The organism is Corynebacterium sp. NML120713, assembly GCF_001875735.1.
GTDB lineage: Bacteria > Actinomycetota > Actinomycetes > Mycobacteriales > Mycobacteriaceae > Corynebacterium > Corynebacterium pseudogenitalium.
This window is the reverse complement of record NZ_MLCR01000017.1, coordinates 1-57,092: the sequence shown is the minus strand read 5'-3', so window position 1 is coordinate 57,092 and position 57,092 is coordinate 1. Positions and strand designations below refer to the sequence as shown.

Sequence of the window (57,092 nt, the reverse complement as noted above, 5' to 3'; positions counted from 1 at the left end):
TCGACGTTGCCTTCGTAAGCACCGTCAGAGGCTGCAGCTGCCGCTGCTGCTTCCGGATCCATCACCTTGGTGAAGTCTCGCTGGTCAACCTCCGGAACGCCCCCTCGTTCGGCCTTGAGCTGTTCCCAAGATTTGTCTTCCATCAGGTCGCGGTAGAAGCCGTACATGTTCAGCGCGGCGTTGTCCGAGTAGACATGTGCCGTGGATGCGCCTGGGTAGCCGTCATCGTCGTAGCTGACGGGGACGCGGCGCATGTTGTAGGTAAAGCCGGTCTCGCGGGACTTCGCGCCGCGGAGGATGTGCTGCATCTCCTCCCAGTTCTCGGCGTCGTCCTGCTCGAACATGCCGCCAGGGGAGAAGGTGCGCATGACGTCGACACGGATGGCTTCCTTGACCTCTTCCGGCGCGTCCTTTGGCACGAACGCCCAGGACCAGATCTCCATCTCGTTCGGGCCACGCGGGTGGGTGACGCGGAAGGTGTAGTTGCCCAGCAGCATGAAGTTGGGGAAGACGTTCATGTGGCCGCGGACCTCGCGGAACTCACCGAGGCGCTCCACGATGGAGTCACGGATGGTGTTCTCCCACTCGATCAGCGCAGGGCCAGTGTTGGGGATCTCCGCGTCACGCTTGCCGAAGAACGCACCGCCGTGACCGTACGGGCTGAGGAACTGGCGGCCCTCCGGGACCTTCTTGCGGCCGGTCTTGCGGTCGAAGGTGTCCGAACCGGAGCTGAGCGCCTCCACCGCGGAGACGTGGGAGATCTCCGAGTGCTGCATGTCGGACGTCGGCTGCTCAACGTTGAACTTCCAGTTCGCTGGCAGGACCCACTTGTGTACAGCGATGGCTTCCATGCCGCCCTCGTAGCGGTCCATGTAGCCATCCAGGTAGTACTTCGCGTTGCCCAGGTACTCCTCCAGCGGCGGGATCGTCTCATCCCAGGAGCCGAAGATGAAGCCCTTGTAGTTCTCGATGCGCGGCACCTTGATCGCCGACAACTTCGACTTATCGATGCCCTCCGGGTACGCATTGTTCTCATGCGGGATGTTGGTCAAGTTGCCCTCAAGGTCGTAAGACCAGCCGTGGAAGGAACACATGAAGGACTTCGCCTGACCGCGGTCAGCGCGGCAGATACGCATACCGCGGTGGCGACACTGGTTCAGGAACGCCTTGACCTCGCCGGACTTCTGGCGCACAACAATGACCGGGTCCTCACCAATGTAGGTCTGGATGTAGGACCCGCGCTTCGGCAGCATCGACTCGTGCGCAAGGAACACCCAAGTGCGCTGCCAGACGGTCTCCAACTCCTGGCGGTAGATGTCCTCGTCGGCGAAAATCTTGCCGGAAACGTATCCTCCGACCGGATCAATGAGTTCTGCGATCTTACTCATAGCCACTTCCCCTCTGTGATCTGTGTCATCTGTGGGAGTGACTTTAAACGGAAGAATAATTGGCTAAAACCCACGTTCCAGTCAATGGAACAGCCCCGGCGGGCATAAAAGGAGGGGCCTCGGGGCTCAAAGTTCAGCCTAGGATAGTCTTCCCGACTCTTCCCGGGGGCCAGTGCCAAAAGACGCAAGCCTAAACATCCAGCACTTTTATTACCAGCTAGTATGAATAGCTAGCCCAAAAGAGGTTGCGTCCATTGGCACTCAGACCTTACTCTACGCACACCAAATTCCCTCACGTGCTTCCCGCGACCAGGGCTTTTCCAAATCCGCCCCGCGAAAAACAAGGAATCTGGTGCGCGCGCTACATCCTCGGCAGCCGCACGCCCGGAATCAGGTCCGCGTACGCCGCACCGCCGAACCCAAGCGCCAGCAGCAGCGGCAGGATCAGCCACAGCCAACTACTTGCCGACGACCCCTCCGCCCCACTCGCAGCCCCTTCCGTCTGCTGCGTTGGTTTGGCCTGCTGCGTAGTTTCCGGCGCCTGGCTAGTTGTCCGCGGCGCGGAACTTCCCGGCCTCGTCGCAGGTGTTGAGGTTGCCGCGGACACCTCGGTGGTTGGCTTTGCGGCTTCGGTTGTCCGCGGGGCGGAATCCTCAGCGGTCGGTTCTGTCTCCTCGGTTGTCCGCGCGGCGGACACCTCCGAGGTTGGGGTGGACGTTGTCGCTGGTGTTGAGGTTGCCGCGGACACCTTGGTGGTTGGCTTTGCGGCTTCGGTTGTCCGCGCGGCGGACACCTCCGACGAAGTTGTAGGGGCCACGGCTATCGTGGACAGCTTTGCCGAAGTGGTTGTCCGCGCGGCGAAATCCTCGGTAGCCGGTTCTGTCGTTTCGGTTGTCCGCGCGGCGGAACTTTCAGCAGTGGGTTCTGGCCTCTCCGTTGTCCGCGCGGCGGACACTTCCGATGAGGTCGGGGCAGCCGTTGTCGCTGGTGCCGAAGCTGCCGCGGACACCTCGGTGGTTGGCTTTGCGGCTTCGGTTGTCCGCGCGGCGGACACCTCCGACGAAGTTGTAGGGGCCACGGCTACCGTGGACAGCTTTGCCGAAGTGGTTGTCCGCGCGGCGAAATCCTCGGTAGCCGGTTCTGTCGTTTCGGTTGTCCGCGCGGCGGACACTTCCGAAGTTGGAACAGACGTTGTCGCTGGTGTTGAGGTTGCCGCGGACACTTCAATCGTTGGCTCTGCGGCTTCAGTTGTCCGCGCGGCGGACACCTCGGACGAGGTTGCAGGGGCCACGGCTACCGTGGACAGCTTTGCCGAAGTAGTTGTCCGCGCGGCGGACTGCTCACTCGAAGGAATTTCGGTCGGGGTTGTCCGCGCGGCGGAACTGTCAGCAGTGGGTGCTGTCTCCTCGGTTGTCCGCGCGGCGGAATCCTCAGCGCTCGGTTCAGTCGTTTGCGTTGTTCGCGCGGCGGACACCTCCGAGGTTGGGGCAGCCGTTGTTGCTGGTGCTGTGGTTGCCGCGGACACCTCGGTCACGGTCGTTGGTGAGACCTCAGCCTCGGGTGCTTCAGCCTCGGATGCCTCATCCTGGGGCGACTCGGACGGCTTGGTTGTCTCGGCTTCAGGCTTGTTGATGTACTGCTGCAGCAGCTTCTGCAGATCGAGCATGTCCTGCTCGAGTTTCTTTGCCTCGTCGAGGTTGTGGGTGAGCTCGTCGATATCGATTTGATCTTCGGGTTCGGCGGAAGTGTCTGCAGGTTCAACGCTTTCGGAAGCTTCGGGTGTCCGCGGGGCGGACTCTTCCGGAGCTGAAGTAGACGTTGTCGCTGGTGTTGAGGTTGCCGCGGACTCCTCCGAAGAAGTCTCGGGGGATTCGGGCTCAGCATGAGCTTCGGATTCCGACGGTTCCGGAGCTGCTTCAGATTCCGACGGTTCCGGTGTCCGCGGGGCGGACTCCTCGGTCGGCTCGGCAGCCGCAGAAGGCTCTACCGTTGCAGAAGGCTCGGCAGCCTCGGTCTCAGAAGCCTCTGTCTCCGCGGGCGCGTTCTTCAGTTCCTCCAGCGCGGCGGCTTTGTCGGCGATGCGTTTGGTGGCGTCGGCGATTTCGTTGTCCGCGGCGCGGAGGGCTCGTTCGAGTCCCCACTTGTCGGCGTTGTGCCAGAAGCCGGTGAATGGGTTGCGTTCTTGCCATCCGGTGAGTGCGGCGAGGTTGGCTTCGATGTTGGCTTTGCGGTGGGTGGCGGCTTCGAGAGTGCTGTTGGCGAATTCCAGCTGGCGAGAAGCGTCGTCGATGTCGGTGGGGGTGGTGGTGTCGTAGCGGTCGGCGCCGTGGCCCTCATGTGAAGGCGTTTCCGCTTCGACGGTTTCGAAGAGTTCGATGGAGCGCTTGATGTTGTCCAGGCGGGCTTGTTCGAGGTCGAGTTTGGCTTTGCGGGCGTCGCGACGGTTCTTCAGGCCCTCGAGTTCCTTGGTGTTGGAGGGGGCGAGCCAGCTGAACCAGCTGGAGTCGACTTCTTTTTTGCGTTTGGTGTAGGCGGAGTCGGCTTCGTCGAAAAGTGTTTGGCGCTTGGCGACGGCCTCCTGCTGCGCGGTGACGCTTTCGAGGGCTTCGCGCAGGTTGGTGGGCAGGGCGACGGGTTTGGTGTCGGCTTCGGGGGCGTCTTCGTAGGCGGAGGGGTCTTTGCCGTTGAAGTCCTCGAGCTGCTTTTTGGTGACGGCGAGCGTTTTGCGCGCGGCGTCGAGGGAGGTTTTGGTGGTGCGTACGAGGAGTTCGGCGGAGTCGACGAGTAGTTTCTGCTTGTCGTACTCGGCTTGCTTGGCTTTCTTGTTTTCCTCGCCGATGGCGAGGACGACGCCCCAGCGCTTCATTTCCATGAGGGCCTGCGCGCCCTTGAGGGCCAGTTCGGCTTTCCATAGTTGGGATTCGAGTTCGGCGACTTTGGCTTCGCCCTTTTCGACGAGCCCCTGCAACGCCTGCCCGCCGAGGCCGAGGAGGCCTTGCGCTTCGGCGTAGTGGGCGGTGGGGTTGATGGTGGCGGGGACGGTGACGGCGGTGCCGGTGAGGGCGACAACGAGGGCGCCGGAGGTCAACTTGTGCATGTGCAAAGTTTAGGGGATAGACCTCTCGAAGTACTACTTCCGTGTAGTGGCGAGTGCCCCCGTGAGTGCGCCGATGGCGGTGTCGATGATGTCGTCGCGCTCGGTGGCGGGGCAGCCTTCGTCGACCCAGTCGATGCAGATAGCATCGAGGAAGCCGAGCGTCCCGGAGGCGGCGCGTGCGGCGTGTTCGTCGTGGCGTCCTAGCAGGGTGCAGAGCGTTTCGACGGAGGCGTCGCGCATCTCAATGCGCAGGTTGATGGCCTCGGTGGGTTCGGCGCCACCGCGGCGACCGGCGAGCCACACGAATGGGTGCTCGGCGACGTGGTTGAGGTAGCGCTCCAGGGTGCTGTGCAGGGCTTCGGGGGTGTCGGTGTTGGGGTCGAGGTGGTCGTCGAAAAGCGGTTGGGTGTGTGCTTTGAGGAAGGCGGTGTAGAGCCCTGCCTTGGATTCGAAGTAGTGGAAGAGGAGGCCCTGGGAGACGTCGCAGGCGTCGGCGATGTCCTGGGTGGAAACTTCCACGTAAGGTGTGGTGGAGAAGATGTCCGTGGCAGCGGCGAGGATTTCTTCCTGGCGTTGCTCGACGCTGAGCCTCCGTCGTTGTTGAGTCATGGACACCACTCTACAGTACTGAGTTTTGCTCAATAGAAAGTGTGAGGAACTTGTCCACGTCAGACATTATCTGGTGGCACGTCTACCCGCTGGGCGCCACGGGCGCACCGATCCGCGAGGAGCACGACGCAGCCCCGCGCCTGCGGCAGCTCGAGCCGTGGTTGGACTACCTGATCGAACTCGGCTGCAACGGCCTGCTGCTCGGCCCGATTTTCACCTCCGTGTCCCACGGCTACGACACCCTTGACCACTTCCAGATCGACTCGCGCCTGGGCACCAACGAGGACTTCGACCACCTGATGGCTGCCTGCCGTGAGCGCGGCATCCACGTGATGCTCGACGGCGTGTTCAACCACGTCGCGCGCACCCACCCGTTGGTCGCGCAGGGCCTGGCCGGCGACACGGACTGGGAGGGCCACGGCGAACTGGCCACCCTGCACCACGAGGACCCGCGCGTGGCGGACCTGGTCACCGACGTCATGTGCTACTGGCTCGAGCGCGGCATCACGGGCTGGCGCCTGGACGTGGCGTACTCGGTGCCACCGGAGTTCTGGCGCACCGTCCTGGCGCGCGTGCGCGAGCGTTTCCCGGACGCGCTCTTCCTCGGCGAGGTCATCCACGGCGACTACGCGGAGATCGCCGCCGCGGGCACCCTCGACACCGTCACCCAGTACGAGCTGTGGAAGGCCCTGTGGTCCTCCATCAAGGACGTGAACTTCTGGGAGCTCGATCACGCGCTGGGCCGCCACCGCGATTTGTGCGAGCACATGGTGCCGAACACGTTCGTCGGCAACCACGACGTGGACCGGATCGCCTCGAAGGTGGGGCAGGACGGCGCGCTCGTGGCCACGGCGCTGCTCATGGCGCTGCCCGGCATGCCCAGCATCTACTACGGCGATGAGCAGGGCTTCGAGGGGCTGCGCGGGGAAGGCTTCGCCGCTGACGACCCGGTGCGCCCGCCGCTGCCAGCCAGCCCCGCGGAGCTTTCGAGCTTGGGCCACTGGATCTTCGAGGAGCACAAGAAACTCATCGCTTTTCGACGCAACCACCGCTGGCTCGAAACCGCCACCCTCGAGGTGACCGACAAAACAAATGAGGCGATCACCGTGGCGCTCGAATCCGGTTCGGAGCGCGCGACGGTGACCGCCTGGCTGGATCCCGCGCCGGGCGTGCGCATCACGGCTGGGGGCGAGACCTGCTACGAGTGGTCTGCTGTCTAGCTGCTAGAACGGCAGGGAGGAACCCGCTGCGTGCTTGGCCAGCAGCTCCTGGACGATGGCGGCCAGGTCCGGCAGGCGCAGCGTGACGGCGCCCGCGACTGGGATGTCGAAGGTGGGCACGTTGGCGGGCGCCAGCGTGATCACTGGCGTGCCCTGCGGCGCGGGGGCCGGTGCAGGGGCGGGGGCCGGTGCGGGGGCAGTCTGCTGGGCTGGGCGGGCCGGCTGCTGCGCAGGTTGCTGCTTGTTTGCAGGCGCGCCGGTGGTGCCGCGCAGGCCACAGCGGTTAGCGGCTTCCTCCACGCGGCCGAGCGCGGCCTGGATCTGTGGGCCGCGGCGGTCGAAGGCCGCGATGGTCTGGGCTTGGCGCTTCTTGGTGTTGAAGTCGGCGTCGTTGGTCCAGTAGCGGGATGCCTGGTCGCAGGAGATCTGGCCTGCGGGCAGTTTGGCCAGGGCGTCGTCGATGGCGTCTGCGCCAGCTACGCCGGTTGAGAGCGTGGCGGCCATGAGTGCGGTGAGTGTGGCTGTGCGAATTTTCATGCCCGCCAGTATGTCACACCAGCCCCATCTGTCACACCCGTTTAGGCGCCGAGGAAGCGTCGGATCAGGCTGCGGTAGGCGTCCACGGTGAGGTGCACGTCCTCGATATCCGCGTATTCGTCGTGGCCATGCAGCAGGTCGAGCACCTGGCCCAGGTGGCGCTCACGGGCGTGCAGCGCAAACCCGTAGCCCACCCCGCCCTTGCGGCGCGCGAAGCGCAGGTCCGAGCCGCCGGCGGCGATGGTCGGGACCACCACCGCGTCGGGGAAGAACTCGGCGTAGGTGTCACAAATGGCCTCGTACAGCGGCGAGTCGGTGGGGGAGATGGTGGCGTCCTCGGTGATGAGGTGCTGGATCTCCACCTCGTCGGCCAGGTCGCCGAGGGCTTCGCGCAGCTGCTCGTCGATCCACTCCTGGCTCTGGCCAGGCAGTGGGCGGATGTCCAGTTCCATGTACGCCATGGACGGCAGCACGTTGATGGCCTCGCCCGCGCGCAGCACCGTCGGTGCGATGCTCAGGTGGCTCATGGCGTGCGAGTAGCGCGCCAGGTCGCCGAGCGCCTCGTAGCCCTCGCCGCGTAGCAGGGCGGCCTCGGTCTCGGGGTCGAACTTCCAGGCGCGGATGTAGTCCGGCCAGGGCTGCTCCGTGGTCACGGAGGGCTGCACCGCAGCGATGCGGCGGGCAACCTCCCCAATCTTGATGACGGCCATGTCCCGGCCGTGCGGGGCGGAGCCATGGCCCGCGTCCCCGCGCACGACGAGGCGGCGCTGCGCCGCACCCTTCTCACCAATGACGACGACGATCGCGTCCGACCCATCACGCACCGGCAGGTGGGAGCCGCCCTCCTCCGAGAGGCAGTTCTTCCAGCTAAACGGTTCCGGGTTCAGCTGCGAGAGGTGTCCGGCGCCGAGCCCGCCGCGCGCCTCCTCGTCCGCCACGCCCACGAAGGTGAGCGTGCCGCGCGGGCGTTTCCCGCTCAGTGCCACGTCGCGGGTGGCGGCGGCCATCGCGGCCGTGATGTAGAGCATGTCGGTGGCGCCGCGGCCGTAGAGTCGGCCGTCGATAATCTCGGCGCCGAAGGGGTCCTTGGTCCATTGCTCCTTATCGACGGGCACTACGTCCGTATGCCCGAGCAGCGTGAGGGGTTCCGCGGTCGGGTCGGTGCCTTCGATGGTGAACGCGATTGATACCCTCCCAGCTGCGGGTTCATACTTTTGAATACGCACGGGAGCGCCATCGAAGAACTCTTCAAGTGTGGCTGCGTTGCGGTATTCTCCCCCTGAAGTAGGGGTAAGGTCGTTGACACACGTATTTTGGAGGAGTGTTCGTAATAGGTCCACTGTTGCGCTATGTAGGTCCATGACTGGCATAGTAGGTGTTTTGTGGTCGATTGGGAGAGGAGTTGGTGTCCGATGGCGAGAAGGGAACGCAGCCAGGACCCTCGCGCTGTGAAGACGCGAAACGCAATCATCAACACAACCACTGAGCTGTTGAATGAGAACCGCGTTGAGGACATTACGGTGTCCCAGATTGTGAACCAGGCTGGGATGAGCCGCCAGGTGTTCTACGAGCACTTCAAGGATCGCGATGCTGCTGTCAGGGCTGCCATTCAGCGGGCGCTGGCGCCAGCGGTCAACGATTATATCGATACATACAACAAGACTCATGAGATGCCGCAGGCGTTGCAAGCACTGTTCACGCAGCTGGCAGAGGTACGTTGCCTGTTGGCCCACGTGATTAACGGCCCAGCGCACGCCACGCTGATGGCCTGCTTTACGACGCCCGAGATGCCCATGCTGCACGACATGGTCAACTCGATCCGCACCGAGGTCACCCCGATGACCGACGAGGAGGCAGCCGACGTGGCTTCCTACCTGTGCTCGGGCGCGTTCTCGATCTTTATGAAGTCGGCGACGGAGTCCGAGAATTACGAGGAAGCCGTCAAGCGCGCGATGAGAGTGTTCGGAGTGTTTGGTAGGGCGATGAGCCTGCCTGAGTAGGTATCCTGCTGGTATGACATCACGCGAACTTAGTACGGACCCACGCGCTGTTCGTACTCGGACGGCATTACTTGGTGCGACGAAGGAGTTGCTGCTCCATTACCGGGTGGACGAGCTCTCGCTGTCCCAGATTGTGAAGTATGCGCAGGTGAGCCGCCAGGCGTGTTATGAGCACTTCCGTGACAAGGATGCGCTCATTCTGGCAGCAGCTTGCGAGATCTGCCTGCCTGCTTACCAGGCGTTCGTCGATGACATCGTGATCGACGAGACGTACCCCGATCAGGTGGAGCGGCTGGTACATCACCTGGGGCGCTACGACAAGGCGGTCAAGCACCTGATTAACTCCTCGGTGCATGGTCGGCTCAACGAGAAGATCTGCCAGACCCTGGCGGATGCCTACCTGAAGAAGATCTACACCCAGATCGAGTCAGGCGAAGAAATTGCTCTGACGGAGGAAACGCTGCGCGACACGGCCCGCTTCATGGCTGCCGGAACACAGGACATCCTGATCGACGGCATGCTGCGCGACCGCGAGCATGAAGAAACCGCGCAACGCGTAGAAAACGTTCGCGCGGCATTAGATCTCGTGATCGGCGCGCTGCGCGCCACCAGTGGTGGGGCAGCGGACGAGCAGTAGCATCGCTATCCTCGCTGGGGAGCTGGGGCGCCGTCTTCTGCGGCGTCCCAAATTTTTTCGTCCAGGATGCCTTCGCGCTTCGCCACGATGGCGGCGACGACGGCCTGGCCGGTGACGTTGACGGCGGTACGTCCCATGTCGATGATCGGCTCGATGGCCAGCAGCAGGCCCACGCCAGCCAGCGGAAGGCCCAGGGTGGACAGCGTCAGCGTGAGCATGACGGTCGCGCCGGTGGTGCCCGCGGTCGCCGCGGAGCCGAGCACGGCCACGATCACGATGAGCAGGTAGTCCGTCGCGCCCAGGTCGAGGCCGTAGAACTGCGCGACGAACAGGGCCGCGATCGCCGGGTAGATGGAGGCGCAGCCGTCCATCTTTGTGGTCGCGCCGAGCGGCATGGCGAAGGCCGCGTACTCGCGCGGCACGCCCATCGACTCCTCGACGGTGCGCTGGTTCACCGGCATCACGCCCATGGAGGAGCGGGTGACGAAGCCGAGGGTGGTCACCGGCCATACGCGGCGGAAGAAGCCACCGACCGGCACCTTATTGACGGCCAGTACCGCCGGGTACAGCACGAAGATCACGAGCGCGAGGCCCACGTAGATCGCCAGCACGAACTGGCCGAGATTGCCCAGAGCCTCCCAGCCGTAGGTGGCCACGGCCTTACCGATGAGCGCCGCCGAACCGATTGGGGCAAGGCGGATGATCCACCACAGCACCACCTGGATGACCTCCAGGAAAGAGGCGGAGAACTGCAGGAACGGCTCCGCGGCCTTGCCCGCCTTGATGGCGGCCACGCCGATGAGCAGAGAGATCACCAGGATCTGCAGCACGTTGAAGTTCACCGAGGCGCTCGTCTCCGAGACCTTGACACCAAGCCCGAAGAAGTTCGACGGGATGACGGTGTTCAGGAAGCCGAGCCAGGAGCCGGAGCCGCTTGGTTCGGCGGCGGAGGAGGCGTCGACAGACGAGTTCGCGCCGGGCTGCATGACGGTGCCGACGATGATGCCGATGATCACCGAGAAGAACGCGGTGATGGCGAACCACAGCAGGGTCTGCCAGGCAAGGCGCGCGGCGTTGGTGACCTTGCGCAGGTTCGCGATAGAGGTGACCACCGCGGTGAACACGAGTGGCGGGATGAGTAGCTTCAGCAGCTGCACATAGGCGCTGCCGACCCAGCTGAGCGTCTCGCTGAGCCAGGTGATGTCGTTGGCCGCGGCGATGAGCCCGAGGATGAGGCCGATGATCAGGCCGGCGATCACTTGGGCGCCGAACCCGGTCATCCACTTTGGAAGGTGCATGAAGTTCTCCAGGTGTAGATTTATAGACTAATCGGTATTAAACGAAGCTAAATTCTACACCTATCCTCTAGAAACGCGTCAAATCTAAACTAGACAGAGCGGTTCACGTAGCACTTTATCCAGTGCAACCGCGCGCGCGATGTCCCGCACGATCTCGCGGTGCGAAGGGATCATGCGCAGCTTCGGGGCGCGCTCGGCCTCGCTGACCACCGTGCGCGCGAACGTGGCGGGCGCCTGCGGGTCGTCGATGAAGGCGCTGCCGGCGACGACGACGGTGCTGGGGGTGTGGGCGTCGGCAAGCGTGGCCACGAGTGAGCCGAGGCCGCGTGCGCGCTGGTCGAGCGCCTGGCGCGTGGCCGACTGCTGCTCCGCGAGCGCGACGACCTCCTGCAGTGACTGTACTGCCGACTGTCCGATGGCGTTGAGGAGCCCCTGCGTGGTCAGGTGATCGCTGGCGACGTCGATGGCCATCACGCCGGTCGGGGTGGACATTGCGCAGGCCAGCGAGTCATCGGCGAACAGCGCCATCACCGGCGGGGTGTCGATGTCCAGGCTCGACTGCATCTCCGAGCCGACGATCGCCTGGCTGATGGAGACGACCTCGACGGGCACGCCGAACTGCTCCCGCATCTGCTGGCGGATCGGCACCCCGTGCCAGCCGAGGTTTGCCGCGGTGACCTCGCCGTCCTCGTTGACGGTGCCCGAGGTAGTCACGCCGACGGTTGCGAGCGGGCGGCCCATCCCGGCGCTGAGGCGGTGTAGCCCGGCCATGATGTGCTGCACGAAGTCATCCGGACTCATGTGTGCGACGGGGATGTCCACATCGATGCTGCGCAGGGTGCGCCCCTTGAGGTCGAACAGCGCGATGTAGGTGCTCAAGGTGCCGACGGCCACCCCGGCGTACAGCGAGTTCGGTTCCCCGAGCTCGAGCGGCATGGTGGGCCTGCCCCGGCCGGTGGACTCGGACAGGTCGCCGCGTTCCACGATGTAGCCGGAGTTTGCCAGCGCGGTGACGGCGCGGGTGATGGTGGGCTGCGAGAGGCCGGTGGCTGCGATCAGGTCTCGTCGCACGCACTGTTCCTGCAGGCGAATGAGGTGCAGGCACTTGGCGGCGGGGGTTGTTGGGTGATGGAACGCTGTCCGTGTCGCAGGCATGTGAATATATGTACCGGTAGTAGACCGCTTTGTCCAGTTATCGAGCTAGAGTGGGCCGTCTCGGTAGACAATGCGGTTTGTATGGGGTGTAGAGGTGCACATTCAGCGTGTCCCTCGGTTACACTGCCTACCCATGACCAATCCTTTGCTTGAGGAGCACGCATCCCAGTCAGAACGCGAGCCTTCGCTACTCGACGCCACCTGCGAAGACTTTCTCTACGACCTCGCCGAGCTGATCCCTACCCTGGCAACGGAGATCGGCCTCGAAGGCCACGACTGCGACCTGCAGGACTTCAGCCCCGAGTACTACGGCGAAGTCGCCGACCGCATCCGTGACGTCGTCGCCGACGTCGACGCGCTCAACGACTCCACGGACGCCTCCGACGACGAAGACGACTTCGACGACGTCGACAATCTCACCGCTTCGCTGCTGCGCGACCGGATGGCATTCAAGTTGGAGCTGCACCACCAGGGCGAGGACCTGCGCCAGCTCAACAACATCGATTCGCCGGTGCAGACCATCCGCGACTCCTTCGCGCTGATGCCGAAGGTGAGCAAGGAGGACTTCGAACACATTGAGGCGCGCCTGTCCAAGGTGCCGGCGGCGCTCGCGGGCTATCGCGCGTCGCTTTCGGAGGCGGCGTCGGCAGGCAATGTGCCTGCGTACCGCCAGATCGAAGCCGTGATCAAGCAGTGCGGCGACCTCACCGACGACGACAGCGTCTTCGACCAGCTGGGTCTGCCGGAGGACTCGGCCGTCGTCGAAAAGGCGAAGGCTGCATTCGACGAGATGGCCACCTGGCTGTCCACCGAGCTCGCGCCACACGGCCGCCACGACGACGCCGTCGGCCGCGACCGCTACGAACTCTTCTCCGAGTTCTTCTTGGGCCGCGGCATCAACCTCGACGAGGCCTACACCTGGGCCAAGGAGCAGCTGAAGGAAACCGTCGCTGAGCAGCGCGCGCTCGCGCAGAAGCTCTACGGCCCGGACGCCACCATCCTGGGTGCGTACAAGCGTCTCAACGAGGAGGAGCGCTACACCCTGCGCGGCACCGACGCCCTGCTGGAGTGGATGAACTCCGTCAACGAGCAGGTCATGCGGGACCTCGACGGCGTTGACGTCACCATCCCGGAGGGCCTGCACAAGGTAGAGTGCGCGATTGACCACGCCGGTTCCGGCGGCATCTTCTACACCCCGCCGTCCGACGACCTGATCCGCCCCGGCACCATGTGGTGGTCAGTGCCGGAGGGCCAGGAAGTGTTCCACACCTGGCAGGAGCTCACCACCGTCTTCCACGAGGGTATCCCGGGCCACCACCTGCAGATCGGCACCGCGCTCATGCAGCGCAACGACCTCAACCTGTGGCGTCGCACCGCGTGCTGGAACTCCGCACACGGCGAGGGCTGGGCGCTCTACGCTGAGGAGCTCATGGGGGAGCACGGCCACTTCGACGACCCAGGCTTCCGCATGGGGCTTCTCGACGCCCGCCGGCTCCGCCTCGCCCGCGTCATGATCGACATCGGCGTCCACCTCAAGAAGGCCACCCCGGACGGCACCGGCGTGTGGGACGCCGCCTACGCCAAGGCGTTCCTGCGCGACAACTCCGCCATGCCGGAGTCCCACATCGCCTTCGAACTGGACCGCTACCTGGGCTGGCCGGGCCAGGCGCCGAGCTACGCCATCGGCTACCGCGACTGGTGCTCACTGCGCGACAGCGCCCTGGAGCAGGGGATGACGCTGCGCCAGTTCCACGACAAGGCGCTCAAGCTCGGGTCGATGCCGATGGACATGCTGGCCCACGAGGTGCTCAACCACCACGACTAGCCTGCTAGCCGTTGCGTTTGCGATTCTGCCAGTTGACCAACTTCGGCAGGTAACCCGCGAACAGCAGGATGCAGATCAGGCGGATCAGCTGGACCGCCACGACCGCCGGGCCCACCCCGCCCTCCGCGGTGAGTGCCAGCACCGTCTCGAGTGCGCCTGGCGTGGTGGCCAGGTAGCCCTCGTAGAAGCTGATGTTCAGCCACAGCGCCAGCAGCCAGCCCAGTCCGGCGCAGGCTGCCATGAGGGCGGCGATGTAGATGATCGTGATCGGCAGCAGGCGGGAGAACTGCTTCAGGGCAGGTACGGATAGGCCGCCGCCGCACGCCCAGCCAATGCACAAGAACGCTGCGATGTTCAGCGGCTCCGGCGGAACGATGACCACGTCCATGAAGGAGCCGACCACCGCGGTGACGATCATCGGGCCGAAAATCGACGGGTTCGGGATGTGCAGCACCTTCGCGATCGGCTGCCCAACCGCCACCAGCGCCGGCACCAGCAACCACATCCACCAGTAGGGCTCCAGATGCTCCGTGGCGGAGGCGTGCTTGGTAGTGAGCAGCCCCGCCACCACCGGCAGCGTCATCGACACGACGAGCAGGCGCAGGTACTGCGTCAGAGCGACGTAGCGGACGTCGGCACCAATCTCCTTCGCGATGACCGGCATGAGCGACGCACCGCCCGCGAGCAGCGACAACACCCCGGTTTCCTGCGAGATTCCCTTGCGCGCGAGCACCGCGCCGCCCACGTAGGCCAACCCGATCATGCTCGCCGCGGCCAGCAGGCCGGGCAGCAGGAACGGCAACAGCGTCTTCGGGGGGATGCCCACCAGCGGCAGCGCCGCCAGCACGCCGATCACGCCGCGGGTGCACGTGAACAGGAGCTCGTTGATGGGAAGGTCGCGCCCGCTGCGCAACGCCACCGCGCCCGATGCGACGATCGCCCCCAGGATCCACGCGGCCGGAAGGTGCAGCGCGCTGAAAGCCCAACCAAGCGCGATTGACACCGGGACGACCACACACCAACGAAGCATGGCTGTTGATATTACTCTTTAGTGCATGATTGTCGCCCTGCTGATTGCATCACTGACCGCCGGCTGGATTGACGCCGTCATCGGCGGCGGTGGCCTGGTGCTCATCCCCGTGCTGATGTCCACCACCGGCATGCCTGCCGCCGCTGTCCTGGCGACGAATAAGTTCGCGGCGTTCACCGGCACCTCCTCCGCCGCGGTCACCATGGTGCGCAAGGTCGGGGTTCCGCGCTGCACGTGGGGCTTCGCGCTCGCCGCGATGTGCGCCTCCGCGGGCGGTGCGCTGGCCGTCGCGCTCGTCAGCGACTCCGTGATACGCCCACTCATCATTGTGTTACTGCTGGCAGTGGGCATCTTCGTGGTGTGTAAGCCCTCGTTTGGGTCGGAGGGCAACCGCATCATCACGCCGCGCCGGGTGGTGCTCGGCGTCGCGGTGGCCCTGCTCGTCGGTGGGTACGACGGCGTCTTCGGCCCCGGCACCGGCATGTTCCTCATCATGGCGTTTACTGCCGTGTTCTCTCAAACCTTCCTTGAGTCCGCGGCGATGGCGAAGGTCGTCAACACCGCGACGAACATCGGCGCGCTCGGAGTGTTCATCGCCGGGGGCTACGTGGACTGGTCGCTGGCAATCGCGCTCGCGATCGCGAACGTCATCGGCGCGCAGCTCGGCGCGCGCACCGTGCTGCAGGGCGGGTCCAAGTTGGTCCGAATCGCCTTATTGACGCTCGTAGTTGTTCTATGCGCGCGGCTTGGGTGGCAAGAATTCATGCAATAATGGCGGCGTGGAAAAGCAGCAGAAGATTCTTAGGCCGGCCCGTAGGGCAGCAACCGAGCAGAAGATTTTCGCGTCGGTGCTCAGCATCGCCCGCGATCGCGGATTGCACTCTGTAACGATCGACGAGGTTGTGGCGGATTGTGGCGTCGCAAAGACGACGATCTACCGCCGCTACGCTGACCGCCGCGAGATGATCACCGCAGCGCTGGACTCAATCGCGATCCAGATCCCGATCTACCTCCCCACCACGCGCGCTGAGTTCGTAAAATACATGATTGACCTGCAGCGCTACCTCGACGAGACGCTGGGTGTGCGGTTGATCGGCTCCATCATTGCCAGCGCGGAGCCCTTCGTGTCGCAGTGGCGTCTGCGCCTTGAAACCGAAATCCTCGAGCGGATGGTGGAGGGGATCCGCAAGGGGATGGACGAGGGCCTGTATAACCCGAACATCAACCCGTACGCCTTCGTGGGCATGCTGCTCGGTGGCATTGTTATGCGCCAGGCGTTCAGTGAGGCCTCCGCCGAGCGGCACGCCGAAAACACCGCGACGGTCCTGTGGCCACAGCTGGCTGTGGACCCGGACCGCCGAAACGATTAGAGCTGCTGAGAGCTGACTAGAGCTGTAGAGAGCCGTTGGCCAGGCCGACCACGGCTGCGATAGCGCCCGCGATCACGATCGCCACCACAACCCACTCGAAGCTGTTGAAGAGGCGCTCCTTGTTCGCGATGCGCGTCCACACGTACGGGATGATGCCCGGGACCACGGCGAGCGCGCCGAAGAGCACGTAGACCGGGTCGGCAGCGTAGATCAGCCACATCGAGTACACGAAACCGACCGCGCCGACGATGAGGTGGCGCTGGTTGTCGCTGCGGGTGACCTCCGGACCGGAGTCGTCGAAACGCACGCCCGCGTTCGGGTGGTTAAGCCCCTTGCCGCGCACCGCGAGCAGGATGAGGTACAGCGAGGAGAAGATGTACGGCAGCAGGTACATGATGGTCGCCAGCTGCACCATTGCGTTATAGGACGTCTCGTTGGCGAAGAAAATGATCACGAACAGCTGGATCACCACAGTGGAGATCAGCTGCGCGCGGAACGGGGAGCCCGCCTTGTTGGCCACGCCGAGCGACTGCGGTAGCAGGCCGTCGTTCGCCATGAGCACGATCGGCTCGGCGCACAGCATCTGCCAGGACACGTACGCGCCCAGCACCGACAGGCACAGGCCGATAGAGATGAACACGCCGCCCCACGGGCCGACGACCGCCTCAAGCACGGCACCCATCGAGTTCTCCGGCAGCGCCGCCAGCTCCTCCTGGGTGAGCACGCCGTAGGAGAGCGTGGACACTAAGACCAGCAGCAACAGCACCGACAGGAAGCCGATGATGGTCGCGCGGCCCACATCCTTGCGGGTCTTCGCCTGCTTGGAGTACACGGAGGCGCCCTCGATGCCGATGAACACCCACACCGTGTACAGCATGATGCCCTGCAGTTGCTGCGAGAACGGGATCGTCGAACCCTCGCCCCAGAAGTCCAAGGTGAACTTGTCCCAGGAGAAGCCGAGGAAGGCGACCAAGACGATGAAGCAGAGGATCGGCACCAGCTTGGCCACCGTGGTGACCACGTTCATCACGGCCGCCTGCTTCACGCCACGGGTCAGCATGATGAAGATGCCCCACGTCATCACGGATACCGCCGCGGCCAACACCCACCGGTTATTCAGCGGGGCGAAGTAGTAGGCCACCGTGGAGAAGAACAGGGTGGCGTAGCCCACCTGCGCCATCACGGAACCCAACCAGTAGCCCAGGCCAGAGGTGAACCCGATGAAGTCGCCGAGGCCAGCGCGCACGTAGGAGTATACGCCCGAGTCCAGGTGCGGTTTGCGCCGCGCCAGGATCTGGAACACGAACGCGATGGAGAGCATGCCCACACCGGCTATGACCCAGCCGATGAGCATTGCGCCGGGGCTCGCCACGGAGCCAATATTTTGCGGCAAGGCGAAGATGCCGGAGCCAATGGTGGAGCCAATAATGAGCGACACCAGCGTCCACATGGTCACCGTGTGTGATTGGGCATTAGTCATGGAGAATAAGTTACCTTATGATGAGAGCCGTGAAGCGTCGAAGGAGGTCGGTCATGCGTGGCCGGATTACAGCTGCTGCGTGTGCAGTCATGCTTGCCTGCACCTCCCCACACGCCGTGGCGGTAGAAACTGCGCACGGACAGGCGATCGTGCAGGGCAATTACCCCGTTACAACCGTAACTATCGGTAGTACGGAAACACTACCCCCACCGCTGCCGAGGGGCCAAGCCTGGTACAGCGGCACGAGTATCCCCAGCTGGGCACACCTTTCTGAAGCCGATGGCTCCATCGAGCTGACGCCATCTGTTGGCGTCGATCCTGGCGATTACCAGTGGCCAGTCGTTGCCCACTACGGCGACGAATCCACGGAAATCATCCCGGTCCGAGTCACTGTGGCGAACCCGGGAACGGATGAAGGCGTGGCGCCGGACTTCCTGAAGCCGCTCGGTTTTGAGCAGATCACGCCGAAGTGTTCCAAGACTTCCTTGGCAGTGGGCATTCCGCTGCTGGCACTGATCCCGCTCGGCTTTGCCACCCAAATGGGGCTACCAATCGTTGCGGTGCAGGACAGCATCAACTTGCAGATCACGAACTTGCCACAGCCAGTCAAGATTCACCTCAAACCGCGCCAGTACAACCGCCGCAATGCGGACCTCGGCATCGCGTCGGTGCTGACGGTCGCTGGCCTAGTCGGCGGCGGCATCATTTATTCAGCGTGCGCTTCGTCCGAGCAGTAGGCGTCGCCGTCCACGGGTCCTCCGGCCACGGGTGCTTCGGGTAGCGCCCACGCATCTCCTTACGCACGTCCTGGTAGGGCCCGTTCCAAAAACTGCGCAGGTCGTCAGTGACCGCCAGCTCGCGCCCCGCGGGGGAGAGCAGGTGGAACAGCACCCGCTGCCCGCCAATCACTGGCGAGTCCGCCAGCCCGAACGCCAGCTGCAGTTTCAGCCGCACGACGGGGCGGCCCGTCGAGTAGTCCAGCTTGCCTTGCGCGATGCGCGTCGGCGCCAGCTCGTCGAGCTTTGAGGCCTCCGGCCACGGCAGTTGCCGCATCAGCGCCTGCCGCATGTCCAGCCCTCTTATCGACGCCCCCCTGGCCAACTGCGCCACCTCCAGCGAGTAGTCGCCCTTGGTCACGTCCGGCCACGGCTCGCCGATGGTGGCGTGCAGGAAATCGAGGCGCTGCTTAAGTGCCAGGGCGGCGCTATCAAGCGTGAAATCCTCGAAGCTGATGTCGCGCAGTGCTTCCTCCACCTCGTGGGGTTCGGGGCGGATCGGGGTGGCGCTCAGTTCGATGGCGCCGATGGCTTTGACCCTGCGTGCGCGCACTTTCCCGTCCACGAGCGAGGCGCGCACGTGCTCCTCGACGCGCTCCTCCGGCATCGCGAGCGGTTCCGCCGCGCGGATCACCGCACCCCGCGCCGTGCGCTGCACCTCCGCGGCCGCGATCCACTCCGGGGCGCCGATCGGCACGTCCAGCCGCGCCCTCGTTCCCGAGGCAAGCAGGTATTCATTACCGTCGCGCTTGGCCACCCACTGCGGGTATGCCGCCGCGATCACATCGCCCGGCGGCACCGGCGCGGACGTGTGTACCAACCTGGCCAGGCGTTTCGCGGGCTGGTCGGCGAGTTTGGCCACCGTGTCCGCAGCGCCCGAGCCGAACTTCACCAGCGCCGCGCCCAGCCTCGGGTCCACCGGCATGCGCACCAGCTTCTCACCGAGGGCGGTGATGCGGTGCTGATCGTCCAGCGCGCCGATGAGCCGCAGCGTCTCCTGCGCCGCCGCCAGGTGGTGCGCCGGGGGAGGGTCCAGCAGCGGCAGGTCTGGCGACGCCCACGCCGCCAACTGCAGCGCCGCCTGCGTGAGGTCACTCGTGACGATCTCCGGGGCCACGTCCGGTTGAAAGTGCTGGTAGTCCGCCTCCGAGTAGGCTCGCACCACCGTGCCAGGTCCCAGGCGGCCGGCGCGGCCCGCCCGCTGGTCCGCGCTACTCTTCGCCGCCGAGACCGTCACCAAGCCCGTCATCCCGCGCGCATCGCGCCGCGGCACCCGGCTCAACCCAGCATCCACGACGCGGCGCACACCAGGCACCGTCACCGAGGACTCCGCCACGTTCGTCGACACCACCACCGCGGCATCCCCGTAGAGCGCGGCGTCCTGCTCCGCGGAGGACAAGCGGCCGTGGAGCGGAGTGGCGTCGTCAAGAAAGCTGGCGACAAGCTCCACCTCCCGCACCCCCGGCACGAACACCAGGGTGCGCTCCGGCGCCTCCGCGAGAGCGGCCACATGCCGGTAGAACTCGCGCGAACCCTGCATCCGCCCAGCGTGCGGTGCATACGTGACCTCGACGGGGTAGGTCGCCGCCTCCGTGGACAGCACCTCGGCGCCCATGTGGTCGGCGAAGCGGCGCGCGTCCAGCGTTGCCGACATCGCGCACAGGTACAGGTCATCGCGCAGCAGGGCAGTCTCCATGCACATGGCCAGCACCAGGTCGGTGTCCAGGCCGCGCTCGTGCACCTCGTCGATGATCACCGCGTTGACGCCCTCCAGTCCAGGGTCCTGCAACAGGCGGTTCAGCAGCACACCCGGCGTCACGAACTCCACCAGCGAACCATCCCGATGCTCACCGCGAATGGAGTAGCCCACCCGCTGCCCAAGCCGCGACCCATCCAGGTCCGCCAGGCGCTTCGCCGCCGAACGCACCGCCACACGCCGCGGCGCCGTCACCAGCGTCTTCCCGCAGATATTCGCCACCGCCGGGGGCACCAGCGTCGTCTTACCCGTGCCCGGCGGCGCCTCCACCACCAGCGGCCCGGTACGCGGCAGCCCGCCAATCACCTTCGCGACGGGCAGCCCCTCCCCAATCCGCCCCAGGTCAAACTCCCTCTCAGGCATCCTGCGCAAACTTTCGCTTCACGACGCCCGGCACCCCCGCCACCAAACAGTCATCCGGCACGTCCTTCGTCACCACCGTGCCGGCGGCCACCACACAACGATCACCCACCGTCACGCCAGGCATCACCATCGCACCCGCCCCGAACCAGCAGTCCTTCCCAATTCGAATCGGCTTCGCGATCTCCCATCCCTCAGCCCGCTTCGCTGCATCCTCAACCGGGTGGCCCACCGTGATCAGCTGGCAGCCCGGCCCGAACATCGACCCGTCCCCGATGGTCACCTCCGCAATATCGAGGATGACGCAGTTGAAGTTCATGAAGCACCCCTTGCCGAACCGAGTGTTCAGCCCGAACTCCACATGCAGCGGCGCGAACAGGCCCGGCACGTGCGCACTGTTGGAAAACACCTGCCGCAACAGCTCCTCCGCCCGCGGCTGATCGGTGTTGCCCAAGGCGTTGACCTGGCGCATCAACTCCCACGTCCGGGCGTGTTGGGCGTCGGCCTCCTCGCCGCCGGGGAGGTACCACTGACCTGATCGCATCTGCTCCATCGAATACATACCAGCCAGGGTACCGGGGTGTGTAGCCCCTACGGCCCTGCCTGCCGCTCGGCTTACCGCCCCCGCCCGTCGAAAAAGTTCCCCCGAGAACCGTGATGCGGGGAACGATCTTCATGGACAGGCGTCGCGAACTGGGGAAACGGCAGCGTCGGTCGACCGGAGTGGGCTCGAAATCCAAAATGGTTCCCGAGCGCGGGAACTTTTTCAAAGAGTATCGGTGCGAGCCGAGAAGGGACAGAGCATTGAGGGGTTTCGGTTGACAGGGGGACATGTCAGGGGGACAATGAGTACAACACAAAACATGGTGTTGTGATGTGTTGTTGTGTTGCAAAATAGAACCACCCTCCAGGGTGTTTGAGGACCTGGAGGGTGGCGAGGGACACACTACATGAGAGCATTCTGAAGGAGCGGCCAAACTGCTTCAGAAGCGCGGGTGAATCCAACGGTTAGCGCAAGTAACCACACCCACGGGATGCGAAGATTGAATTTCCATCTTCGCATCCCTTTCTCTTTAGTTTTCTGTGTCTCTCAATTTGGGGCTTAAGGGACATTTTGTGTGTAACTAGCCGCGTCCAGCCCACCCTCTTCTCACGCCTAAGCTGGGTTCCACTGATGATCAATGCCGGTATCGAATTCTTTCGGCCCGTCGACCTCTTCCCGTCGACCTACTCCGGTTTACCAACGCAGGTCAGCGCAAAATCGGCAAAATAGCCCCAAAATCATCCAAATCACCGCTGACCTGGGTTGGTCGACGCAATGAGGTCGACCGGAACCCCCGATACCTCTATGCGACCAGAATTGTGCACGTCAAGGGCTTTGCTCGTCCCCCTGGCTATATGCGACCGCCCAACGCACAGGCGGCTGGTTCTAGTCCCCCCGCACACAAACAATCGGACACCCTCTGCCCGGTATGCGCCTGCTCGCGCGCGCAAGCCGCACACTTGGCGAATACCTAGGCCGCGCCGGATGGCCGCCCTCGGACCGCGACGCTGCGGCTGGCGAGGGAGCGGACCAGGGTCAGACCGAGGAGAGCGCCCTTGCCTTGATCTGGTCGAACTCCTGCTGGGTAATCGCTCCCGAGTCGAGAAGGGCCTTCGCCGAGGCGATCTCATCGGTCGGGCTCGATCCGGCGGAGCCGCCGGCGACGGACTTGATGTACTCATCCTGCCGCTGCTGGAGCTCCTGGCGCGCCTCGACCGCGCGGTCGGTCATCCCCCGACCTCGAACAAGCAGGTACGCGAGCATTCCGATGAACGGCAGCGCGAGGATGAACACCACCCACAGCGCCTTCGCGAAGCCGCCGAGGTCCTTGCTGCGGAAGAGATCTCCGAAGATCCACCACAGGGACATGAGCCATGCGAAGAAGATGAAGAACTCGAACATGGCGAGTAGGAATGAGCCGTTGTCGTCGAACATTTGCTGACTTCCTCCTGACTGGATGGACGCTGGCCGAGCGGTCCACGCGGACCCCAGCGCACGACGGTTAGGAACAAGGACGTGCCCGGGCCGTCGCCGAACCATGTTAGCAGCTTTTCCTCACCAAGCGTGGTAGCCGGGTTGCGACGCGCTGACCGGGTTGGGCTGGTGAAGACGGGCCTGGGACTCCACGATTCGTAGCGACCAAGCAACGGATCGAGAGGAGTCCCAGGTGAGTGTTGAGGCTACCGTCCTGTCCGCTGCGATGCTCGGCATCTCGGGGTTGGTGGTGCTTGCCGTCGGTGAGTACGGCGGTGAGCTGGAGCTGTTGGTGGAGACCTCCGAGTCGGTGACCGGGTGCCCGCGGTGCGGGGTGGTCGCGGTGGCCCACGGCCGGCGTGAGCATCTGGTGCGTGACATCCCCTCGGCGGGGCGGCCGGTGCTGCTGGTGTGGCGCAAGCGGTTGTGGCGGTGCGCCGAACCGGCGTGCCCGCAACGTACCCGGTCAGTACACCTAATAAAGCGACGTCAGTACGTTCGCTAATGCTCGAGCTGATCTTTCATCGCTCGTACCTCTTGGCTGCCAGCGTGGTCACTTATTCGCAACCGCCCACCGTGCGTTCTCTACACCCCTCACCGTTGCACTCATGTGAGACATTTGAACGCGTTGTGGCCTTATCCGTCCCCGCGGATTGCTCCTCGCCTGTCATTCCTGAAGGGTGTCAGGAAGTTTGTGTGTGAGGCTCTGATCTAGAAGGAGTTTCACCGATAATGACTACGGTGTCACCGAAGAAAACCATGACCCGGCGAGGGTCAACGAGATCAGCGAGAAGCTGATGGAAAATTCTGAAATCGCCAGCTTGATTAGCGAGCTGTCGAGCTCCGCTGATGATGCAAGCGAGCTGGTCAAAGGCCTGCTGCAAGCATCAATCAACGCTGGCCTTAAGGCGGAGATGGATGCGCACTTGGGCTACGGCCATTCCGACCGCAAAGCGAAATCCCAGGTCGAAACCGCACAGGAGAATAATCACCGTAACGGGTCGTACACCAAGACCGTCAATTCTGGCTACGGCGCAGTTGAGGTGACCGTGCCCAGGGATCGTGCCGGCACGTTTACTCCCCGGATGGTGCCCAAGGGTGCACGTCGGCTCACAGAGCTCGACGACATGATTATCTCGCTCTACGCCGGTGGGATGACCGTGCGCGATATCCAGCATCACCTCGCGACCACCCTTGGGGTGGATATGAGCCCGGATACGATCAGCACCATTACCGATGCGGTGTTAGACGAGGTCATGATCTGGCAAAACCGCCAGCTCGACGAGTTTTACCCGGTGATCTTCCTCGACGCGCTACGCGTGAAAATCCGTGACGGCCACCGCGTGGTCAACAAGGCTTGCTACATGGCGGTTGGTGTCGACATGGACGGCATCAAGCACATCCTGGGACTGTGGATCGCCGACAATGAAGGAGCCGCATTCTGGGCATCGGTGTGTGCGGATCTGGCTAACCGCGGTGTCCAAGACGTGTTCATTGTGTGCTGCGACGGGCTCAAAGGCTTGCCGGAAGCCGTGGAGGCAACCTGGCCGAATTCCATGGTACAGACCTGTATTGTGCACCTGATTCGGGCTGCGAACCGGTGGGTGTCCTACCAGGACCGCAAAGCAGTCTCCCGCGCGCTGCGTGAGGTCTACACAGCCGCTAACGAGGACACCGCACGTGCCAGCCTGGATGCTTTCGAGGCCAGTGAACTGGGCCGGAAATACCCCCAGTCGGTCAAAGTCTGGCGCGACGCCTGGGAGCGGTTCGTGCCGTTTCTGCAGTTTCCGCCGGCGGCACGCCGGGTGCTCTACACCACCAATTCAATCGAGTCGCTGAATGCTGAACTGCGTAAAGCTACCCGCAACAGGGGCCAATTCCCGAACGATACTGCCGCACTAAAGACGCTGTGGCTGATGATCTGCAACATCGAACAAGCGTGCCGCCCAGCGAGCGAAGAAAGCAAAGCGCGACATTGAGTGCAACGGCTATATTGAAGGAGCGAAAGCCACCGGGTGGAAACAAGCCATCAACCAACTAGCCGTGGCTTACCCCGACCGATTCGCGGACTACTTGTAAACCACCCCCCTAGAGCACTCGATCTCGCTGGGGTCCCTGCGCTACCCGCAGACTTCATACCACACACCAGACGTCATTTGGTGTTGGTTTCTCGAAACGGGCGAATGGAACTGTTTTGAAAACCATATCTGGTTGTTGTCCGAGGTCATCCCAGGAAACCAGATAGATTTATACACACAAAATGTCTCTTAAGCCCAATTTGGAGCATGAAGCAACCCATAGGATTCCTCCTTATCAGGCGCCGCCCCATAGGGTCCTTCCGCAGGTGAGGGACGAAATCCCACGGAGAGGCGCAGGTGAATAAACTCCTGCGGACAGTGAAGTACTCACATGAATGGGTACGCACTGCAGGTGAGAGTATAACCCTGAGATTTGAAAAAGCAGGACGATCACCCAAACGCCCAGGCACGCCGAGCCCGCACGAGCACTACACTGCCAACCATGACAGAGACAACGAAAGTAGCCGTAGTAACGGGAGGCTCCGCCGGGATCGGGGAGGCGTGTGCGCGGGCGCTCGCCGCGGACGGTTGGAAGGTGTACGTGGCGGCGCGCCGGGTGGAGCACTGCCAGGCCATCGCAGAAGAGATCGGGGGCGTGGCGGTGCGCCTTGATGTGACGGATGAGGTGAGTGTGGGGGAGTTGGCGTCGATAATTGAGGGGCCGGTTGGGCTGCTGGTGAATAATGCGGGCGGCGCGAAGGGCCTCGACCTGCTTCGCGACGCCAACCCCGCCGACTGGCAGTGGATGTACGAGACGAACGTGCTCGGCACCATGCGGGTGACGAAGGCCCTGTACCCGCACCTGCTGGAGGCGTCCGGTCTGGTGGTGAACATTGGGTCCGTGGCGGCGACTGACGCGTACAAGGGCGGCAGCGGCTATAACGCGGCGAAGTACGGGCTGCGCGGGATCACGCGGGCGCTGCGACGGGAGGAGGCGGAGAACAACATCCGTGTTACGGAGATTGACCCTGGCCGGGTGAAGACGGACTTCTCCCTGAACCGTTTCGCGGGCGATGCCGAGCGTGCGTACGCGGTGTACGAGGGCAAGTTGAACTTGACCGCGGAGGACATTGCGGAGGCGGTGCGCTGGGTGGCGAGTTTGCCGCCGCACGTGAACATCGATACGTTGTCGATTATGCCGACTGACCAGGCTGAACGCTAAGTGTCGGGGGCGTGGCTTAGACTGGCTGCATGATTCTAAGCACTACTAATTCCGTCGATGGGGGCACCATCGCTGAGTACATGCGCATCGTGGGCGGCGAGGCGATCGTCGGCATGAATGTGTTCAAGGATTTCGCGGCGGGCATTCGCAACATTGTGGGTGGTCGCGCCGCCGCGTGGGAGGCCGACGTCGTGCGCGCCCGCGAGGAGGCCCTGAACGAGCTGTGGCATCGCGCCGCGGAGATGGGGGCTGACGCGGTGGTTGGCGTGAAGGTGGACTACGAGTCCATGGGCGCTGACGGCGGCATGATGTTGGTGTCCGCGGTGGGCACTGCGGTCAAGCTTGCTCCGCCGGTGGTGTAATCATGGCGTTTGATGTGGTGATTTCGGGGGAGAGCATTAAGCTCGGTCAGTTTTTGAAGGTGGCCAACCTTGTGGAGTCCGGCGGGCACGCCAAGGAGCTCATCAACGCCGGCGAGGTCAGTGTCAATGGGGAGGTGGTGCGTGCGCGCGGGCACCTGCTTTTCGACGCCGACTCCGTCACCGTCGGCACCCAAACGGCAACCGTGAGCACCGGCGGGGATGACGGCGACTACTTCGATGAGCGCACCGCGAACGACGATTTCGATCCGGAAAAGTGGAGGAACATGTAAATGCCTGCGTTTCAGGGAACACCAGGGATGCCGTACTGGCAGGACTGCTTGACCAAAGACGTGCAGAAGTCCGCGTACTTCTACTCGAAGGTGCTCGGGTGGGAAGTTACGGGCGAGACGTACCGGGTTGCCCGCAAGGACGGGCTGCCGGTGGCGGGCTTCGTGCCGTCGAAGCAGGAGCGGGACCTGTGGGTGACGTACTTCATGGACGCGGACGGCTCGATTGAGTCACGCGTGGAGCCGCTGGGGGGCAAGGTGCTGAGCTCCCAGGAGGTGGACTTCGGTGTGATGACGGTGTGTGCCGACCCATCCGGTGGTCTGTTCGGCTTGATGCGCCCGGCGGGGGAGGACGCCTTCGTTGCCGCTGGTGAGCCGGGTGTTTCGGTGTGGTACGAGTGCGTGGCGCCGGATGAGGCCACCGTGGACTTCTACGGGGAGCTGTTCGATTGGGAGCTGCGCAAGGAAAGCGGCTACTACATTGCGCTGCAGGAGGGCGCGGCGTTCTTGGGCCTGCGTCTGGACCCGCGGCTGCAGCAGCACGGCCTTGCGGCGGTCTGGCACTCCTACTTCGGCGTCAAGGACGTTGATGCGGCGTCCCATGCGGTGCGTATGGGTGGCGGCCAGGTGTTGGCTGGTCCGACGCTCAGCCCGTTCGGCCCGATGCTTGGGGCGAAGGACGCCACCGGCGCCAACGTGTACCTGTGCGAGGTGCCGGAGCCGGTCAGCGAGGACGTCAGCGAAGCAGACTCCATCCTGGACCTCTAGGGCGCGAAACGAAGCGGAAGCACTGTGTTGAAGAAGTGGATCGCTGCGCTGCTGGTGTGCGCGCTGATGCCTGCGTTGCAGGGCTTTCACGTGAACCCCGGCTACACGCGGGAGCGCACTGCGCTGGCGGTGGTGCACCCGGACGGCCGGGTGTCGATCTCCCCGGCGGGCGAGGAGCCGCGCGCCGCCCTGTCCCTGGCCAAGCTCTACCTGGGCTACTGGGTGCTCTATAACGGCACGAAGGAGGAGAAGGCGCAGGTGGAGGAGATGGTGCGCGTCTCCAACGACGCGATCGCCGAGGAACTCGACGCCCGCTACCCGCAGGCCATCGACGAGATTGCCGCCGACTTCGAGCTGGAGCGAACGCAGCGCGTCGGCGCGTGGGGCACGACGTTGACGTCTGCGAGGGACGTGGCCACCTTCATCGCGGCCATCCTGTGGGACCCGGTTGCTGAGCCGCTGTTGGACGGGATGCGTCGGCAGTCGCTGGTGGCCTCTGACGGGTTTGGTCAGCAGTTCGGCACCGCGCGTCTGCGCGGCGTGCAGGGTTCCAAGATGGGCTGGGCCAACGAGGCCACCACAGCGACCGCCTCTGTCTCCTGGGGCACCACGCTGGATGAGACGTGGGCGGTGGCGGCGCTGACGAACGGCAGCGCCTACCACAACACCGTCGACGTACGCCGTGGCATCGTGCAGCGCCACGACGCCACGCCCGCGTCAGCGTTCGGCCGTACCAAGTCCGGCAAGAAACTCCGCGGCATCCAGGACCTTGCGCCGGTGCTGGGCCGGGGTAGCGATCACCCCGGTGGAGACGTACTCTTTCACTTCCGCCCCCTCGACTGAGGGCTGCTCCCACGCGGCGTCGGAGGCGCGTTGCAGCAGCACCTTCGCGTCAGCCGTCGCGAGGGCCCCAGCGGATTCGGCGGATTCGGTGGGGAAGGTGAGCACGTAGGCGTCCGCGTCGGCGGGCAGCAGCGCGCACGAGGAACCCATTCCCCATACCGCGACCACGTCCGCGCCTTCCTGGCGTGCGGCATGCACGGCGGAGGCGACGCCGGCCGGGTCGTCCACGTCGTAGGCGCGGGCACCGGCCTGCTCAGCGCAGGCGGCAACCTCGGGGCGCCAGGCGAACTCGCGGGCATCCGCTGGCCCGTCGTAGCAAGACACCACCCACACGCCGCCCTTTGCGGGCGCCTTCGATGAGGTGAACACCTGGCCCAGCGGGGCGTCCTCGACGGAGACGTCCCCGGTCAACGCCACGCCCGGCATCTGGTGATCCACCGCGGAGCCCAGCATCAGCATCGCGGCGTGCGTAATCCGGTCCGGAAGCAACGCCAGGTACTGCGGGGAGTCCTCGTAGGACGCCTCGATGTAGGACACCAGCTGCGCGAGCTGCTCGGACTCCGGCAGGGTGCGCTCCACGCCACCGACCTGGAACTCCTCGGAACCCTGCTCGTTGAGTGGGTAGTGCGCGCCCTCCGCGCCGGGCTGTAGCGACGATTCCTCTACCATATTTTGACCCTTTCCTCCGGGGCGATCCACATCGGGGAGCCGGGCTCCACGTCGAAGGCCTCGTAGAACTCGTCAACGTTGGATGCGATGACGTTGCAACGGAACTCGTTCGGGGAGTGCGGGTCAATCGCCAGCAGCTGCGCCGCCATCTCCGGCCGCGCCTTCGAGCGCCACACACGGGCCCACGCCAGGAAGAGCTCCTCCAGGTTCGGCTCGACGTTGTTGTCGGCGCAGTACAGCTGGTACGCCACCACCGCGATACCAAGGCCGCCCAGGTCGCCGATGTTCTCGCCGAGCGTGAACTCGCCGTTGACCCCCGCCACGTCCTGGCCCTCCAGCACGGAAGGCACCAGGCCCTGGAACTGCTCCACCAGCTTCGCGGTGCGCTCCTCGAAGTGGGCGCGGTCCTCGTCGGTCCACCAGGAGTTGAGGTTGCCGTGGCCGTCGTAACGCGAGCCCTGGTCGTCGAAACCGTGGCCGATCTCGTGGCCAATCACCGCGCCGATCGCGCCGAAGTTGCGCGCCGGGTCCGCCTCCGGGTCGAAGAACGGCGGCTGCAGGATCGCGGCAGGGAAGGTGATGTCGTTGACCACCGGGTTGTAGAACGCGTTGACGGTCTGCGGGGTGGTCACCCACTCGGAACGGTCCGAGGGCTTGCCGATCTTGCCCAGCTGGTAGTCGTGCTCGAAGGCGGCGCCGCGGCGCACGTTGGCCACCAGCTGCTCACCGGAAGGATCAAAGATCAGCCCCTCGTAGCTGCGCCAGGTTTCCGGGTAGCCGATCTTCGCCTGGAACAGGCGCAGCTTCTCCAGGGCGCGCTCACGCGTCGCCGGCGTCATCCACGGCAGGTCGCTGATGCGCTGCTCGTAGGCCCGCACCAGGTAGTCCACCAGCGCGAGCATCTGCTCCTTCGACTCGGAAGGGAAGTGGCGCGCCACATACTCCTTACCGATCTCCTCGCCAACCAGCGACTCCACCAGCCCCACGCCGCGCTTCCAGCGGTCGCGCTGCTGCGTCGCGCCGGAGAGTACCGTGCCGTAAAACTCGAAGTTCGCCCGCCCGATCTCCTCGGTGAGCACGCTTGCGCGCGAGCGCAGCACGGTCCACGCCGCCCACAGTTGCCAGTCGGCGAGGGTTTCGGGGCGAAGCATCGTCGCTAAGTCCTCGGTGAATGAGGGCATCATGTTGATCACGCGGCCGTCGCGAAGCCCGGCGCCGCGCAGCATCGTCACAATTATCGACGGCAACTCCGCCAACTCCACCGGGTTGTAGGTAGCCATCGCGTCCCGGCTGCGCACCACATCCCAGTGGCTGGCCGCCACCTGGGTCTCCAGGTTCATGATGCGCTGCGCCGCCACCTCAGGCGTAAGCCCCAGCAGGTACGCCGGGTCCAAAAACGCCAGCATGCGGGCCACGTGCTTCTGGTAGGTGGCGCGGGTCTCCGCGTGGGCGTCCTCCCGGTAGTAGGCCTCATCCGGCAGGCCAAGGCCGGATTGGACCAGGTAGGGCACGCTGTCCTCGCCCTGGGAGTCCTTTTCAACCCAAAAGGCCAGGGGGGAGCCGACACCCGTGCGGTCGAGCACGCCCAGGTTGTGGGCGAACTCCTCGATATCTTTCACCGCGATCAGGTCCAGGTCCGGCTGCAGGGGCGCGGTGCCTGCGGCGTTGATGGCGTCGGTATCCATGAAGGAGGCGAACAGGTCGCTGGTCTCCGAGACGATCGCGTGGACGTCCTCCTCCGCCTTGTCGCGCAGGGCGTAGAAGGAGCCGTCGATACCGCGATCGGCTGGGATCTCGTGGGATTCGACCCACTCGCCGTTTACGTGATGAAAAAGATCATGCATGCCCACAACTCTAACGTGTGGGGCGGACATGCGCGTTGGAGGGACTAGCGGTGGTTGGCGATCCAGTTCGCAGCCTCATGCTGCTGCGCCAGCGTGTAGGACCCGTGCGCACCGATCGAGTGGATGATGCTGCTCGTCCGGCCGTCGTTCGCGCGCGCGATGTCAATCACCCAGCGGGGCATCCCGCCGCTGCTCAGGTTGACGTCCATCGCAGGGTCGACGATCTCGCGCTGATTCTCCGTCGGGGAGCACACGATGTCGCCGGTGTTGCAGATCTCCAGCACGCGCTCACCGAGGTCGCCATAGCCGCCCTCAAGCTCACCGAGCGCGCCGCGCACGTGTGGCGACGTTCCCGCAGACATCACCGCACCGTTCCCGCCCTGGTAGGGGCTGGAAAACAGGGCAGCCGAGGCGACGCGCTCCTTCGCGATAGGGCCACGGTCATGCGCAATGTTATTCAGCATCCGCGACACAATATCCGCGCCGAGGGAGTAGCCGGTGAAGCTGAAGCGCGCGTTCGGGCAGGCGTTTGCGATGCCCGCGACGGCCTTCTTCGTCTCCGCGTAGCCACGATTCGACGCCGTCTGGTACTGCGTGGTGGCGAACGGCGCGGCGTCGTACGCGATCCACAGCGGCTGAATCTGCCCACCCGTATACAGCTGGGTAAGCACGCCCGTGAGCCACACGTTCCCGCCGTGCGGCAGGTTGCGCGGTAGCCCCGGCATCGTATTGACGCCACCCGGCACCGCAATCAAGTACTCCGACTTGCAGCCCTGGGACTTCAGCAGGCTCGGCAGCCGGAACGACGGTGCGATCGGCGCCGGCAGCTGCAGCTGCTGCGCAGACGCCGGAGCCGCCGCACCAACCGCGACAAGGGCGGCGGTAGCGGCGGCAACAAGAACGGAGCGGAGGGATGCGAAAGCGCGCATGGCGCCTCATCTTAGCTGTTAGACCTCCCGAATCTTCATCGGGCCTGGGGTCCACCACCCTGAACGGGTGACCTCTTCGAGCTGGATCTCAGCAAGCGCTGGCACCTCACCGATGGAGTTCGTGCGCAGCTGGTAGCGGGACAGGGAACCCCAGTCGCGCTGCCAGTCGCCCTTCATGTACCCCGGCACCTGGTAGGAGTAGTTCACGGCCTCCGCGGTGGACAGCGCACCGCCGCCCAGGAAGTCCATGAATCCGGACAGCTGCTGCTTACCCGGTGCGTCAGGCATGATGCGGAACTCCGGGATCTCGGTCACGCCAGCGAAGTGGTTGAACGTGCGCTGGCACGGGTACTGGAAGGCCACCGACCAGTCGAGCAGGCCCGGGGTGTCCGAGTCGAACATCTTGTTCAGCGGCTGCAGCGTCGGGTTGCGCAGCGGGGTGACGGCCATCCAGTCGTCTTCCGCAAGGGAGGCGTCCTCGGCGACGAGGCGCACCACGTTTGCCTCCTCGGGCAGGTCCGCGATGGGGTAGCGCAGGTTGCGCCACTTCGGCGTCGGCCCCTGGTCCAGCATCTCGGTCTCGCCCAGGGTCTTTATCGAGCCGTCGTCGCTGCGCACGCCGTACTCCAGCACCAGCTCGGCACCTTCCTTTTCGACGCCATTAATGTCGTGGTGCGCGATCTTGCCAGCCACGGACGTGACCAGCAGGGGGGCGTCGTCACGCTTCTGTGGCAGTTCGAACCAGGTGGTTTCCAGGTAGGCCGTGCGCGTCGCGCGCTCGTCGTATGTGCCCAGCAGCGGGATGCGGTTGAAGTCCAGGTTGAACGGCAGGCGCACCGTCGACCCGTTGACACCGCGCAGCGTGAACGGGCGGTTGCCCTCGACGCTGCGTGCATCCGAGGAGAGCTCAGGCTCCTCGTTTGCATCGGACTGGACGGTCTCGATGGCGGTGTCGTCGCCCGATTTCGTATCCGTGGTGTCGGCGTTGTCGTCCGCGATCGTGGCAGGCACGCCGTCCGGGTGGAACGCGCGGTTCACGCCGGAGTCCAGCGAGCGGCCCAGCGGCACCCCGTCGACGGGGGTGAGGAAGGAATCGTTCGTGTCGGTCTCCAGCAAGATCTCGCTGCCGAGGGCGCAGATGTCACCCTTGAACGTCTTCACGTTGCCCATGCCCACCGAGTAGTTCGGAGTCTGTTCCGCGAACGCCTTCACAAAGGTCAGGCAGGAAAACGCCACCATGAGTACCGCGGCGACGGCGATCGGCGCGGCCATCACGCCCGCCCAGCGCGACGCCGCCGCGCGCTCCCGCACAGAATCAGGGCGCGGCCGCAGCCACTGGACGACGCCCACCAAGGCAATCACCAGCGTAATTCCGAGCAAAACAGTGTTCGCCTCGATGCCCTTCACCTGTGGGTTCTTGTCCCACCACGGCACGCCGAAGGAGGACACGTACCACCACGCGTTCCAGCCCGCCAGACTCAGGGACACCAGGAAGAGCACCGCGGCGATCGCAAAGGAGCGGTTGCGCGCCGACTGCAGCGCAAAGTGAGACAGCACCACCGCGCCGAGTGCTGCGACCACACCGCCGATACCCGCGTAAATACCGAAGTGGTGCGTCCACTTCGTCGGGGTGAACATCAGGAAGAACGTGGACAGCCCGATGATCAGCATCAGGCGCTGCGTCGGCTTCGCAGGCGTGCCTGGGATCGCGCCGTGGCGTGCCATCGAAAACAGGATGAGGACTACGCAGAAGGCGAAGACCAGCATCGGGAAGCGGCGCGACAGCGAGCCGTCGACAGCTTCCTGGAACAGCGTGCCGTAGCGCACCCACTCCGAGTACCAGGACAGCGCCGGGCCGACCTCGCCGCGCACCTTGGTGGCCTCCAATACGGTCGCCAGGGTCTGGTCCTTGAACACCGGCACCATCACGGCGAAGCCCGCCGCCAGAAACGCCGCTATGTACGCGATGCCCGGGGCAATCGCGCGTCGCTTGTTCATGATGCGGAACACCTCAGGCAGGCAGATCAGGAACACGCCCACCGCCGCCAGACCCGTCGGGCCACAGGCCAGCGTGAACGCCGCCACCACCGTGCCCAGCGCCGCCGGGGCCAGTCGCTTCGTGGCGATCGTGCGCTCAAACAGCGCCCACGTCAGCGTCAACCCCATCGCGATAATCGGCTCCGGGCGGGTGCCGTTGTTGTACGGCAGCCAGAACGCCAGGAACACAAACGCTGCAGTCCAGTACGCCATGCGGCGGTCCGCGATGACCGCGCCGAAGCGCGGCAGCAGCTCACGCGAAATCAGCCACCACACCAGGATGGCGGCCAGCAGCGTCGGCAGGCGCATCCACATCGACGCCGTCGTCACCTTCGCCAACAACGCCAACACGTCATAGAACGGGGAGCCGAATGGCGCCTCGGGCACGCCGTACCAGCGGTAATAGTTCGCCATGTAGTCCGAGTCGTTCGAGACCCGCGCCATCGTCAGCAGGAAGCCGTCATCCGAGGTGTTCGCGCCGAACACGTGCCAGAACCCCAGCACCGCCAGCACCACCGCGTCCAGCGGCTTGAACGTGCGCCAACGACGGTTGAACAGCGGGATACGACGCCCATCCAGCTGATCCAGGCGCCACAGCCCCCACAGGCTCACCGCCATCGCAGCCAGCCCCAGCCACATCGCTAGTGACTTCACCAGGGTCGGGCTGGACGTAAAGCGAGAGTTGATCTCGATGTTGGCGGCGAGCCCGGCGTCAATAAGCTGCGCCGACGCCTCCTCCTTCAACTCCGAGTACAGGCCACTGAGCTGCGGACGGTAGTCATCCTCGAGGACCTCCTCGAAGCTGGTGCCCGGCACCGAAATCTCCGCCTGCTCATCCGTGATGTGCACCCGCAGCTGCTTATCCGGGCCAATACCCGCCAGCTCGCCGGGGCTCAGCTCGAAGAGCACCTTATTAATCGAGCTGACCACCAACCCGCCATCCGGCGCCGACACAAACAGGCCACGGTCCGTCGCTTCCTCCGAGGACGCAGGCAGCGTCGACACAATAATGTTCTGGCCTTCACGCAGGTGACGCGTCGCCTCCAGCGGCACCGTCATGTCAATCTCCTGCGGCGCTAGCGAAATCAGCGGGGCATTCACCGACCCCACCGAGCCGCCTTGCGGCCACTGCACTGACGACTGCACCTGCGTCACAGGCAGCAGCGGCGTCAGCAGCAGCAACACGAAGGCGATGAAGCCGGACACGACGGTCGCAGCCACCAGCTGGCGCGGGGCGCGCCGAGGTTGTTGCGCGCCGGGCGTGCTCGCCGCACTCTGTGGGTTCGCAGGGTTCACGGGATTCACGGATGTCTCAGTTGTCACAGGGGCATACTCTACTTCTCAGGCGTGGCGGCATTGCGAACCACCACGACAAACGGACCAATCTGCTTCGCGTCCCACGTCTCGCGGGGGAACGCCTTCGGGTTAAAGAACAGGCCTTCGTAGCGCACGTTCGGCTCGCTCGGGAAGATGTTGTGGCCGATGTGCGTCTTCCACGCCACATCCCGGTTCTCGGTGGCGTCCTCGCGCAGGTCATCGCTCATGGTTCCGCGGAAAATGAATGCCTGCGGCGCCGTCCACTTCGTGTCCTGCATCGCTGCGTCGAGCTTCTCGGGGGCGTCGAAGGAGAGCTTCGCCCACTGCGAAAGCGCCTCGTTGCGCAGGTGGAACTCGCCCAACGGGTTGGCGTAATGGCTGGTGAACGCGTTGAAGCCGTGGTAGGGCTTGAACGCCATGAAGTTGATTTCATCCGTGTACACCACGGTCTCCCCAGGGGTGTAGCCGTGGGACTGGATGAACTCGTCGATCTCGCCGTAGTAGCGGCCCGGGTCCGGCGGGAAGCGGTCGGCGCGCTCGCCGAAGCCGTCCGTATCCGAGTACGCCTGGTCAATGTGCGCCTCGTTGAGTGCCGGGATGCGCTGCACGAACGAGAGCGTGCCCGCAGCCACCACGATGATGAGCACCGCGGTGATCACGCGCTGCGTGCGCTCCTTGAAGTGGCCCGGGTAGTAATAATCGACGCCAGCAGTGCGCAAGTCCGCCACCGCGAAGATACCCACGGTGGAAAACAGCAGCATCAGCAGCACCTCGATGCGGAAGCCCAGCAGGGACGTGCCCAGCAGCGACGCAAACATCGAGACGATCACCCAGGTGTAGCAGACCACCACCATCACAGCTAACGACGCCACCTCAGGCACATGCAGGCGCCCAACCATGAAGATCAGGCCCAACACCGACAGCACGCCGATGATGGACAGGGAGAAGAACGGCAGCGGGATCACCGTGCCCTGGGCGGGCAGGAAGTGGTTCGCGGTGTGGCGCACGTCGAAACCGCCGAAGGCCGACTCGTACAGGTACGGCGCCCAACCAATCGCCGCGATGCACAGCGCACCCACCCCGGAAGCCAAAAGGTGCACGACGGGGCCGCGCGCGAACTTGCGGCGGAACCACAACAGCACCGCGATCACCACAACGGTCAGCGCGGCGATCGCAGTAAACAGGGTGTAGAACATGGCGGAAACGCCCAGGTAGAGCGCCAGCACCACCGTGGCTTGCCAGGAGCCCGTCAGTGCCTTGTACGCGGTGACAGCGGCCGCGGGGGCGAAGAGGGCGACGATCGCCGCGTAGGGCTCGTCAGGAGTCTCGGTGAGCACGATGCCCGTCGATACGAGCGCGATCAGCGTGGATACCGGCAGGGAGCCGCACAGCTTCCGCCAAATCGGTACCAGCGCGCACGCCGCGGCAGCCAGGGATACCAGCGCCCACGGCTGGTATACTTCCCAGCCTTCCATGCCCAGCAGGTGCGCGAGGCGCCCGCCGAGCCAGAACCACCCAATCGGGTAGAAGGTAGGCAGGTCCAGGTAGTTCATGTCCTGGTTGGTGGCCACCTCGGTCATCCGGCTCAAGAACTGGGTACGAAAGCCCTGATCCACCTGGATGCCGTCCAGCCACAGGCGGGTCGACGCCAGCGGGATCCCCAACGCCGTAATCACCAGACCAGCCGGGGCCAGCCCGCAGACAGCCTGGCAAAGCACGCGCACCGGCCGCGACAGGCGCTTCCGCACCCACGCCCAGCACGCCAACGCCGCGCACAGAATCACAACGAAAGAGCCGCCCGTGGATAGAGCGCGCGTCACCATCGAGGTATTAAACGCAGGCAGCGACGTGGAGTGCAGCACGTACCACACCGCCAACGTCACCACCGCCGCGCTGGTACCGGCCGCAAGCATGCGCAAGACCGCCGACGTCCATGACACAGCGTCAGGCTCGTAGTCGACGGTCTTGAACTCCAGCGTGGGTTGGATGGATGTATCTGTCATGCACTCAGTTTGGCACATCGCAGCGCATCCACCACGTTCCCCGCCGGGAATTAGAAGTTGAGCTTGCGCATAATCCCTGCCGGGATGTGCTGCAGCACCAAGGAAATCGGGCCGAACAGCTTGTGCACAAACACGCTTGGCTCGCCCTTCAACGCAGCCTCAACAGCAGTCTGCGCCACCTCTTCCTTATCGACGGTCAGCGGAGCCTCCTCCAGCCCATCCGTCATCTTGGTACGTACCTGGCCTGGGCGAACCACAGTCACCTTCACGCCGGAGTCACGAAGCGCCTCACCCAACTGGAGGTAGAAGGCATCCATGCCAGACTTCGACGCGCCGTACACAAAGTTGGAGCGACGCACGCGCTGGCCCGCAACGGAGCTCATCGCGATGATGGTGCCGTGGCCCTGGCGCTTCATCTCCTGGCCCAACAGCACGCCGACGGACACGAACGCGGTGTAGTTCACCTGCGCCGACTCCACGGCTGCCGCCTGGTCCTGCCACAGCTGCTCCTGGTCACCCAGGGTGCCGAAGGCAACCACGGCGACGTCAACATCGCCACCGGAGAACGCCTGCTTGATCACGTCCGGGTGAGACGCGAAATCGGTCGCGTCGAAGTCCAGGACCTCAACGGAGCCTGCACCTGCGTTGGTGACCTCAGCAACGGCGGCGTCGATACGCGGGGAGTTCTTGCGAGCTGCAAGCGTGACATTCGGGTTGCCTCCGCGGGACACGAACTCGCGCACAATGGCGAGGCCGATGTCCGAGGTGCCACCCACGAGCAGAATGTTTTGCGCTTGGCCTACTGCATTCAACATGTGAAAAATCTCCTTCAGTTCATTCAGCTAGTTCAGCTCGAGGCGGCGGGACATGTCGGAAGCGAAGACGCCGGTCGGGTCGATCTCGCGGCGGGTCTTCAGCCAGCCCTCCAGACCTGGGTACATCTTGTGGAACTTCTCCGCCGACGTACGGGACTCCTTCGCCAGGTAGAGACGGCCGCCGAACTCCATCACCTGGTCATCCAGGCGGTCCAGGAACTCGTTGAGGCCCGGGCGGATCGGGAAGTCCACACAGACGTTCCAGCCCTTCATCGGGTAGGACAGCGGCGCGCGGTTGCCCTCGCCGAACAGCTTGAACACGTTCAGTGCCGTGTAGTGGCCGGAGGACTGGATCTGGTAGATGATGTCCTTGAACGGCTCCACAGCGGTCGTCGGCACCACGAACTGGTACTGCAGGAAGCCCGCGCTGCCGTAGCCGCGGTTCCACTCACCAATCAGGTCGAGCGGCTGGTAGAACTGCGTCAGGTTCTTGATGTCGTTCTTGCTCGGGGCGCCCATCATGTAATAGGCCTCGCCGATGGCGGACAGCGTCAGCTTGTTCATGGTCCACGACGGGAAGATGTCCGGCACCGTCATCAGCTGAGGCGCCTTGAAACGCAGCGGGTCCTTCGCCAGCTTCGGCGCGTACTCCTCCAGCTGAGCCAGCGTCGCCAGCGAGCCACGGGAGATGGTGGAACGGCCCGTCTTCGGCGGCGCGGAGATGGCGTCGAACCATGCGGAGGAGTAGGTGTAGTTGACTTCGGAACCGTCCGAGTGCAGCGCGATCGTCTCATCCAGGGTGCTGGTGCGCTCCGTGTCAGACAGGAAGTACGCGGTCTCCGTCTTGGTCATCTGGATGCGTGCGCGCAGGATGATGCCGGTCAGGCCCATGCCGCCGACCGTCGCCCAGAACAGCGTGCCGTCCGGGTCGTCCGCGCTGCCTTCCGGCTCGAGGTGCAGGACGCGGCCGTCCGCCACCAGCAGCTCCATGGAGACCACGTGGTCGCCGAAGGAACCAGCGGAGTGGTGGTTCTTACCGTGGATGTCCGGACCGATCGCGCCACCGATGGTGACCTGGCGGGTGCCCGGCAGGACCGGAACCCACAGGCCGTACGGCAGGGCCGCCTTCATCAGCTGGTCCAGGTTGACGCCCGAGTCCACGTCGACGATGCCGGTCTCCGGATCAATCGAGTGGATCTTGTTCAGCTCGTTGATGTCGATGACCAGGCCGCCACCGTTCTGTGCCGGGTCGCCGTAGGAGCGGCCCAGACCACGGGCGATGACGCCGCGGCGAGCGTGCTCAGGCAGGCTCTCGTTATCCTGCGCGACCTGTGCGACGGCTTGCTTGATGACCTCCACGTCAGGCGTGGACAGCACATGCGCAGTCGATGGAGCCGTGCGGCCCCAGCCGTAGAGTGACTTAAGATTGGTGTGTAGTTCCATCTCTTTCGCTTCTTCTTGTCGTCGTTGCTTCGCCGAAATGCGAAGACATTCGGTTCGAGTCTAAATGATGTAAGTCGAAAAACCTATAAAAACATCAAACTAAAGGTCCATAAGCTCCCTGATTTCTGCAGGAAGCTCCTCCTGCGACGTAATTTCCGGCTTCCCCGCAGCCTTATGTTCCCGCAGCAGCTCATAGATGCGCCCACGCGACATCGAATCCACAAACGGCAGCTCCTCCGCGAACAGCCTCACCATGTAATCGGACAGCGGCACCTCGACGCGCTGCGCCGCCTCATGAATCTCCTCATGCTTAGTCATGCTTTTCACCCTACTAGTAGCATTGGACACCATGACTGACACGATTCAATCACTTGTCGACGAGCCCACCATCGACTACAACGCCCTCGACGACACCTTCGGCGGCCAGTGCATCCAAGCCGCCTACATCCTCGCCGCCGCCTCCGTCCCCGACTTCACCACGCGCAAAGCGCTGGCCTGGACCCTCCTCGGCGCCGCGAACCTCGCCACCATCGCCGCCTTCAACGCTTTCGACGAGGACCCCCGCAACGACCTGACCGCCGTCCTCGAATCCGAACAGGGCGAAGCCGAATCCATCGCCACCACCTGGTTCACCATCGGCGGCATCGCCGTGGCCGCCGTCGGCGCCTTCGCCGCCGGAGTGCAGGCGCAAAAGAAACTGGCAGGTTGGTTGGGCCGAAGGGGCGTCGCAAAGCCCAACGTGGCAATCGGTACCGTCGCAGCCCTCGCATACCTCGGGGCGAAACAACTGTGAGCGCAATGAAGCAGCAAGCGCTGCCATTCCTCATCATCGGCATCGGCTGCGCCGTCATCGACTTCGGCATCACCTACACCCTCACCGAAGGCGTCGACCTCCAACGCGACCTCGCCAAAATGATCGGCTGGGTCTTCGGCACCGCCACCGCCTACGTGCTCAACTCGCGCTACGCCTTCAAATCCGAAGTCAGCGCGAAGAAAGCCGGCGCCGTCTTCGTGCTCTACGCCTGCACCTTCGCCGTCCAAGTCCTGCTCTACAAATGGACCGAACCGCCACTCATCGCCCTCGGACTCCACAACCCCTGGAAAGATGGCATCAGCTTCGTCATCGCCCAAGGCGTCGCCACCGTGACCAACTTCGTCCTCCAAAGCAAAGTCATCTTTAAGGACGCCTAAAGTCCTCCCGCGCCCCCATCCGCAGCAGACGCAGCCACTGCAGGAAGCCCTTCGGATCCTTCCGCTCCACCAGGAAGAACCACCCGAAGCGCACCACTTCCTGCAGCTTCATCTTCTTCATCCCCTGCTGATTAATGATGTAGCCGCGATTCCTATACGTGAAATACCTTTTCGACTCATTATCCGGCCACTGCGCATGCGCCCTGCCGCCCATAATCGGGTGGAACTCGCCCGACCCATCCGGGTGCAAATACTTCGTGGTCAGCGCCGTGCCATACCGCAGCCCCGACTGCGACAAACGCCGGTGATACTCCACCTCATCACCCCGAATGAACAGGCGATAATCCGGCACACCAATCCGCTCCATCGCCTCCGCCGAAATCAACGCCCCATTAAATAAGGACGCATAATCCGGCAAGAACGAGCCTTCCAGCTCAGCCGTCGTCCGCTTCCACTCCAAGCCCTGACGCAGCGGAAACGCCAACTTCGCCGGATCCCCAATATTCGCCACGACCGGGCTCACCTCATGCAGCCGGTGCTGCTCCGCCACGCGATACAGCTCCTCCAGCACACCGTGATCCGCCGGCCGACCATCGTCGTCCGCGCACCAAATCGCGTCGGCCCCCAACGCCAGCGCCGTCAAAAAGCCATACGCGAACCCGCCAGCACCACCCAGATTCGTCTTCGACGGCAAATACACCGCTCGATCCCCAGCCAACTCCTGCAGCAGTTCCTGAACAGCCTGCTCAGCACCGTTATCCACCACGATCACCCACTGCACCGGGTGCGTCTGGTTCACCACCTGCTCCAGGGAATGCCGCAGCATCTCGACACGCTTATGCGTCACGATCACCGCCGCCGTCGAACCACTACTTTTCAGGTGTGCCGTTCCAGTTCCAGTCATGCCTCATATTGTGCACCATCGGCGGGGCGGGGTGGTGGTGCGTCGGGGTGCGCGTGGTTTTCGCGCTGGTTTTTCGTGTGGTCTTCGTGGTTTTTCGTTCCGGTCGAGGTGTACAAGGAGTGCGACGCTGGTCGCCAGAAATCGGCCGGGCTGGGTGAAAATGCGCGACCTGCATCGCGCGCTTCTAACCTTGGAGGGAAACAGGAGGGCAGGCTGACAAACAGTCGTTCGAAAATTCGCAATATCTGCAAAGTGTAGTAGGTGGATTGTAGTAATCCTCGAAAATGATTGCGAAAAGGGGATTACTACAATCCTGTTACTCCCATTTGGGTTTCAGAGAAGCTCCGGCCAGCGAAAACCGACCGAAACCGGGCCGAACCAGCCCGGCGCCTACTCCGCCTGGAACCGCGTGACCAGGTCGTCGACGTACTGGCCGGCTTCGGGCCCTTCGTAGGCGCCCACGACCTCGGAGACCAGGCCGGCTTTCCTGATTTCGCCTTTGTCCACCCACAGGGCGGTGTTGCACAACTGTGCCAGGAAGTCGTTGGAGTGGGAGGCGAAGACGAGGATGCCGGAGCGCTCGACGAGTTCGGCCAACCGGACGCGGGCTTTGGCCATGAAGGCGGAGTCAACGGCGCCGATGCCTTCGTCGAGGAGCAGGATTTCGGGTTCGATGGAGGTGACCACGCCCAGGGCTAGGCGAACGCGCATGCCGGTGGAGTAGGTGCGCAGGGGCATGGAGAGGTAGTCGCCGAGTTCGGAGAATTCGGCGATTTCGTCCATCTTGGCTTTCATCTGTTTGCGGGTCTGGCCGAGGAAGAGGCCGCGGATGATGATGTTTTCGTAGCCGGAGATTTCGGGGTCCATGCCGACGCCGAGGTCGAAGACGGGGGCGACGCGGCCGCGGACGTCGGCGACGCCGCGGGTGGGTTCGTAGATGCCGGAGAGCAAGCGTAGCAACGTGGATTTGCCGGCGCCGTTGTGGCCGACCAGGCCCACGCGGTCGCCTTCGCGCAGGTGGAGGTTGATGTCCTTGAGCGCTTCGACGACCACGGTGTTGGAGGCATTCTTGCCGATTTTGCCACCGGCGGAGGACATGACTGCCTTTTTGAGTGAGCGGGATTTGGCGTCGAAAATTGGGAAGTCGACGCAGGCGTTGTAGGTGTCGATGGAAACCATGTGTGACTCCTTCTCCTTAGACCCAGTACGGCACGCGGAAGCGCATTTGGCGCATGGCGAGCAGGGCGAGCAGCAGGCCGATGATGGTGCAGACGCCGACGACGATCCAGTGGTAGCCGGCGAGTTCTTGGCCGATCATGGGGGCGCGCACGATCTCGAGGTAGTGGTAGAGGGGGTTGATTTCGGCGAGCATGGCTCGCTTAGCGACGTCGCCGCCTTGCTCCTTGAGCGTGTGGGTGGTCCAGACGATCGGGGTGACGTAGAACAGCAGCTGCACGAGCGCTTCCAGAAGTGGGGCGACGTCGCGGAATCGGGTGGCGATGATGCCGAAGAGCATGGTCACCCACACGCCGTTGACCACGAGGAGTGCCATCGCCGGGATGGCGAGGAGGACTTGCCATCCGAGGTGAATGCGGAACGCGAGCACGAGGATGACCCAGATGACCAGGTTGTGGGCCAGGAAGAGGAGTTGGCGCCATACGAGCCGGTACACGTGGACCGACAGTGCCGACGGCAGCTGTTTGATCAGGCCTTCGTTTTCGATGAAGACTTCCGCGCCGTCCTTGATGCAGCCGGAGATGAATCCCCAGATGATGAAGCCGACGGTGACGTGCGGGAGGAATTCGCGCACGCTGATTTGGAACAGCATGGAGTAGAGGAGGCCGAGGGCGAGCGCCATCACGCCGGTGGCGATGGTGATCCAGAGCGGGCCGAGGGTGGAGCGCCGGTAGCGCTGTTTGATGTCTTGCCAGCCTAGTTGGAGCCAGAGTTCGTGTTGGCCCCATCCGCGGATGAGGTCGCGGAATGCCAGCTTCAGTGTTTTCGACTGTGATTTCGGAGCGTCGTCGTGGTGTGGCTCGGAGGTCATCCTTGCGACGTCGTTTCGGAGCTGGTTTGTATTGTGCACGGTTCATACCCTAGCTTGCGTGTGCGTTGAGCGGTGTTTTGGCAGCATGCTGCGGGTGGGGTGCGCTGCGGTGTTCGGGCGTGCATAATGATTGGAAGTGTTGCCTGGAGGAGGTCGTGGTGTCGTTGCAGTCGTATGACGTTGCTAGTGTGCGTGGGCTGTACACCTCCCTTTCTGACGGCTGGACCTACATGAATGCACATGATTGTCCGCAGATTCCGGAGCGGGTGTCGGCGGCGGTGGCGCGTTCGTTCCGTATGTCGACGGCGGTTGCGCGCCCGGAGCCGCGGGTCGGCTCGCATGCTCGCCCGACTGTCGGTGTGCCCGAGGGGCAAAGTTTTCTTTTCGACGCCCGCTCCGCCATCGCCGACCTGTGCAACGTTTCGCCTGAGCGTGTGGTGTTGGGGCCGTCGCTTCCGGTGTTGTATTCGGCGTTGGTGTTGGCGATGCGCCCGCTGTTTCGGCACCGGTCGTCGGTGGTGGTGTGTAATGCGGACCGCCCGGTGTTGACGGACGCGTTGGCGCGCTGCGCGGAGGATGCGCAGCTGCGTTGGGCGCAGACGGATCTAGCGACTGGCGATGTGCCTGCCTGGCAGTTCGGCGAGCTGGTGGACGGTTCGACGCGCCTGGTGGCGGTCCCTGCTGCGCATGAGGTGCTGGGGTCTGTGGTCCGCGTGGCAGATATTGCGGATACGGTGCGGGATCGTTCCCGCGCGTGGGTGCTCGCGGACGTCTCGGCGTACGCGCCGTATTACCTGATGGACTTCGATAGCTTCGGCGCGGATATTTTGGGCATTGACGTCGCGGAGCTCGGCGGGCCGCAGGTGGCGGCGCTGGTGTTCCGAGATGAGGCGATGTTCGGAAGGCTGGATATGTCGGCGTTGCAGCTCGACGTATCGACGGGCCTCGCCGGCGGGGTGTCCGCCATCGTCGACCACTACGCGCGCCTGGTGGAGGAGCCGGGGCGCCGCAAGACGCGCCGCAACCGGCTGGAGTTCTCGATGGGGCTGACGCAGCGCTACATGCGCGGCCTGCGCGACGACCTGCACACCTTCCTGGGCACGTTGCCGTCGGTGCACATCGTGGGTGTGTCCGGCGAGGCCGCTGAGGGCTCGCGCATGGAGCACACCCCGCGCCTGGTCTTCGGTGTGCACGGCGTGCCGGCAGAGACGGTGCACCAGCGGCTGTTCGCCAACGGCATCGTATCGACGCCCGCTCCGACCACACCGCTACTGCAGGACATGGGCGTGGCCGAGATGGGCGGCGCGGTCGCCGTCGGGCTGGGTCCCTTCAATACGGAAGTGGACATCGAGCAGCTGATCCGCACCGTGGCCTCCCTGGCCTAAGCGGTTTCGACCTCCAGGACTACCTTGCCGGTGTGCTCGCCGGAGTTGAGGTAGGAGTGGGCGCAGCGGGCGTCGATAAGGGGGAAGGTCCGGGAGATGGTCGGTGTGATGTGGCCTGCTTCAATGAGTGGCCACACGTGCTCCACCGTGCTTGCAACGATCGCTGCCTTCATGGGGCGCGGGCGGGCGCGCAGCGTGGTCGCGTGGACGGATTGGCGGCGCGTGAGCATACGGCCCAGGCTCAGCGTGCCCTTCGGCCCGCCTTGTAGCCCAATGACGACGAGCCTGCCGTCCACCGCAAGCGACTTGATGTTGGCCTCCAGATAGGAGCCGCCGATGACGTCCAGGATGATGTCCGCCCAGCCTGCGAGCTCCTCCTCGAAGCGCTGCTCCTTGTAATTGATGAGCCTGTCCGCGCCGAGCTGCCTGCAGTACTCGAGCTTCTCGGCGCTCCCCGCGGTCACGGCGACTTCGCAGCCCATGGCTTTGCACAGCTGGATGGCGAAGGAGCCGATGCCGCCCGCCCCGCCGTGGATGAGCACCTTGTTCCCGGACTGCAACCCGGCGACCATCCCCAGGTTCGACCACACCGTGGCGGCCGCCTCCACAACGCCGGCGGTCTCCGTGAGAGTGAGGTTGGTCGGCTTCGGCGTGAGCTGGCCCTCCGGCACCGCCACGTACTCGGCGTAGCCGCCGCCCGCCAGCAGGCAGCCGACTTCCTCGCCCGGCTGGCGGCCGGTCGTGCCCGGATCGGCGATGGCGCCCGCGCATTCCAACCCCATAATTTCCGACTCACCCTTCGGCGGCGGGTACATCCCCTTCGCCTGCATCAGGTCCCCGCGATTCACACCCGCGGCGTGCACTTTCACCAGCACCTCACCCTCCTTCAGCTCCGGGAGGGGAACGGTAGTCAGCTCGAGGGCTTGCGGGTCCGAGGTATCAGTCTGGACGATGGCCTGCATAGTGTTCGCGTTGTGTGTGTTCTGTGTGCTCATACCGCGCCAGCGTACTGAATTTTCGCGTTCGGCAAGGCGGTGCTGTAGAATCACGCAGCATTGGAGACGTGGCAGAGCGGCCGAATGCACTGGTCTTGAAAACCAGCGAGGGTCACACCTCCAGGGGTTCAAATCCCCTCGTCTCCGCAAGTGAAGGCCCCTTACCGGTTGGTGAGGGGCCTTCGTTTTGTTCCCCGTTCGAGGTGTGTGTACTATGGGCGAAGGTCTGGAGACGTGCCAGAGCGGCCGAATGGGGCTCCCTGCTAAGGAGTTGCCCTCTTTGCGGAGGGCCGCAGGTTCAAATCCTGTCGTCTCCGCCACGCGCCCGTGGCTCAACGGATAGAGCATCTGACTACGGATCAGAAGGTTGGGGGTTCGAATCCCTCCGGGCGCACCAGATGAAACCCCAGTCCACTGTGTTGGCTGGGGTTTGTTGTGTTGCTTGTGCCAGTGTCTCAGTGCCAATGGAGGCCCGATCAGGCTGAATACGTCGCCTTCGCGGCCGTCCTCGCGCACCAGGGTGGCGGTGAGCCCCAGACGGCGGCGAGACTGCAGGTCGGAGGTCATGCGGAACACCGGGGCAGGCAGCAGGTGAACCTCGTCGTAAATGATTAAGCCCCAGTCGCGGGAGTCGAACAGCTCCAGCGCCCGGTATTCGCCCTTCGACTTGCGCGTGACCACTTGGTAGGTGGCGATGGTCACGGGGCGGATCTCCTTCTTCTCTCCGGAGTATTCGCCGATTTCATCCTCCGTCAGGGAGGTGCGGCGCACTAGCTCGTCCTTCCACTGCCTGCCCGCGACGGTGTTCGTCACCAGGATCAGGGTGGTGGCCTTTGCCTTGGACATCGCGGCCGCGCCGACCATCGTCTTGCCCGCACCACATGGCAGCACTACCACGCCCGAGCCGCCTTCCCAGAAGCTATCGGCCGCCATCTCCTGGTAGTCGCGCAGCTGCCATTCTTCGTGTTCCTGCGACAGCTCGATGGGGTGTGCCTCGCCGTCGACGTATCCCGCCAGGTCCTCTGCGGGCCAGCCGACCTTCAGCAGTTCCTGCTTGAGCCTGCCGCGCTCGGAAGGGTGCACAACGATCGAGTCCTCGTCGATCTCTGCGCCCAACATGGGCTTGATCTTTTTGTGACGCCGGATCTCCGTCAGCACAGCCCTGTCCGTCGTCTCTAGCACGAGCCCGTGCGCTGGGTGCTTGATGAGCTTCAGCCGCCCGTAGCGATCCATCGTGTCGGCAATGTCGATGAGCAGCGGCTGCGGGGCGGGGAACCGCGAGTAGGTTTCCAGCACGTCCATGATCTGCTCCGCGTCGTGCCCTGCCGCGCGGGCGTTCCACAGCGCCAGCGGGGTGATGCGGTAGGTGTGCACGTGCTCTGGGGCGCGCTCCAGTTCCGCGAACGGTGCCAGCGCGGTGCGTGCCTCCTGCGCCTGTTCGTGGTCGATTTCCAGCAGCACGGTCTTATCCGACTGCACAATGAGCGGTCCGTTTCCAATGCCCACGCTGTGTGTCACTTCCTTTTTGTTTATCGACGCCACCGCGACGGTGTTGCTCAAGCCAAAGACATCATTTTACGCTGCAGTGGTGCGAACTCGTGCTCCACTATACTGAGACCCATGATTGCTCAGACGGGAAATCTGCGCCAATGGCAGTATTTCGTGGCTTTAGCGGAGACCGGTAGTTTTACAGCGGCGGCAGCGCGACTGGGAGTGAGTCAGCCGCCTGTCTCCAATGCCATTAAGCGCTTAGAAGCTGGTGTAGGTACACCGCTATTTATCCGAGGGGCGGGGGAAGTGAAACTAACCGAGGCAGGGTTGACCTTGCTTCCATATGCCCGGGTGATTAATCGCGATCTTCAGACTATGCATTCGATGATTGACGGTATCCGAAGTGGTGCGCAAAGCGGGTTTCGTTTGGCCATCAGTAGTGCGCTTCCAAGCGAGATAGGATCGCGTATTGCAGCAAAGGCACAGCAGCATGATGGAGTAGTTTTGTCGTCACTGCCTTCTGTTGAGATTCTTGCCCGTGTTGAAGAAGGCGCTATTCATGCGGGGCTTGTTCAAGCTCCGGTTCCCTTGGGTACTCACCGCAGTGCGAGGCAGTTTTCTCTGTCACGTGATCTAGTGGTGCCGCCGGGGTATTCAAGGTTGGATAAGACCTTGTCTCAATTGAATCTGCTGGTGGAGAACCTGAATGACAATTCAAGTGCAGCCAGTGGTTTGGCGAGAGAGCTATTTCGGTCGGGTGTGTCTTGCGAAATTAATGATTCAGAGGATGCTCTAGGTAGGGGCTTATTGATTGGAAGAGGGGAGGGGATGTCTTTGGTATTTCGCGGTTTTCACCAGTTTGACAATGCTATTGAGCTTCCTTCCCGTTTCGATTTTTCCGTGGATGTAGTGGTTCGCCGAGGTGGGATGGACAATGGCGCCGAGGCCATGGCGGTCGCCGAAAGAATTTGTCGAAGGATTAACCAATGACTGCACGGATGGAGATGGCCCTGGAAAACGTGTTGACGCGGTCGGGGTGTGAGGGATGGTGGTGTGCATCGCGACTGCACGATGGGGTGACTATCGGACGCAAACAAGACGAGAAAATTACGGTGGCATCCTTATATAAAATCCGGCTCCTCCACCTCACTTTGGAAGCGATTCAACGAGGTGATCTGGATCCTCGTCTTCGTGTTGACGTTGCACCGTCCAAAGGAACTTACGAAGGGTATGGGTTCGCTGCCTTTGATGACGCAGTGAACGTGAGTCTCCGAGACTTAATGAAACAAGTCGCATCGGTGTCAGATAACGTGGCCGCCCACGAGATTTTGCGTCTACTGCCTGCGTGGGCTCGAGAAGCATTTCTTAAACGGTTTCCACCTCATTATGACTTGCAAGATCGGAATAGCTTAGTGACGGCGGAGAAACAATTGCGTCAATATGTTCAATCCCAAGGGGGGAGTAGTACAGATATAGCGTTTTCTGCAGTCTCTTCGTTGGCGGAAATAACTAATGACTTGGAACAGGTTTGGAAAGACGATAGTGCAGCGGTACGTCGATCTATGTGTGAACTCTTGGGGTTGCAGGTGTGGCGTCACCGTGTTCCTTCAGGCTTTCCTCCAAGCGGCGTTGATATCTATGGAAAAACGGGCACTGTAGGACTTCTCCATGGTGAAGCTTCGATTATCCAGGTTGAGGGCGAGGAGCCCATTGTGGTGTCCATCATGCTGAAACAGGTGGTGCCAGAACAAGCAATGAGTACTCACGATGGTGCTATTGGCGAAGTGGCTAGACTGCTCGTGGACGCTCTTCGTTAGAATTTCTGCCACTTGAATACACACTTCTACCATCGCCTATATGTGAATGAAATGAGACAATTGCATTATGTGATATTGGTGGCATCCAATGCGTCTCACTTAACGTCACTCCCATGATGACTAAGCACAATCGTTTCCGTCAGTCGGTGATTGCACTCTGTTCGCTCTCCGCAGTGATGTTGAGCAGCTGTTCAGCTCTACCGTGGGAATCAGACTCAGACGTATTTCTCAAAGCTTTCAACGCGGGAGATGACAGCAAGGCTGCACGGTATCTGGATCATCCAGACCCGGAGCGCGCCCTTCATGAATTTCGGCAGTCACTTCATGGTGTGAAGGTCAACATCGAAAAATCTGATATTTCCAATGGAAAGCAGAATACTCATGTGACTTGGTCCAAAGATGGTGTGGAGTTGGAGAGCAATGGTCGGCTCGTCCTTAGTGGACAGGATGGTAAGCCTCAATGGTTGCCTTCGATCTTCGAAGCTCAGTTGAGCGATGATTCCGCACTCTTTTTTGCTGAAGATAAACAGTACGATCTTCCAATTAAAGATCGCTTGGGCAATGATTATATGACCTGGACGAAAGTTATTCAGGTACGAGGTCGCAAAGATATAGCCTCTAGAGCGCAGGAATTGGCCCAGATTTTTGCACCAGTGTCTCCCACAACGACTAAGGAGTGGATCGAGCAGACCTTGGGAGAGTCTCAGGATGAAGACACCGTGCTCCTCACTTTGAGGCAGGAAGAATTCCGGAAGATACAAGAGCAACTTAGGACCTTTGAGGGAATTTCCACTGTGGAGCAGGGGCGTCTCTTAAGCGTGTCCAAAACTCTTAACTCTCCGATGGATGCTGAATTGAACAAATATTGGGAGTCAGTGCTCGATGCTAATTCAGGATGGTCGATACGCGCTGAGAGTTCACAAGGTATGACGACGGTAGCCTCTGAGCCGCCTCGCCGAGTTCAGCCAATCGTAACCACTCTGGATAACACACTGCAAAGCGCAGCAAAACAAGCAGTGGACAGTGAGCAACGTGCCGCAGTTCTAGTCGTGCTCAATCCTAGAACAGGAGGTGTCCTTGCCGTTGCACAAAATGACAAGGCAAATAACCAAGGGCCAATCGCACTCACCGGGCTATTCCCACCGGGATCGACGTTCAAAACTGTGACCACAGCGGCGGCACTAGAGGCAGGGGCAGTCAGCATGGATGAGGAACTACCTTGTCCTAGCAATATCACCGTCGCTGGACGCAAGATTCCCAACGATCATGACTTCGATCTAGGTAGCGTTCGACTGGAAGAAGCTTTCGCCCAATCATGTAACACAACCCAAGCGGTCATTTCGGATCGTTTGGGAGAAGATGATCTGCAACGGACTGCTTTAGAACTCGGAATTGGCTCCGACTTCGACGTACCAGGGATGACCACACTTACTGGTTCGGTGCCGCGGACACCGGCTGGACCTCCTCGTGTGGAGGCTTCTATTGGACAGGGCGAGGTTCTAGCTAGTCCATTTGGGATTGCGCTCATGCAATCGACTGTCGCTAACGGCGGCTTGCTTGTTCCTCCACAGCTCATTCAAGGCGAACAGACAGTAGTGAATAAACAGGCAGACCAGCATGTCAGCGATACAACTATTCAAAGCCTCCGGACGATGATGAAATCAACAATTGACCACGGTTCAGCTAGGTCGTTGAGTGATCTTAGTGCACTTGGCGGAAAGACTGGTACAGCAGAAATTGATGGCAAGCTTTCCAATGGCTGGTTCGCTGGAACGACAGGGGAATTGGCGATTGCGTCCCTTGTAATCGAAGGAGATTCTTCTCAGCCAGCTGTGGAAATGGCCGGGCGTTTCCTTCGCTCGCCGGATGTTCAGAAATTCTCTGGAATTCAATAAACTTGCGTCATAACCTCTAGCACGGCACGTCCACCGCAGCGATGCGGTGGGGTTGGATCGTGAGGCTCTCCCCGGTGGATTCGAGCACCGCGGAGATGGTGGAGGGGGTCATCATCACGATGGAGATCCAGTCATGGCTGGTGGCACCCGCATAGTCCACGTAGTGCAGGCGCACCTGTGTGCCCGCGGTATAGGCGCGGCGCAGCTCGGACATGATCTCCCGCGGCGAGCGGAAGGTCCGGGTGTCCGAGGCCTTCGTGCCGTCCGCCGGGTCCACGGCGATGGCCTGGTCGTGGGCGCGGCGAAAACCCTCCACGGCGCCGTCGATCTCCGAGGCGATCTCGGTGGAGTCCCCAGTGATGTCCATGATGTTGCGCTGGGGAGTATCCACGCGAGACGGGACACGAGCCGAGTGGGGTTCGGTGGCGGAGCCCTGCTGGAATGCCCTGGTGGCGTCGTCAATCAAATACCGCAGGGACTGGGGAACGGACGAGAGACCGCCGGGGGACATGCGATCCAGGAAGGCCTCGATGTCCTTCCATGGGGCGTCATAGCGCCCAATGGACGTAGCCCTTATTGTCTAGCACTTTCGTGACCTGGTCATATGTCCGGGCCGATTTTTCGTATTGCGTCCTTTGGCACTCAATCGGCTGGGAGGGACACCAAATTCCCTCCCAGCCCATCAGCGAACTGGGAAAACGCCGAGCCCGTTCGCGCGAATTGGCGAATCTGGTGCGCGCGCATATGCGGGCCGGTAGCGTCGTGCGTACACACACGCACCGAAAGGAATCGCACTATGCAACTGATGACACTTCGCCAACCCGGCGGAACCACGACCGCCGCGCGCCGCACCGGGAAAACGACCGCAGTCAAGCTTGACTTTCAAGATGTCGGCGAGCTCCTCGCCCAAGAAAACTGGCAGGAGCTTGCCGCGGCAGACGGGGAGCAGGTCACCTTCCAGGACAAGGATCTCGCGCCAGTTGTGCCTCGCCCGGGCAAGGTCATTTGTGTCGGCCTGAACTACGCGAACCACATCAAGGAAATGGGTCGTGAGCTGCCGAAGGTCCCGACGCTGTTCATTAAGTTTGCTGACGCCCTCACCGGCCCCTATGACGATGTGAACGTTCCCGAATGGGCCAGGGGAGCCCTGGATTGGGAGGGGGAGTTGGCGGTTGTGATTGGGAAGAGGGCGCGTCGAGTAGCAGAGGCTGACGCGGCTGACTACATCGCGGGCTACGCGGTGGCCAATGATTACACGATGCGCGACTACCAGTACTCCACCCTGCAGTGGCACCAGGGCAAGTCCCTGGAGAAGTCCGCGGGATTCGGGCCGTGGCTGACCACTCGCGACGAGTGGGCGGGTGCGGGTCAACTCACGACGCGCCTCAACGGCGAGGTGGTGCAGAACGATTCGACGTCTGACCTGGTGTTCACGCCGGAGTTTCTGATTGAGTACATTTCGCACATTTACCCGCTGAACCCCGGCGACACCATCTTGACTGGTACGCCGGGCGGGGTTGGGCATGCGCGCGACCCGAAGCGTTATGTGGGCGACGGGGACGTCGTCACGATTGAGATTGAGGGGTTGGGGCGCATCTCGAACCGCACTGTGTTCGAGTAGCGCCCGGCGCCCTTACTTCGCTGGGGTGGTGGGGACGACTGGCGCGGTGGTGGTCACTGAGCCGGTCGGCTGCTGGCCCTGGTTGCCGGAGCTGCCGACGGTGATGTCGATGTCCTTGACGTTCGGGATGCAGCTGCGCAGGCCGGCGATCGCCAGCAGGGTCACCACGACGCCGACCAGGCCGCCGCCGACCGCAGTCAGCGTGTTTGCGTCGACGTTGAGGGAGCGGGCGGTGTCGCGGAGTGCGCGGTCAATCGAGTTCTTATCGACGCCCGCAGCCTGAATACCGAGCTGGTTCGACAGTGCAACCGGGATTGCGGCCAGCAGCGGAAGGCCGAGGCCGACCAGGGTCGCGATGCAGCGTGGGTCGGAGATGCCGCCCTCGGCGCCGACGCGCGCGTTCAGGTTCGAGGAGCCGCCATTGCCAGCGCCCTGGCCCTGGCCTTTGTCGCCTTGGCCGCCGCGCTTGGAGGAGCCGCCGCCGGAGCTGAGCGGGATGCCCTGCACGTTCGGGTTCGCGTTATCGGAGACCTTGATGTCTGGGTTGCCGTTGTTGTTGCCGTTGTCCGAAACGTTGACGGTCGGGTTCGCGTTGTTGGTGACCACGACGGTCGCCTTAGCGTTGTCAGAGATCTTCACGTCTGGGTTGCCGTTGTTGTTGGCGTTATCGGAGACGTTGACGGTCGGGTTGGCGTTGTTGGTGACCACGACGTTTGGGTTGCCGTTGTTCGACGCGTTATCGGAGACGTTGACGGTCGGGTTCGCGTTGTTGGTGACCACGACGTTTGGGTTGCCGTTGTTCGACGCGTTATCGGAGACGTTGACGGTCGGGTTCGCGTTGTTGGTCACAACAACGGACGCCTTGGCGTTATCCGAGATCTTGATGTCCGGGTTGCCGTTGTTCGACGCGTTGTTGTTCGCGTTATCGGTGATGTTGACCGTCGGGTTCGCGTTGTTGGTCACAACAACGTTTGGGTTGCCGTTGTTGTTGCCGTTGTCGGAAATGTTCACGGTCGGGTTGGCGTTGCCCGTGATGGTGACGTTGCCGTTGTCGTGGACCTTGGCGTTATCCGTGACAACGACGCTGACCTGCGGGTTACCGTTGTTGGAACCGTTGTCGGAAATGTTCACGGTCGGGTTCGCGTTGCCGGTGACGGTGACATGGCCGTTGTTGTTGCCGTTGTTCTCGATGCGGATCGCGCCGTCTTCAACCTTGACGATGCCCTCGAGCGCGCCCTTCAGGCTGCCGAGCAGCCCGCCGCCCGAGCCGCCCTTGCCGTCCTCACCAGAGCCGCCGGAGCCGCCACCGATGAGGCCGCCGAGCAAGTTACCGATAGCGCCGCCGATGCCGCCGGTGCCGCCGCCGATCAGGCCGCCCAGGATCGGGCCGAGGACGCCGCCGACACCCTTCGCGATTTCCCCGCCAGTGGTCTGCGGGTTGGTGGCATTGATGCGGATGGTGCGCTCGACGGTGGAGGTGCCGTCGCTAATTTTGACTGGCAGGTCGAATACGCCCGGGGTGAAGGTGGCAGGTGCGTTGACCTGCACTTCGCCGTTGAGGTTGGTGAAGGACCAGAGCGGGTACTTCGCGCCGCTGCGCTCAATCGTGACGTTCTCCGGCAGGGTGAGGCCCGGAACCGGCTTCACGCGCTGCTTCTCGAAGTCGACTGAGTAGATCTTGCTGAAGTCCGGCAGGTCGCTTTCCCACTCGGCGGGAGGCATGGTGTCGGTGAGCTTGACCTTCAGGGTGCCGGAGTACGGCTCGCCCTCCTTGGGCGTGATGGTGACCGGAATATCCGCGCTACCAGCCTTGATGGCGTTGTTGAAGGTGATCTTGTTCCACGGCTTCCCGATGGTCAGGTTGCCCTCCGCATCGACGGTCACCGGCCAGCGCGTGGTGCTGTCCCAGTAGGTCGACGCGATCTTGTCGCCGGGCTCGAGCTTGGCGTCCGGCACAGGCACTGTTTCTTTGTTCCAGAAGTTCTCGGCCTCGTAGGTCTTGTCGAAGTCAAACTTCGGCGCCTCAGGGGCTGGGGCTTCCTCGCTTGTCGACGTCCCCTCCGACTCTGCTGGTGCTTCCGGTTCGGAAGACTCGGCTGGTGTCTCCGGTTCGGAGGACTCAGACGGTGCCTCGGACTCAGCCGTGGTGGTTTCCGGCGTGGTGGTTTCTGCCGGGGTCGTCTCCGGAGTGGTGGTTTCCTCTGCTGGCTTTTCGTCCTTGACGGCGATCTTCAGCGTGGCCTCGTAGGGCTCGCCGGAGGCCGGGGTGACCTTGATCGGGATCTCGACGGTCTTGCCGACCTTGCTGCTGAACGCCAAGCCGTCGCTCGGGCGCCCGACGGTCAGGACGCCGTGGTCGTCGAAGGTCACCTTCCACCGGTACGTGCCGATCGTCTTCCAGTTGTAATAGGTCTCTACCTTGTCGCCCGGGTTCAGGGCGATGTCTTTGAGCGGGACCGAATCAACGTCCCAGAAGTTGACCTCTTCTGGCGTGTCGAAGTCGGATGCCTGCGTCGCCACTGTCTGGGCGTGGGCTGCGGGGAGGTCGGACGTCGAGACGCTGACGAATGGGGCGACCAGCGCGATCGAAAGCGCACCGGCGGCGATAGAGATGCGCTTTGTGCGCGTGCTGTATGCCATAAACTTGTCCTTTGCTCAAGAGCGGAAACGCTGCACTGGACCTGCAGCACAGGTATGTCACAGATTGATATCGTTTCTGTTCAGTAAAACTTAACATTCCCACCCCCGCCCAAGGCGAGGAATGTAAAGAGATAGGCAAAACATGCAGGTAGTTCGGTGGTCGAAAGGTGTGCTATTCCACCTCCGGGGGTAGGTGCGGCTACGCTTGCAGTGCTTGACTTGGCCAATCGTGGTGAGGTGAAAGGACGTGGAGATGAAGATCAATGACCCCGAGCAGCTCTACGAGCTCGAGCGGCGGCTGGAGGACCACGACCCTGAGATAGAGGAGCTCTCCGAGCTTCAGGAGCAGCTGAAGCACGTCCGCCTCAAGGACATTATCGCGATGATTGAGCGCACCGATGTCACGAACGGTGCGAAGATTCTGCGTCTGCTGTCGCCGGAGCGCTCTGCGGTCGTCTTCGACGTGCTGGACCCGGCGCACCAGGCAGACATGGTCACCGCACTTGGCGACGAAGCCGTCGTCGGCTTCTTCGACGCCCTCGGCGCCGAGGACCGCGTGGCCCTCCTCGACGAGCTTCCTCCCGAGGTCGCCGCCCGCCTCATGCACGAGCTCGACGAGGACGACCAGCGCGTTACCAACGTCGTCCTCGGCTACGAGAAGGGTACCGTCGGCCGCACCATGTCGCCGGAGGTGCCGCTGGTCACGCCAGAGATGACGGTCAAGGAGGTCGTCGATAATCTCCGCGAGAACGTCGACAGTCTGGAGACGATCTACACCGTCCCCGTCACGGATACGCACCGCACGCTCGTGGGCATCGTTTCTTTACGACGCCTCTTCCAATCCAACGCCAACCAACCCGTTTCCGAGGTCATGCGGGAAGCGCAGTACGCCTACGCCTCCGACGAGGCTGAGGACACCGCGCGCTGGTTCCTGGCGTCGAACCTGCTGGCCTTGCCGGTCGTCGATAATGAGCACCACCTGGTGGGCATATTTACATACGACGAGGCCCACGACATCGTCGAAGAAGCGGACAGCGAGGACACCGCCCGCCTGGGTGCGTCCGAGTCCCTGAAGCGCCCGTACCTCTCAACGCCGGTGCAGGCCCTGGTCAAGAGCCGTATCGTGTGGCTGCTGGTGCTTGCGGTCTCCGCGATTCTGACCGTGCAGGTGCTCGGTATCTTCGAGGACACGCTTGAGAAGGCCGTCGTGTTGTCCTTATTTATCCCGCTGCTGACGGGTACCGGCGGTAACACCGGCAACCAGGCCGCCACCACCGTGACTCGCGCGCTCGCACTCAATGACGTCCGTAATCGCGACGTGGCTAAGGTGGCGTGGCGCGAAATGCGGGTGGGTATGCTTCTCGGTGCCGTGCTCGGAACGTTGGGGTTTGTGCTGGCAGGGCTGGTGTTCGGGCAGTCGGTGGGCATTGTCATTGGGTTGACGCTGCTGCTCGTATGCACGATGGCCGCAACCGTGGGCGGTGTGATGCCAATCATCGCTAAGACCATTGGCGCCGACCCAGCCGTGTTCTCTAACCCGTTTATCTCTACGTTCTGTGATGCCACCGGTCTGATTATCTACTTCTTTATTGCGAAGGCGGTTCTGGGCATCTAACAGGCGTTTTGCTGCACTCGCAGTTTCGGTGTAGAGTCTCTTTCGTTGCCTACAAGGCAGCAAAACACCGCGCCCGTGGCTCAACGGATAGAGCATCTGACTACGGATCAGAAGGTTGGGGGTTCGAATCCCTCCGGGCGCACCAAATAAAACCCCAGTCCACCGCGTGTGGGCTGGGGTTTCTGCTTTATTCTTTGAGGCGGTGCCAAAAGATTGCACGCGTGGGGATTGAGGGTGTGAATCCCACTGTCGGGCTTAAGGGACATTTTGTGTGTTTTTACGGCGTGTCGCGATAAGGGACATTTTGTGTGTGTTTAGCTGCGTCCAGCCCACCCTTTTCTCACGCCTAAGCTGGGGTTCCACTGACCATCAATGCCGG

The 57,092-nt window shown here is 63.1% G+C and carries 46 protein-coding genes, 4 tRNA genes and 2 pseudogenes (1 of these 52 running past the window's edge); 26 read left to right on the top strand and 26 right to left on the bottom strand.

Features of this window, described 5'->3' with window-relative positions:
- From BJP06_RS09535 to BJP06_RS09525, 3 genes are all read right to left on the bottom strand, one after another.
- Positions 1-1,388, bottom strand: the 5' portion of a protein-coding gene (locus BJP06_RS09535) for an aromatic ring-hydroxylating dioxygenase subunit alpha (protein ID WP_070363325.1). It extends 4 nt beyond the left edge of the window; the window shows 1,388 of its 1,392 coding nt (coding positions 1-1,388); the start codon lies at positions 1,386-1,388; its stop codon lies off the left edge, out of view.
- Positions 1,389-1,749: 361 nt separating this feature from the next.
- Complete coding sequence (locus BJP06_RS09530) at positions 1,750-4,485, bottom strand: hypothetical protein (RefSeq protein ID WP_071573676.1); 2,736 nt, start codon at positions 4,483-4,485, stop codon at positions 1,750-1,752.
- Between the two features lie 33 nt (positions 4,486-4,518).
- A complete protein-coding gene (locus BJP06_RS09525) occupies positions 4,519-5,094 on the bottom strand; it encodes a TetR/AcrR family transcriptional regulator (RefSeq protein ID WP_071573675.1) in 576 nt (191 codons plus the stop codon).
- Positions 5,095-5,144: 50 nt separating this feature from the next.
- On the opposite strand from BJP06_RS09525, the gene BJP06_RS09520 reads away from it, so the two are divergent.
- Entirely contained in the window at positions 5,145-6,314 is a 1,170-nt protein-coding gene (locus tag BJP06_RS09520; RefSeq protein WP_071573674.1) for an alpha-amylase family protein, read from the top strand.
- Between the two features lie 3 nt (positions 6,315-6,317).
- On the opposite strand, the gene BJP06_RS12155 is transcribed toward BJP06_RS09520, so the two are convergent.
- Entirely contained in the window at positions 6,318-6,851 is a 534-nt protein-coding gene (locus BJP06_RS12155; RefSeq protein ID WP_071573673.1) for a hypothetical protein, read from the bottom strand.
- Between the two features lie 41 nt (positions 6,852-6,892).
- Positions 6,893-8,212, bottom strand: coding sequence for a M20/M25/M40 family metallo-hydrolase (locus tag BJP06_RS09510; RefSeq protein WP_071573693.1), 1,320 nt, complete (start codon positions 8,210-8,212; stop codon positions 6,893-6,895).
- A gap of 51 nt (positions 8,213-8,263) precedes the next feature.
- Here BJP06_RS09510 and BJP06_RS09505 point away from each other — a divergent pair, with 51 nt between their 5' ends.
- Together BJP06_RS09505 and BJP06_RS09500 are read left to right on the top strand one after the other, a co-directional pair.
- A complete protein-coding gene (locus BJP06_RS09505) occupies positions 8,264-8,851 on the top strand; it encodes a TetR/AcrR family transcriptional regulator (RefSeq protein WP_071573672.1) in 588 nt (195 codons plus the stop codon).
- 13 nt (positions 8,852-8,864) lie between these two features.
- Entirely contained in the window at positions 8,865-9,488 is a 624-nt protein-coding gene (locus tag BJP06_RS09500; RefSeq protein WP_083433270.1) for a TetR/AcrR family transcriptional regulator, read from the top strand.
- A 5-nt stretch (positions 9,489-9,493) separates the two neighbouring features.
- Here the strand turns inward: BJP06_RS09500 and BJP06_RS09495 are convergent, their stop codons facing one another.
- Both BJP06_RS09495 and BJP06_RS09490 read right to left on the bottom strand, forming a co-directional pair.
- Positions 9,494-10,786: a dicarboxylate/amino acid:cation symporter gene (locus BJP06_RS09495; protein ID WP_070363318.1), complete on the bottom strand. Its 1,293-nt coding sequence runs from the start codon at positions 10,784-10,786 to the stop codon at positions 9,494-9,496.
- 84 nt (positions 10,787-10,870) lie between these two features.
- The gene (locus BJP06_RS09490) at positions 10,871-11,941 is read right to left on the bottom strand and encodes an ROK family protein (protein ID WP_070363317.1); all 1,071 of its coding nucleotides are present in this window, start codon (positions 11,939-11,941) and stop codon (positions 10,871-10,873) included.
- Positions 11,942-12,074: 133 nt separating this feature from the next.
- Between BJP06_RS09490 and BJP06_RS09485 the strand changes: the two genes are divergently transcribed.
- Entirely contained in the window at positions 12,075-13,766 is a 1,692-nt protein-coding gene (locus BJP06_RS09485; protein ID WP_071573670.1) for a DUF885 domain-containing protein, read from the top strand.
- A gap of 4 nt (positions 13,767-13,770) precedes the next feature.
- Here the strand turns inward: BJP06_RS09485 and BJP06_RS09480 are convergent, their stop codons facing one another.
- A complete protein-coding gene (locus BJP06_RS09480; RefSeq protein ID WP_071573669.1) occupies positions 13,771-14,796 on the bottom strand; it encodes an AbrB family transcriptional regulator in 1,026 nt (341 codons plus the stop codon).
- 25 nt (positions 14,797-14,821) lie between these two features.
- Between BJP06_RS09480 and BJP06_RS09475 the strand changes: the two genes are divergently transcribed.
- A complete protein-coding gene (locus BJP06_RS09475; protein ID WP_071573668.1) occupies positions 14,822-15,568 on the top strand; it encodes a TSUP family transporter in 747 nt (248 codons plus the stop codon).
- 7 nt (positions 15,569-15,575) lie between these two features.
- Complete coding sequence (locus BJP06_RS09470) at positions 15,576-16,166, top strand: TetR/AcrR family transcriptional regulator (RefSeq protein ID WP_177224301.1); 591 nt, start codon at positions 15,576-15,578, stop codon at positions 16,164-16,166.
- Positions 16,167-16,182: 16 nt separating this feature from the next.
- Here the strand turns inward: BJP06_RS09470 and BJP06_RS09465 are convergent, their stop codons facing one another.
- Positions 16,183-17,646 (bottom strand): basic amino acid/polyamine antiporter, encoded by a 1,464-nt coding sequence (locus BJP06_RS09465; protein WP_071573667.1) that lies wholly within the window; start codon positions 17,644-17,646, stop codon positions 16,183-16,185.
- Positions 17,647-17,699: 53 nt separating this feature from the next.
- On the opposite strand from BJP06_RS09465, the gene BJP06_RS09460 reads away from it, so the two are divergent.
- Positions 17,700-18,383, top strand: coding sequence for a Rib/alpha-like domain-containing protein (locus BJP06_RS09460; protein WP_071573666.1), 684 nt, complete (start codon positions 17,700-17,702; stop codon positions 18,381-18,383).
- Here BJP06_RS09460 and BJP06_RS09455 read toward each other — a convergent pair.
- The 3 genes from BJP06_RS09455 to BJP06_RS09445 all read right to left on the bottom strand — a co-directional run bounded on the left by BJP06_RS09455 (position 18,349) and on the right by BJP06_RS09445 (position 22,516).
- Positions 18,349-20,541, bottom strand: coding sequence for an ATP-dependent RNA helicase (locus tag BJP06_RS09455; protein ID WP_071573665.1), 2,193 nt, complete (start codon positions 20,539-20,541; stop codon positions 18,349-18,351). The genes BJP06_RS09460 and BJP06_RS09455 overlap by 35 nt on opposite strands.
- Positions 20,534-21,100 carry a sugar O-acetyltransferase gene (locus BJP06_RS09450; protein ID WP_071573664.1) on the bottom strand — a complete coding sequence of 189 codons (567 nt, stop codon included), beginning with the start codon at positions 21,098-21,100 and terminating at the stop codon, positions 20,534-20,536. The genes BJP06_RS09455 and BJP06_RS09450 overlap by 8 nt, the downstream gene beginning before the upstream one ends.
- 1,017 nt (positions 21,101-22,117) lie before the next feature.
- On the bottom strand, positions 22,118-22,516 hold the full coding sequence (locus BJP06_RS09445; RefSeq protein WP_070477224.1) for an SHOCT domain-containing protein: 399 nt from the start codon (positions 22,514-22,516) through the stop codon (positions 22,118-22,120).
- A gap of 232 nt (positions 22,517-22,748) precedes the next feature.
- Here BJP06_RS09445 and BJP06_RS09440 point away from each other — a divergent pair, with 232 nt between their 5' ends.
- The 7 genes and pseudogenes from BJP06_RS09440 (at position 22,749) to BJP06_RS12465 (ending at position 28,055) form a co-directional block, all read left to right on the top strand.
- Positions 22,749-23,060, top strand: a complete 312-nt coding sequence (locus tag BJP06_RS09440; RefSeq protein WP_070363309.1) for a transposase family protein — start codon at positions 22,749-22,751, stop codon at positions 23,058-23,060.
- 227 nt (positions 23,061-23,287) lie between these two features.
- Positions 23,288-24,634 (top strand): annotated as a pseudogene (locus BJP06_RS09435) (IS256 family transposase).
- 441 nt (positions 24,635-25,075) lie between these two features.
- Positions 25,076-25,795, top strand: coding sequence for an SDR family oxidoreductase (locus BJP06_RS09430; protein ID WP_070363308.1), 720 nt, complete (start codon positions 25,076-25,078; stop codon positions 25,793-25,795).
- 29 nt (positions 25,796-25,824) lie between these two features.
- Entirely contained in the window at positions 25,825-26,157 is a 333-nt protein-coding gene (locus tag BJP06_RS09425; protein ID WP_070363307.1) for a heavy metal-binding domain-containing protein, read from the top strand.
- 2 nt (positions 26,158-26,159) lie between these two features.
- A complete protein-coding gene (locus tag BJP06_RS09420; RefSeq protein WP_070477226.1) occupies positions 26,160-26,447 on the top strand; it encodes an RNA-binding S4 domain-containing protein in 288 nt (95 codons plus the stop codon).
- A complete protein-coding gene (locus BJP06_RS09415; RefSeq protein ID WP_071573663.1) occupies positions 26,448-27,212 on the top strand; it encodes a VOC family protein in 765 nt (254 codons plus the stop codon).
- A gap of 24 nt (positions 27,213-27,236) precedes the next feature.
- Positions 27,237-28,055, top strand: coding sequence for a hypothetical protein (locus BJP06_RS12465; protein WP_070477228.1), 819 nt, complete (start codon positions 27,237-27,239; stop codon positions 28,053-28,055).
- Positions 28,056-28,717: 662 nt separating this feature from the next.
- On the opposite strand, the gene BJP06_RS09405 is transcribed toward BJP06_RS12465, so the two are convergent.
- The 7 genes from BJP06_RS09405 to BJP06_RS09375 form a co-directional block, all read right to left on the bottom strand.
- A complete protein-coding gene (locus BJP06_RS09405; protein ID WP_071573661.1) occupies positions 28,718-30,568 on the bottom strand; it encodes a M13 family metallopeptidase in 1,851 nt (616 codons plus the stop codon).
- 44 nt (positions 30,569-30,612) lie between these two features.
- A complete protein-coding gene (locus tag BJP06_RS09400) occupies positions 30,613-31,497 on the bottom strand; it encodes a cutinase family protein (RefSeq protein WP_071573660.1) in 885 nt (294 codons plus the stop codon).
- 18 nt (positions 31,498-31,515) lie between these two features.
- The gene (locus BJP06_RS09395; protein WP_083433267.1) at positions 31,516-34,857 is read right to left on the bottom strand and encodes an arabinosyltransferase domain-containing protein; all 3,342 of its coding nucleotides are present in this window, start codon (positions 34,855-34,857) and stop codon (positions 31,516-31,518) included.
- A gap of 11 nt (positions 34,858-34,868) precedes the next feature.
- Entirely contained in the window at positions 34,869-36,854 is a 1,986-nt protein-coding gene (locus BJP06_RS09390; protein WP_071573659.1) for a galactan 5-O-arabinofuranosyltransferase, read from the bottom strand.
- Positions 36,855-36,904: 50 nt separating this feature from the next.
- Entirely contained in the window at positions 36,905-37,669 is a 765-nt protein-coding gene (locus tag BJP06_RS09385; RefSeq protein ID WP_071573658.1) for a decaprenylphospho-beta-D-erythro-pentofuranosid-2-ulose 2-reductase, read from the bottom strand.
- Positions 37,670-37,696: 27 nt separating this feature from the next.
- Entirely contained in the window at positions 37,697-39,112 is a 1,416-nt protein-coding gene (locus BJP06_RS09380) for an FAD-binding oxidoreductase (RefSeq protein ID WP_070477238.1), read from the bottom strand.
- 99 nt (positions 39,113-39,211) lie between these two features.
- Positions 39,212-39,430 carry a hypothetical protein gene (locus tag BJP06_RS09375; protein WP_070363299.1) on the bottom strand — a complete coding sequence of 73 codons (219 nt, stop codon included), beginning with the start codon at positions 39,428-39,430 and terminating at the stop codon, positions 39,212-39,214.
- A 31-nt stretch (positions 39,431-39,461) separates the two neighbouring features.
- Between BJP06_RS09375 and BJP06_RS09370 the strand changes: the two genes are divergently transcribed.
- Together BJP06_RS09370 and BJP06_RS09365 are read left to right on the top strand one after the other, a co-directional pair.
- Entirely contained in the window at positions 39,462-39,905 is a 444-nt protein-coding gene (locus BJP06_RS09370; RefSeq protein WP_070363624.1) for a hypothetical protein, read from the top strand.
- A gap of 5 nt (positions 39,906-39,910) precedes the next feature.
- Positions 39,911-40,303: a GtrA family protein gene (locus BJP06_RS09365; RefSeq protein ID WP_071573657.1), complete on the top strand. Its 393-nt coding sequence runs from the start codon at positions 39,911-39,913 to the stop codon at positions 40,301-40,303.
- On the opposite strand, the gene BJP06_RS09360 is transcribed toward BJP06_RS09365, so the two are convergent.
- The 3 genes from BJP06_RS09360 to BJP06_RS09350 all read right to left on the bottom strand — a co-directional run bounded on the left by BJP06_RS09360 (position 40,290) and on the right by BJP06_RS09350 (position 43,293).
- Positions 40,290-41,207 (bottom strand): glycosyltransferase, encoded by a 918-nt coding sequence (locus BJP06_RS09360; protein ID WP_070363297.1) that lies wholly within the window; start codon positions 41,205-41,207, stop codon positions 40,290-40,292. The genes BJP06_RS09365 and BJP06_RS09360 overlap by 14 nt on opposite strands.
- A 390-nt stretch (positions 41,208-41,597) precedes the next feature.
- Positions 41,598-42,386 carry an ABC transporter ATP-binding protein gene (locus BJP06_RS09355; protein WP_070363296.1) on the bottom strand — a complete coding sequence of 263 codons (789 nt, stop codon included), beginning with the start codon at positions 42,384-42,386 and terminating at the stop codon, positions 41,598-41,600.
- Positions 42,387-42,402: 16 nt separating this feature from the next.
- Positions 42,403-43,293, bottom strand: a complete 891-nt coding sequence (locus BJP06_RS09350) for an ABC transporter permease (RefSeq protein WP_070363295.1) — start codon at positions 43,291-43,293, stop codon at positions 42,403-42,405.
- Positions 43,294-43,373: 80 nt separating this feature from the next.
- Between BJP06_RS09350 and BJP06_RS09345 the strand changes: the two genes are divergently transcribed.
- Complete coding sequence (locus tag BJP06_RS09345; protein ID WP_240492758.1) at positions 43,374-44,639, top strand: aminotransferase class V-fold PLP-dependent enzyme; 1,266 nt, start codon at positions 43,374-43,376, stop codon at positions 44,637-44,639.
- On the opposite strand, the gene BJP06_RS09340 is transcribed toward BJP06_RS09345, so the two are convergent.
- The gene (locus BJP06_RS09340) at positions 44,636-45,634 is read right to left on the bottom strand and encodes an NAD(P)H-quinone oxidoreductase (protein WP_071573656.1); all 999 of its coding nucleotides are present in this window, start codon (positions 45,632-45,634) and stop codon (positions 44,636-44,638) included. The genes BJP06_RS09345 and BJP06_RS09340 overlap by 4 nt on opposite strands.
- A 62-nt stretch (positions 45,635-45,696) precedes the next feature.
- On the opposite strand from BJP06_RS09340, the gene BJP06_RS09335 reads away from it, so the two are divergent.
- The 3 genes from BJP06_RS09335 (at position 45,697) to BJP06_RS09325 (ending at position 46,031) form a co-directional block, all read left to right on the top strand.
- Positions 45,697-45,781, top strand: a tRNA-Ser gene (locus tag BJP06_RS09335).
- An 81-nt stretch (positions 45,782-45,862) separates the two neighbouring features.
- A tRNA-Ser gene (locus tag BJP06_RS09330) sits at positions 45,863-45,954 on the top strand.
- A gap of 1 nt (position 45,955) precedes the next feature.
- A tRNA-Arg gene (locus BJP06_RS09325) sits at positions 45,956-46,031 on the top strand.
- Between the two features lie 128 nt (positions 46,032-46,159).
- Here BJP06_RS09325 and BJP06_RS12460 read toward each other — a convergent pair.
- Positions 46,160-47,095: pseudogene (locus BJP06_RS12460) on the bottom strand (helicase-associated domain-containing protein); the annotation flags it as partial.
- A 159-nt stretch (positions 47,096-47,254) separates the two neighbouring features.
- On the opposite strand from BJP06_RS12460, the gene BJP06_RS09305 reads away from it, so the two are divergent.
- From BJP06_RS09305 to pbp2m, 3 genes are all read left to right on the top strand, one after another.
- On the top strand, positions 47,255-48,115 hold the full coding sequence (locus tag BJP06_RS09305; RefSeq protein WP_012360809.1) for a LysR family transcriptional regulator: 861 nt from the start codon (positions 47,255-47,257) through the stop codon (positions 48,113-48,115).
- Positions 48,112-48,942 (top strand): serine hydrolase, encoded by an 831-nt coding sequence (locus BJP06_RS09300; protein ID WP_012360808.1) that lies wholly within the window; start codon positions 48,112-48,114, stop codon positions 48,940-48,942. Before BJP06_RS09305 ends, BJP06_RS09300 begins: the two co-directional genes overlap by 4 nt.
- A 113-nt stretch (positions 48,943-49,055) precedes the next feature.
- Positions 49,056-50,837, top strand: a complete 1,782-nt coding sequence (gene pbp2m / locus BJP06_RS09295; protein ID WP_071573654.1) for a penicillin-binding protein PBP2M — start codon at positions 49,056-49,058, stop codon at positions 50,835-50,837.
- A 16-nt stretch (positions 50,838-50,853) separates the two neighbouring features.
- On the opposite strand, the gene BJP06_RS09290 is transcribed toward pbp2m, so the two are convergent.
- Entirely contained in the window at positions 50,854-51,348 is a 495-nt protein-coding gene (locus BJP06_RS09290; protein ID WP_239317643.1) for a hypothetical protein, read from the bottom strand.
- A 285-nt stretch (positions 51,349-51,633) separates the two neighbouring features.
- Between BJP06_RS09290 and BJP06_RS09285 the strand changes: the two genes are divergently transcribed.
- Positions 51,634-52,458 carry a fumarylacetoacetate hydrolase family protein gene (locus BJP06_RS09285; RefSeq protein WP_071573653.1) on the top strand — a complete coding sequence of 275 codons (825 nt, stop codon included), beginning with the start codon at positions 51,634-51,636 and terminating at the stop codon, positions 52,456-52,458.
- Positions 52,459-52,470: 12 nt separating this feature from the next.
- On the opposite strand, the gene BJP06_RS09280 is transcribed toward BJP06_RS09285, so the two are convergent.
- Positions 52,471-55,098: a hypothetical protein gene (locus BJP06_RS09280; protein WP_071573652.1), complete on the bottom strand. Its 2,628-nt coding sequence runs from the start codon at positions 55,096-55,098 to the stop codon at positions 52,471-52,473.
- Positions 55,099-55,351: 253 nt separating this feature from the next.
- Between BJP06_RS09280 and mgtE the strand changes: the two genes are divergently transcribed.
- Together mgtE and BJP06_RS09270 are read left to right on the top strand one after the other, a co-directional pair.
- Positions 55,352-56,713 (top strand): magnesium transporter, encoded by a 1,362-nt coding sequence (mgtE, locus tag BJP06_RS09275; protein ID WP_071573651.1) that lies wholly within the window; start codon positions 55,352-55,354, stop codon positions 56,711-56,713.
- 69 nt (positions 56,714-56,782) lie between these two features.
- Positions 56,783-56,858 (top strand) — tRNA-Arg (locus tag BJP06_RS09270).
- Positions 56,859-57,092: the final 234 nt, after the last annotated feature.

Bases quoted from the DNA above. Each gene is read 5' to 3' on its own strand.
- BJP06_RS09290 (WP_239317643.1), bottom strand. From the start codon at position 51,348: ATGTCCCCCGGCGGTCTCTCGTCCGTTCCCCAGTCCCTGCGGTATTTG.
- BJP06_RS09430 (WP_070363308.1), top strand. From the start codon at position 25,076: ATGACAGAGACAACGAAAGTAGCCGTAGTAACGGGAGGCTCCGCCGGG.
- BJP06_RS09420 (WP_070477226.1), top strand. From the start codon at position 26,160: ATGGCGTTTGATGTGGTGATTTCGGGGGAGAGCATTAAGCTCGGTCAG.
- BJP06_RS09300 (WP_012360808.1), top strand. From the start codon at position 48,112: ATGACTGCACGGATGGAGATGGCCCTGGAAAACGTGTTGACGCGGTCG.
- BJP06_RS09490 (WP_070363317.1), bottom strand. From the start codon at position 11,941: ATGCCTGCGACACGGACAGCGTTCCATCACCCAACAACCCCCGCCGCC.
- BJP06_RS09460 (WP_071573666.1), top strand. From the start codon at position 17,700: ATGCGTGGCCGGATTACAGCTGCTGCGTGTGCAGTCATGCTTGCCTGC.
- pbp2m (WP_071573654.1), top strand. From the start codon at position 49,056: ATGATGACTAAGCACAATCGTTTCCGTCAGTCGGTGATTGCACTCTGT.
- BJP06_RS09285 (WP_071573653.1), top strand. From the start codon at position 51,634: ATGCAACTGATGACACTTCGCCAACCCGGCGGAACCACGACCGCCGCG.
- BJP06_RS09530 (WP_071573676.1), bottom strand. From the start codon at position 4,485: ATGCACAAGTTGACCTCCGGCGCCCTCGTTGTCGCCCTCACCGGCACC.
- BJP06_RS09425 (WP_070363307.1), top strand. From the start codon at position 25,825: ATGATTCTAAGCACTACTAATTCCGTCGATGGGGGCACCATCGCTGAG.
- BJP06_RS09475 (WP_071573668.1), top strand. From the start codon at position 14,822: ATGATTGTCGCCCTGCTGATTGCATCACTGACCGCCGGCTGGATTGAC.
- BJP06_RS09280 (WP_071573652.1), bottom strand. From the start codon at position 55,098: ATGGCATACAGCACGCGCACAAAGCGCATCTCTATCGCCGCCGGTGCG.
- BJP06_RS09305 (WP_012360809.1), top strand. From the start codon at position 47,255: ATGATTGCTCAGACGGGAAATCTGCGCCAATGGCAGTATTTCGTGGCT.
- BJP06_RS12155 (WP_071573673.1), bottom strand. From the start codon at position 6,851: ATGAAAATTCGCACAGCCACACTCACCGCACTCATGGCCGCCACGCTC.
- BJP06_RS09510 (WP_071573693.1), bottom strand. From the start codon at position 8,212: ATGGACCTACATAGCGCAACAGTGGACCTATTACGAACACTCCTCCAA.
- BJP06_RS09400 (WP_071573660.1), bottom strand. From the start codon at position 31,497: ATGCGCGCTTTCGCATCCCTCCGCTCCGTTCTTGTTGCCGCCGCTACC.
- BJP06_RS09390 (WP_071573659.1), bottom strand. From the start codon at position 36,854: ATGACAGATACATCCATCCAACCCACGCTGGAGTTCAAGACCGTCGAC.
- BJP06_RS09465 (WP_071573667.1), bottom strand. From the start codon at position 17,646: ATGACTAATGCCCAATCACACACGGTGACCATGTGGACGCTGGTGTCG.
- BJP06_RS09360 (WP_070363297.1), bottom strand. From the start codon at position 41,207: ATGACTGGAACTGGAACGGCACACCTGAAAAGTAGTGGTTCGACGGCG.
- BJP06_RS09445 (WP_070477224.1), bottom strand. From the start codon at position 22,516: ATGTTCGACGACAACGGCTCATTCCTACTCGCCATGTTCGAGTTCTTC.
- BJP06_RS09380 (WP_070477238.1), bottom strand. From the start codon at position 39,112: ATGGAACTACACACCAATCTTAAGTCACTCTACGGCTGGGGCCGCACG.
- BJP06_RS09500 (WP_083433270.1), top strand. From the start codon at position 8,865: ATGACATCACGCGAACTTAGTACGGACCCACGCGCTGTTCGTACTCGG.
- BJP06_RS09415 (WP_071573663.1), top strand. From the start codon at position 26,448: ATGCCTGCGTTTCAGGGAACACCAGGGATGCCGTACTGGCAGGACTGC.
- BJP06_RS09365 (WP_071573657.1), top strand. From the start codon at position 39,911: ATGAAGCAGCAAGCGCTGCCATTCCTCATCATCGGCATCGGCTGCGCC.
- BJP06_RS09495 (WP_070363318.1), bottom strand. From the start codon at position 10,786: ATGCACCTTCCAAAGTGGATGACCGGGTTCGGCGCCCAAGTGATCGCC.
- BJP06_RS09485 (WP_071573670.1), top strand. From the start codon at position 12,075: ATGACCAATCCTTTGCTTGAGGAGCACGCATCCCAGTCAGAACGCGAG.
- BJP06_RS09340 (WP_071573656.1), bottom strand. From the start codon at position 45,634: ATGAGCACACAGAACACACACAACGCGAACACTATGCAGGCCATCGTC.
- BJP06_RS09405 (WP_071573661.1), bottom strand. From the start codon at position 30,568: ATGCATGATCTTTTTCATCACGTAAACGGCGAGTGGGTCGAATCCCAC.
- BJP06_RS09525 (WP_071573675.1), bottom strand. From the start codon at position 5,094: ATGACTCAACAACGACGGAGGCTCAGCGTCGAGCAACGCCAGGAAGAA.
- BJP06_RS09375 (WP_070363299.1), bottom strand. From the start codon at position 39,430: ATGACTAAGCATGAGGAGATTCATGAGGCGGCGCAGCGCGTCGAGGTG.
- BJP06_RS09480 (WP_071573669.1), bottom strand. From the start codon at position 14,796: ATGCTTCGTTGGTGTGTGGTCGTCCCGGTGTCAATCGCGCTTGGTTGG.
- BJP06_RS09385 (WP_071573658.1), bottom strand. From the start codon at position 37,669: ATGTTGAATGCAGTAGGCCAAGCGCAAAACATTCTGCTCGTGGGTGGC.
- BJP06_RS09450 (WP_071573664.1), bottom strand. From the start codon at position 21,100: ATGTATTCGATGGAGCAGATGCGATCAGGTCAGTGGTACCTCCCCGGC.
- BJP06_RS09370 (WP_070363624.1), top strand. From the start codon at position 39,462: ATGACTGACACGATTCAATCACTTGTCGACGAGCCCACCATCGACTAC.
- mgtE (WP_071573651.1), top strand. From the start codon at position 55,352: ATGAAGATCAATGACCCCGAGCAGCTCTACGAGCTCGAGCGGCGGCTG.
- BJP06_RS09455 (WP_071573665.1), bottom strand. From the start codon at position 20,541: ATGCCTGAGAGGGAGTTTGACCTGGGGCGGATTGGGGAGGGGCTGCCC.
- BJP06_RS09505 (WP_071573672.1), top strand. From the start codon at position 8,264: ATGGCGAGAAGGGAACGCAGCCAGGACCCTCGCGCTGTGAAGACGCGA.
- BJP06_RS09355 (WP_070363296.1), bottom strand. From the start codon at position 42,386: ATGGTTTCCATCGACACCTACAACGCCTGCGTCGACTTCCCAATTTTC.